The sequence below is a fragment of the Vibrio sp. 10N.286.49.B3 genome (assembly GCF_002873395.1).
Lineage (GTDB): Bacteria > Pseudomonadota > Gammaproteobacteria > Enterobacterales > Vibrionaceae > Vibrio.
Genome location: NZ_MCUV01000068.1, coordinates 57672 through 115342, shown reverse-complemented (window position 1 = coordinate 115342; position 57671 = coordinate 57672). Strand labels below are relative to the sequence as shown.

General features: G+C 42.1%; 53 protein-coding genes, 1 other RNA gene and 1 pseudogene (2 of these 55 cut by a window edge). 43 read left to right on the top strand and 12 right to left on the bottom strand.

The window, feature by feature from the left end:
• Positions 1-921, top strand: partial view of an isocitrate lyase gene (gene aceA, locus BCU68_RS16395; protein WP_102565810.1) — the 3' portion only. It extends 393 nt beyond the left edge of the window; 921 of the gene's 1314 nt are visible here — the last part of the coding sequence; its start codon lies off the left edge, out of view; the stop codon is at positions 919-921.
• Between the two features lie 121 nt (positions 922-1042).
• Here the strand turns inward: aceA and BCU68_RS16390 are convergent, their stop codons facing one another.
• The gene (locus tag BCU68_RS16390; protein ID WP_102565809.1) at positions 1043-1492 is read right to left on the bottom strand and encodes a CBS domain-containing protein; all 450 of its coding nucleotides are present in this window, start codon (positions 1490-1492) and stop codon (positions 1043-1045) included.
• Between the two features lie 277 nt (positions 1493-1769).
• Here BCU68_RS16390 and queA point away from each other — a divergent pair, with 277 nt between their 5' ends.
• From queA to secF, 5 genes are all read left to right on the top strand, one after another.
• The gene (gene queA / locus BCU68_RS16385) at positions 1770-2825 is read left to right on the top strand and encodes a tRNA preQ1(34) S-adenosylmethionine ribosyltransferase-isomerase QueA (protein ID WP_102565808.1); all 1056 of its coding nucleotides are present in this window, start codon (positions 1770-1772) and stop codon (positions 2823-2825) included.
• A 197-nt stretch (positions 2826-3022) separates the two neighbouring features.
• Positions 3023-4150 (top strand): tRNA guanosine(34) transglycosylase Tgt, encoded by a 1128-nt coding sequence (tgt, locus tag BCU68_RS16380; RefSeq protein WP_102565807.1) that lies wholly within the window; start codon positions 3023-3025, stop codon positions 4148-4150.
• 226 nt (positions 4151-4376) lie between these two features.
• On the top strand, positions 4377-4709 hold the full coding sequence (yajC, locus tag BCU68_RS16375) for a preprotein translocase subunit YajC (RefSeq protein ID WP_102565806.1): 333 nt from the start codon (positions 4377-4379) through the stop codon (positions 4707-4709).
• Between the two features lie 20 nt (positions 4710-4729).
• Positions 4730-6586, top strand: coding sequence for a protein translocase subunit SecD (gene secD, locus BCU68_RS16370; RefSeq protein WP_102565805.1), 1857 nt, complete (start codon positions 4730-4732; stop codon positions 6584-6586).
• 24 nt (positions 6587-6610) lie between these two features.
• The gene (gene secF / locus BCU68_RS16365; RefSeq protein ID WP_102565804.1) at positions 6611-7558 is read left to right on the top strand and encodes a protein translocase subunit SecF; all 948 of its coding nucleotides are present in this window, start codon (positions 6611-6613) and stop codon (positions 7556-7558) included.
• Positions 7559-7773: 215 nt separating this feature from the next.
• Here the strand turns inward: secF and suhB are convergent, their stop codons facing one another.
• Positions 7774-8583 carry an inositol-1-monophosphatase gene (gene suhB / locus BCU68_RS16360; RefSeq protein WP_102565803.1) on the bottom strand — a complete coding sequence of 270 codons (810 nt, stop codon included), beginning with the start codon at positions 8581-8583 and terminating at the stop codon, positions 7774-7776.
• A 262-nt stretch (positions 8584-8845) separates the two neighbouring features.
• Here suhB and trmJ point away from each other — a divergent pair, with 262 nt between their 5' ends.
• The 19 genes from trmJ (at position 8846) to BCU68_RS16265 (ending at position 26685) form a co-directional block, all read left to right on the top strand.
• A complete protein-coding gene (trmJ, locus tag BCU68_RS16355; RefSeq protein WP_102565802.1) occupies positions 8846-9577 on the top strand; it encodes a tRNA (cytosine(32)/uridine(32)-2'-O)-methyltransferase TrmJ in 732 nt (243 codons plus the stop codon).
• A 113-nt stretch (positions 9578-9690) separates the two neighbouring features.
• A complete protein-coding gene (gene iscR / locus BCU68_RS16350; RefSeq protein ID WP_102565801.1) occupies positions 9691-10197 on the top strand; it encodes a Fe-S cluster assembly transcriptional regulator IscR in 507 nt (168 codons plus the stop codon).
• Between the two features lie 27 nt (positions 10198-10224).
• Positions 10225-11439, top strand: coding sequence for an IscS subfamily cysteine desulfurase (locus BCU68_RS16345; protein ID WP_102565800.1), 1215 nt, complete (start codon positions 10225-10227; stop codon positions 11437-11439).
• Positions 11440-11472: 33 nt separating this feature from the next.
• On the top strand, positions 11473-11856 hold the full coding sequence (gene iscU, locus BCU68_RS16340) for a Fe-S cluster assembly scaffold IscU (RefSeq protein WP_102565799.1): 384 nt from the start codon (positions 11473-11475) through the stop codon (positions 11854-11856).
• Between the two features lie 73 nt (positions 11857-11929).
• A complete protein-coding gene (iscA, locus tag BCU68_RS16335; protein ID WP_102565798.1) occupies positions 11930-12253 on the top strand; it encodes an iron-sulfur cluster assembly protein IscA in 324 nt (107 codons plus the stop codon).
• 74 nt (positions 12254-12327) lie between these two features.
• Entirely contained in the window at positions 12328-12843 is a 516-nt protein-coding gene (gene hscB, locus BCU68_RS16330; RefSeq protein ID WP_102565797.1) for a co-chaperone HscB, read from the top strand.
• Between the two features lie 21 nt (positions 12844-12864).
• Positions 12865-14733, top strand: a complete 1869-nt coding sequence (gene hscA, locus BCU68_RS16325) for a Fe-S protein assembly chaperone HscA (RefSeq protein ID WP_102565796.1) — start codon at positions 12865-12867, stop codon at positions 14731-14733.
• A 22-nt stretch (positions 14734-14755) separates the two neighbouring features.
• Positions 14756-15094, top strand: coding sequence for an ISC system 2Fe-2S type ferredoxin (gene fdx, locus BCU68_RS16320; protein WP_102565795.1), 339 nt, complete (start codon positions 14756-14758; stop codon positions 15092-15094).
• 47 nt (positions 15095-15141) lie between these two features.
• The gene (gene iscX, locus BCU68_RS16315; RefSeq protein WP_102565794.1) at positions 15142-15342 is read left to right on the top strand and encodes a Fe-S cluster assembly protein IscX; all 201 of its coding nucleotides are present in this window, start codon (positions 15142-15144) and stop codon (positions 15340-15342) included.
• 170 nt (positions 15343-15512) lie between these two features.
• Positions 15513-16808, top strand: coding sequence for an aminopeptidase PepB (gene pepB, locus BCU68_RS16310; protein WP_102565793.1), 1296 nt, complete (start codon positions 15513-15515; stop codon positions 16806-16808).
• Positions 16809-16885: 77 nt separating this feature from the next.
• On the top strand, positions 16886-17311 hold the full coding sequence (gene ndk, locus BCU68_RS16305) for a nucleoside-diphosphate kinase (RefSeq protein ID WP_102565792.1): 426 nt from the start codon (positions 16886-16888) through the stop codon (positions 17309-17311).
• A gap of 153 nt (positions 17312-17464) precedes the next feature.
• Positions 17465-18583 carry a bifunctional tRNA (adenosine(37)-C2)-methyltransferase TrmG/ribosomal RNA large subunit methyltransferase RlmN gene (locus BCU68_RS16300; protein ID WP_102565791.1) on the top strand — a complete coding sequence of 373 codons (1119 nt, stop codon included), beginning with the start codon at positions 17465-17467 and terminating at the stop codon, positions 18581-18583.
• A gap of 486 nt (positions 18584-19069) precedes the next feature.
• Positions 19070-19993, top strand: a complete 924-nt coding sequence (locus tag BCU68_RS16295; protein WP_102565790.1) for a RodZ domain-containing protein — start codon at positions 19070-19072, stop codon at positions 19991-19993.
• An 8-nt stretch (positions 19994-20001) separates the two neighbouring features.
• Positions 20002-21126, top strand: a complete 1125-nt coding sequence (gene ispG, locus BCU68_RS16290; RefSeq protein WP_102565789.1) for a flavodoxin-dependent (E)-4-hydroxy-3-methylbut-2-enyl-diphosphate synthase — start codon at positions 20002-20004, stop codon at positions 21124-21126.
• A 27-nt stretch (positions 21127-21153) separates the two neighbouring features.
• A complete protein-coding gene (gene hisS / locus BCU68_RS16285; protein ID WP_102565788.1) occupies positions 21154-22422 on the top strand; it encodes a histidine--tRNA ligase in 1269 nt (422 codons plus the stop codon).
• A 73-nt stretch (positions 22423-22495) separates the two neighbouring features.
• On the top strand, positions 22496-23110 hold the full coding sequence (locus BCU68_RS16280) for a YfgM family protein (protein WP_102565787.1): 615 nt from the start codon (positions 22496-22498) through the stop codon (positions 23108-23110).
• A 12-nt stretch (positions 23111-23122) separates the two neighbouring features.
• The gene (gene bamB / locus BCU68_RS16275) at positions 23123-24280 is read left to right on the top strand and encodes an outer membrane protein assembly factor BamB (protein ID WP_102565786.1); all 1158 of its coding nucleotides are present in this window, start codon (positions 23123-23125) and stop codon (positions 24278-24280) included.
• A gap of 180 nt (positions 24281-24460) precedes the next feature.
• Positions 24461-25954: a ribosome biogenesis GTPase Der gene (gene der, locus BCU68_RS16270; RefSeq protein WP_102565785.1), complete on the top strand. Its 1494-nt coding sequence runs from the start codon at positions 24461-24463 to the stop codon at positions 25952-25954.
• A gap of 506 nt (positions 25955-26460) precedes the next feature.
• Positions 26461-26685: a zinc ribbon domain-containing protein gene (locus BCU68_RS16265; protein WP_102565784.1), complete on the top strand. Its 225-nt coding sequence runs from the start codon at positions 26461-26463 to the stop codon at positions 26683-26685.
• Positions 26686-26705: 20 nt separating this feature from the next.
• Here BCU68_RS16265 and xseA read toward each other — a convergent pair whose 3' ends face one another.
• Positions 26706-28037 carry an exodeoxyribonuclease VII large subunit gene (gene xseA / locus BCU68_RS16260; protein ID WP_102565783.1) on the bottom strand — a complete coding sequence of 444 codons (1332 nt, stop codon included), beginning with the start codon at positions 28035-28037 and terminating at the stop codon, positions 26706-26708.
• Between the two features lie 211 nt (positions 28038-28248).
• On the opposite strand from xseA, the gene guaB reads away from it, so the two are divergent.
• The 3 genes from guaB (at position 28249) to BCU68_RS16245 (ending at position 32220) form a co-directional block, all read left to right on the top strand.
• Complete coding sequence (gene guaB / locus BCU68_RS16255) at positions 28249-29712, top strand: IMP dehydrogenase (protein ID WP_102565782.1); 1464 nt, start codon at positions 28249-28251, stop codon at positions 29710-29712.
• Between the two features lie 125 nt (positions 29713-29837).
• Positions 29838-31391, top strand: a complete 1554-nt coding sequence (gene guaA, locus BCU68_RS16250; RefSeq protein ID WP_102565781.1) for a glutamine-hydrolyzing GMP synthase — start codon at positions 29838-29840, stop codon at positions 31389-31391.
• 235 nt (positions 31392-31626) lie between these two features.
• Positions 31627-32220: a GPR1/FUN34/YaaH family transporter gene (locus BCU68_RS16245; RefSeq protein ID WP_102565780.1), complete on the top strand. Its 594-nt coding sequence runs from the start codon at positions 31627-31629 to the stop codon at positions 32218-32220.
• 61 nt (positions 32221-32281) lie between these two features.
• Here BCU68_RS16245 and BCU68_RS16240 read toward each other — a convergent pair whose 3' ends face one another.
• Positions 32282-33274: an AraC family transcriptional regulator gene (locus BCU68_RS16240; RefSeq protein WP_102565779.1), complete on the bottom strand. Its 993-nt coding sequence runs from the start codon at positions 33272-33274 to the stop codon at positions 32282-32284.
• Positions 33275-33521: 247 nt separating this feature from the next.
• Here BCU68_RS16240 and BCU68_RS16235 point away from each other — a divergent pair, with 247 nt between their 5' ends.
• The 5 genes from BCU68_RS16235 to BCU68_RS16215 all read left to right on the top strand — a co-directional run bounded on the left by BCU68_RS16235 (position 33522) and on the right by BCU68_RS16215 (position 41665).
• On the top strand, positions 33522-34874 hold the full coding sequence (locus BCU68_RS16235) for a TolC family protein (protein ID WP_102565778.1): 1353 nt from the start codon (positions 33522-33524) through the stop codon (positions 34872-34874).
• Between the two features lie 20 nt (positions 34875-34894).
• Entirely contained in the window at positions 34895-35944 is a 1050-nt protein-coding gene (locus tag BCU68_RS16230; protein ID WP_102565777.1) for an efflux RND transporter periplasmic adaptor subunit, read from the top strand.
• Between the two features lie 3 nt (positions 35945-35947).
• On the top strand, positions 35948-39076 hold the full coding sequence (locus BCU68_RS16225) for an efflux RND transporter permease subunit (RefSeq protein WP_102565776.1): 3129 nt from the start codon (positions 35948-35950) through the stop codon (positions 39074-39076).
• 140 nt (positions 39077-39216) lie between these two features.
• On the top strand, positions 39217-39996 hold the full coding sequence (locus tag BCU68_RS16220) for a hypothetical protein (protein ID WP_102565775.1): 780 nt from the start codon (positions 39217-39219) through the stop codon (positions 39994-39996).
• Between the two features lie 316 nt (positions 39997-40312).
• Positions 40313-41665 (top strand): serine hydrolase domain-containing protein, encoded by a 1353-nt coding sequence (locus tag BCU68_RS16215; RefSeq protein ID WP_102565774.1) that lies wholly within the window; start codon positions 40313-40315, stop codon positions 41663-41665.
• A 600-nt stretch (positions 41666-42265) separates the two neighbouring features.
• Here BCU68_RS16215 and ssrA read toward each other — a convergent pair.
• Positions 42266-42632, bottom strand: a transfer-messenger RNA (tmRNA) gene (ssrA, locus tag BCU68_RS16210).
• 66 nt (positions 42633-42698) lie between these two features.
• Complete coding sequence (gene smpB / locus BCU68_RS16205; RefSeq protein WP_102565773.1) at positions 42699-43184, bottom strand: SsrA-binding protein SmpB; 486 nt, start codon at positions 43182-43184, stop codon at positions 42699-42701.
• Positions 43185-43301: 117 nt separating this feature from the next.
• Here smpB and BCU68_RS16200 point away from each other — a divergent pair, with 117 nt between their 5' ends.
• Positions 43302-43730, top strand: a complete 429-nt coding sequence (locus BCU68_RS16200) for an SRPBCC family protein (protein WP_102565772.1) — start codon at positions 43302-43304, stop codon at positions 43728-43730.
• A gap of 4 nt (positions 43731-43734) precedes the next feature.
• The gene (locus BCU68_RS16195; protein WP_102565771.1) at positions 43735-44037 is read left to right on the top strand and encodes an RnfH family protein; all 303 of its coding nucleotides are present in this window, start codon (positions 43735-43737) and stop codon (positions 44035-44037) included.
• 83 nt (positions 44038-44120) lie between these two features.
• Here BCU68_RS16195 and bamE read toward each other — a convergent pair whose 3' ends face one another.
• The 3 genes from bamE to nadK all read right to left on the bottom strand — a co-directional run bounded on the left by bamE (position 44121) and on the right by nadK (position 47331).
• Positions 44121-44480 carry an outer membrane protein assembly factor BamE gene (gene bamE / locus BCU68_RS16190; RefSeq protein WP_102565770.1) on the bottom strand — a complete coding sequence of 120 codons (360 nt, stop codon included), beginning with the start codon at positions 44478-44480 and terminating at the stop codon, positions 44121-44123.
• Positions 44481-44632: 152 nt separating this feature from the next.
• The gene (recN, locus tag BCU68_RS16185) at positions 44633-46294 is read right to left on the bottom strand and encodes a DNA repair protein RecN (RefSeq protein ID WP_102565769.1); all 1662 of its coding nucleotides are present in this window, start codon (positions 46292-46294) and stop codon (positions 44633-44635) included.
• A 152-nt stretch (positions 46295-46446) separates the two neighbouring features.
• On the bottom strand, positions 46447-47331 hold the full coding sequence (gene nadK, locus BCU68_RS16180; RefSeq protein ID WP_102565768.1) for an NAD(+) kinase: 885 nt from the start codon (positions 47329-47331) through the stop codon (positions 46447-46449).
• Between the two features lie 145 nt (positions 47332-47476).
• Between nadK and grpE the strand changes: the two genes are divergently transcribed.
• The 3 genes from grpE to dnaJ all read left to right on the top strand — a co-directional run bounded on the left by grpE (position 47477) and on the right by dnaJ (position 51580).
• Complete coding sequence (gene grpE, locus BCU68_RS16175) at positions 47477-48076, top strand: nucleotide exchange factor GrpE (RefSeq protein ID WP_102565767.1); 600 nt, start codon at positions 47477-47479, stop codon at positions 48074-48076.
• A 256-nt stretch (positions 48077-48332) separates the two neighbouring features.
• Positions 48333-50243, top strand: a complete 1911-nt coding sequence (dnaK, locus tag BCU68_RS16170; protein WP_102565766.1) for a molecular chaperone DnaK — start codon at positions 48333-48335, stop codon at positions 50241-50243.
• 197 nt (positions 50244-50440) lie between these two features.
• Positions 50441-51580, top strand: coding sequence for a molecular chaperone DnaJ (gene dnaJ / locus BCU68_RS16165; RefSeq protein WP_102565765.1), 1140 nt, complete (start codon positions 50441-50443; stop codon positions 51578-51580).
• A gap of 303 nt (positions 51581-51883) precedes the next feature.
• Here dnaJ and BCU68_RS16160 read toward each other — a convergent pair whose 3' ends face one another.
• Positions 51884-52315 (bottom strand): type IV pilin protein, encoded by a 432-nt coding sequence (locus BCU68_RS16160; RefSeq protein ID WP_102565764.1) that lies wholly within the window; start codon positions 52313-52315, stop codon positions 51884-51886.
• A gap of 81 nt (positions 52316-52396) precedes the next feature.
• On the opposite strand from BCU68_RS16160, the gene BCU68_RS16155 reads away from it, so the two are divergent.
• The 5 genes and pseudogenes from BCU68_RS16155 (at position 52397) to BCU68_RS16135 (ending at position 56202) form a co-directional block, all read left to right on the top strand.
• On the top strand, positions 52397-52894 hold the full coding sequence (locus tag BCU68_RS16155; protein WP_241901395.1) for a GspH/FimT family pseudopilin: 498 nt from the start codon (positions 52397-52399) through the stop codon (positions 52892-52894).
• Positions 52872-53546 carry a pilus assembly protein PilW gene (locus tag BCU68_RS16150; RefSeq protein WP_102565762.1) on the top strand — a complete coding sequence of 225 codons (675 nt, stop codon included), beginning with the start codon at positions 52872-52874 and terminating at the stop codon, positions 53544-53546. Before BCU68_RS16155 ends, BCU68_RS16150 begins: the two co-directional genes overlap by 23 nt.
• Positions 53546-53734: pseudogene (locus BCU68_RS17230) on the top strand (hypothetical protein); the annotation flags it as partial. The gene BCU68_RS16150 and the pseudogene BCU68_RS17230, both read left to right, overlap by 1 nt.
• A gap of 205 nt (positions 53735-53939) precedes the next feature.
• Positions 53940-54359 (top strand): prepilin-type N-terminal cleavage/methylation domain-containing protein, encoded by a 420-nt coding sequence (locus BCU68_RS16140; RefSeq protein ID WP_102565760.1) that lies wholly within the window; start codon positions 53940-53942, stop codon positions 54357-54359.
• A gap of 283 nt (positions 54360-54642) precedes the next feature.
• Entirely contained in the window at positions 54643-56202 is a 1560-nt protein-coding gene (locus BCU68_RS16135; protein WP_102565759.1) for an AbgT family transporter, read from the top strand.
• Between the two features lie 95 nt (positions 56203-56297).
• Here BCU68_RS16135 and fghA read toward each other — a convergent pair whose 3' ends face one another.
• Together fghA and BCU68_RS16125 are read right to left on the bottom strand one after the other, a co-directional pair.
• On the bottom strand, positions 56298-57143 hold the full coding sequence (fghA, locus tag BCU68_RS16130; RefSeq protein WP_102565758.1) for an S-formylglutathione hydrolase: 846 nt from the start codon (positions 57141-57143) through the stop codon (positions 56298-56300).
• Positions 57144-57201: 58 nt separating this feature from the next.
• Positions 57202-57671, bottom strand: partial view of an S-(hydroxymethyl)glutathione dehydrogenase/class III alcohol dehydrogenase gene (locus tag BCU68_RS16125; protein ID WP_102565757.1) — the 3' portion only. 661 nt of this gene lie beyond the right edge of the window; the window shows 470 of its 1131 coding nt (coding positions 662-1131); its start codon lies off the right edge, out of view; it ends in the stop codon at positions 57202-57204.

The window sequence follows — 57671 nt, the reverse complement described above, 5'->3', positions numbered from 1 at the left end:
CGTGCCGACCAAATTCAGTGGTCTGCTGGTAAGAGCCCAGAGGACGAAGAAGGGATTGACTACTTCTTACCGATTGTTGCGGATGCTGAAGCGGGCTTTGGTGGCGTATTGAATGCTTATGAGTTGATGAAAAGTATGATTGAAGCGGGTGCCGCTGGCGTTCACTTTGAAGACCAACTTGCCTCGGTTAAAAAATGCGGTCACATGGGTGGGAAAGTGTTAGTACCCACTCAGGAAGCGGTACAAAAATTAGCAGCAGCGCGTCTAGCCGCAGATGTAGCAGGAACGACAACGTTAGTCATTGCTCGCACCGATGCGAATGCCGCTGACTTGTTAACCTCAGATTGCGACCCATATGATCGTGACTTTATTCAAGGGGAGCGTACTGCGGAAGGCTTCTATCGTGTGAAAGCTGGCATTGAACAAGCCATTTCTCGTGGTCTGGCTTACGCGCCTTATGCTGACTTAATTTGGTGTGAAACGGCAAAACCTGACCTTGAAGAAGCGCGCCAATTTGCTGAAGCGATTCATGCTCAATACCCAGATCAACTGCTTGCGTATAACTGTTCGCCATCATTTAACTGGGAGAAAAACCTAGATGCTGAAACCATCGCGAAGTTCCAGCAAGAATTGGCAAATATGGGCTATAAATACCAATTTATCACTTTAGCGGGTATTCATAATATGTGGTACAACATGTTTGAACTTGCCCACGCTTATGCGCAAGGTGAAGGTATGCGCCACTACGTAGAGAAAGTGCAGCGTCCAGAGTTTGCTGCAGCCGAGAAAGGTTATACATTCGTTGCTCACCAACAAGAAGTGGGCACGGGGTATTTCGATAAGATGACCAATACCATTCAAGGTGGTAACTCTTCAGTGACCGCGTTAACGGGGTCGACAGAGGAAGATCAGTTCTCGTAAGCCAAAGTTAAATGTACAAAAAGAGTGGCTCTTGCTGCTCTTTTTTATGTCAATAGACTCGCTATGTTGCGTAAGCTTTATCGGCATAGATAACGAGTCTAATGGCATTAATAGCGCAATTTTAATCAATCATATCGAGCTCATTTGGCTCAGATTCTTCTTCAAGTTCTAATAAATTAATGGCAATCGTGACAAAATCACTGTCAGTAATAATGCCCGTTAATTGCTGTTTATCGACAACAGGTAAACATCCAACCTTATGTTTTTGCATATAAATAGCGCTCTCTTTTAAGCCTGCGATTGGTGCAACCGTCATGATGTTTTTATGCATAACATCATTGAGTGGTGCAGATAGGTTAAAAGAGCTGCTGGTGGCTGCATTTTGCAAGCAAGAGTCTTGAGCCGCTAAAATATCTCGCTGGGTGACAATACCTAATAGCTTATTATCAGTATCGACGATTGGGATGTGACGTATATCGAACTCATTCATCATGTTCTTAGCATCCATGACAGTATGAGAGCGCAATAAAGTATGAGGATGACGAGTCATCATGTCTTCTACTTTGATCATATTGACCTCCAAGTCCAAATGAACCTTCTATAAACTATAGGATCTTTATTGATTAATGTCTGAGATCTTGTTCATTTTGTCAGCCAAAATAGCATTAAATCCTTAATATTATTTGTGGCGACCAAATTGATGGGAGGCTATGGTTTGATAGCCTGTATATTCGTTGGCTTTGGGTATATACTGCCGCACTGCGAAAAATACCGCTTACGAGTGTCGCGTATCGGGGGAGATTTCTCTTCGCATTTTATTTTACTTTAACTAAACAAAGACCAATCTTATGCAAGTTTCTGATTTTCATTTTGAACTCCCTGATGAGCTGATTGCTCGTTACCCTCAAGCTGAACGTACTGCGAGTCGTTTACTTCAATTAAATGGTAATAGTGGTGAGCTAACCGATAGTTCGTTTAAGAATGTATTGGATTTAGTTCAACCTGGCGATCTGGTTGTTTTTAATAATACTCGTGTTATTCCTGCGCGTATTTTTGGTCGTAAAGCATCCGGTGGCAAGCTTGAGGTTTTGGTTGAGCGTATGCTAGATGAGCATACTATTTTAGCGCATGTTCGCTGCTCTAAATCTCCAAAGCCAGGCACGCAACTTTTCCTTGGTGAACATGATAACTATGAAGCAGAGATGGTTGCACGCCACGATGCTTTATTTGAAATTCGTTTCACTTCAGATAAAGCGGTATTAGATATTCTTAATGAAGTCGGGCACATGCCTTTGCCGCCTTATATTGACCGTCCAGATGAAGACGCCGATAAAGAACGCTACCAAACGGTTTATAACCAAAAACCAGGTGCGGTTGCTGCGCCAACAGCAGGGTTACATTTTGATGAAGCCTTGATGGAACAAATGGCAGCGAAAGGTGTTGATTTTGCTTATGTGACTTTGCATGTCGGCGCGGGTACTTTCCAGCCAGTTAAAGTGGATAGCATTCATGACCATCACATGCATGCTGAATATGTTGAAGTTAGCCAAGACGTTGTCGATGCAATTAATGCCACTAAGCAGCGTGGCGGTCGAGTGATTGCGGTTGGAACGACATCAGTACGCTCACTGGAAAGTGCAGCGCAGGACGCTCTAAAGAAAGGGACAGAACTCGCTCCTTTCTTTGGTGATACTGAAATCTTTATCTTCCCTGGCTATGAATACCAACTGATTGATGTGCTAGTGACAAACTTCCATTTACCAGAGTCGACATTGATTATGTTAGTGAGTGCTTTTGCTGGCTATGAGAATGTCATGAAAGCTTATGATCATGCTGTGAAGGATAAATATCGCTTCTTTAGCTATGGCGATGCAATGTTTGTTACTAAAAAAACAAAAGGTTAACTTTACCTTATTGGATACAAAGGACAAAATACAGCGCAATAAAACGATGTGTTTTGTCATTATGCTGCTCAAGGAGTCAGTGGCATTACTGGTTTGGATACCAAAATACTGGGCAAAAGACCACTCTAGATGCTAGAGCTATATTTAGCATAAATACATCGATAGTCAGATTGTTTCTCTGGCACATTGGAGGTTTCGTGAAATACGAACTTAAAAAAACAAATGGTAACGCACGTCGCGGTGAACTTCAGTTTGACCGTGGTACAGTACAAACTCCAGCATTTATGCCTGTTGGAACTTACGGTACTGTAAAAGGAATGACACCGGAAGAAGTAAAAGGTACTGGTGCAGAGATCCTACTAGGTAACACTTTCCACCTATGGCTACGTCCTGGTCAAGAAATCATGAAACTGCACGGTGACTTGCACGACTTCATGAACTGGAAAGGTCCAATTCTTACTGATTCAGGTGGTTTTCAAGTATTTAGCTTAGGTAAAACACGTAAAATTACTGAAGAAGGCGTTCACTTCCGTAGCCCTGTTAATGGCGACAAAGTGTTCATGGACGCAGAAAAATCAATGCAAATTCAATACGATCTGGGTTCAGATGTTGTAATGATTTTTGATGAATGTACGCCTTACCCTGCAACTCACGATGAAGCGCGCATTTCAATGGAGCGTTCTATTCGTTGGGCTGACCGTAGCCGTGCTGAATTCGATCGCCAAGAAAACCCAAATGCTTTATTTGGTATTGTTCAAGGTGGTGTTTACGAAGACTTACGTGATGTTTCTGTTGAAGCACTAACTAAAATTGGCTTTGATGGCTATGCCGTTGGTGGTCTTGCAGTGGGTGAGCCCAAAGAAGATATGCACCGTGTACTAGAGCACACATGTCCTCAACTACCAGAAGATAAGCCACGCTACCTAATGGGTGTTGGTAAACCTGAAGATTTAGTTGAAGGTGTGCGTCGCGGTATTGATATGTTTGACTGCGTGATGCCAACACGTAATGCTCGTAATGGACACCTGTTTGTTACTGGCGGTGTGATCAAGATCCGTAATGCGAAACATAAAATCGATACAACACCACTAGATCCTGAGTGTGACTGTTACACTTGTCAAAATTACTCTAAGTCGTACTTACACCACTTAGATCGTTGTAATGAGATTTTAGGTTCACGATTAAATACGATTCACAACCTACGTTACTACCAACGTTTAATGGAGAGCATCCGTACTGCAATCGATGAAGATCGTTTCGATGCTTTCGTTAATGAGTTCTATGCTCGTCGTGATCGTGAAGTTCCACCTTTAGCGAAAAAGTAACCAAAGCGAGCGATACTAGTCGTTAGCTTTATCTTAACCGATAGCGTATGACGTCAAGGTTAGGGTTTTACAATTTGCAATGATTAAAAACCTAGAATTTGAACTTGCTCTAAAGTTTGACTCTAGGTTTTTGTGAAATAGCACTCTTATTTAATAAGAGCTTGAAAAACCCGTACTAAGACCCAATAAGCTGTATTATCAATAAAAAAATAGAGGATGTTTCTCAATGAGTTTAATTTCTGTAGCACATGCAGCAGGTGAAGGCGCACCACAAGGTGGCGGTTTTGAAATGTTAATCATGCTAGGCATGTTTGCGGTTATTTTCTACTTTATGATTTATCGCCCACAAGCGAAACGTCAAAAAGAGCATAAAAACCTAATGGCTTCAATGGGTAAAGGTGATGAAATTCTTACTGCTGGTGGTTTAGTTGGTAAAATCGCTAAAGTATCAGAAGAAAATGATTACATTACTATCGCTCTTAACGACAACAACAACGTTGTAATTAAGAAAGATTTCGTTACGGCTGTGCTGCCAAAAGGTACGCTTAAGTCTCTATAAACAGCTAGAGGATCCTCGCTGTGCTAAACCGTTATCCGTTATGGAAGTATATAATGGTGGTGCTTGCCATTGCCATTGCTGCGCTTTATGCCCTTCCAAATATTTACGGTGAAGATCCGGCGATTCAAGTTACAGGGGCACGTGGTGCCTCTGTAGATATGTCGACGTTGGATGCTGTCACCAAAGCTCTTGATGAAAAGAGCATTTCCCCTAAATCCGTTGCATTAGAAAACGGTTCTATTCTTGTTCGTTTCAATGACACTGATACACAAATCAGTGCTCGAGATCTTGTGAGCGAAGCGTTAGGTAGTGACGTTATTGTTGCACTTAACCTTGCAGCAGCAACACCGAGCTGGCTTGAGTCTATCGGTGCTGAACCGATGAAACTTGGTCTTGATCTACGTGGTGGCGTTCACTTCTTAATGGAAGTGGATATGGGCGCTGCAATGGATAAGCTTGTTGCACAACAAGAAGAAGCGTTCCGTTCAGAATTGCGTGAAGAAAAAATACGCTATCGCTCAATTCGTCCATCAGGTAAGGAAACCGTTGAGGTTTTATTGCGTGATGAGGCGCAACTAGCCGATGCTAAGCGTGTTCTTTCGGAAAAACACCCAGATATGACGTTCCGTGATTCTGATGCGAATGGTCGTTTTGCTCTTGTTGCTTCTTTTACAGAAGCTCGCTTACAAGAAATTCGTAATTACGCTGTAGAACAAAACATCACGATTTTACGTAACCGTGTTAACGAGCTAGGTGTTGCTGAGCCGCTAGTACAGCGTCAAGGTGCAAGTCGTATTGTTGTTGAGCTTCCTGGTGTTCAAGATACCGCCCGTGCTAAAGAGATCCTTGGTGCAACGGCAACGCTTGAATTTAGAGAAGTTGATAGCCAAGCCGATTTAGCTGCAGCTGCGAGTGGTCGTGCTCCTGCTGGTAGTGAAATTAAGTTCGATCGTGACGGTCGTCCAGCGGTCTTGAAAAAGCGTGTCATTCTTGGCGGTTCAAGCATTACCGATGCAAGTTCAAGCGTGGATGAATATGGTCGCCCACAAGTTAACATCTCACTGGATAGTGAAGGTGGTAGCAAAATGTCAGCGTTCTCTCGTCAAAATATCGGCAAGCTAATGGCGACGGTATTTACCGAGTACAAAGACAGTGGTCGTAAAAATGCCGATGGTAATGTCATTCTTGCTAAGCATGAAGAAGTGATTAACCAAGCGACGATTCAATCTGCTTTAGGTCGTAACTTCCGCATAACTGGTATTGATTCAGCAGCTGAAGCGCATAACTTAGCACTTCTACTACGTGCCGGTGCTTTGATTGCCCCGATTACGATTGTTGAAGAGCGTACCATTGGTCCATCAATGGGTCAGCAAAACATCGACATGGGTATCATGGCGTGTGTTTGGGGTATGGCTGCGGTAATGCTGTTTGCGTTATTCTACTACCGTAAATTTGGCTTAATTGCGAACCTAGCATTATTTGCTAACTTGATTCTGATTATTGGTGTGATGTCGATGATCCCAGGGGCAACAATGACGCTTCCAGGTATCGCAGGTATCGTATTAACGGTTGGTATGGCGGTAGATGCAAACGTGCTTATCTTTGAGCGTATTCGTGAGGAACTACGAGATGGTCGTAATCCTCAACAAGCAATACACCAAGGTTATGCGAATGCATTTAGTACTATTGCTGATGCGAATATCACCACGCTAATGACGGCAATTATTTTATTTGCTGTCGGTACCGGTGCTATCAAAGGCTTTGCGGTAACACTTTCTATCGGTATTTTAACGTCAATGTTTACGGCGATTATCGGTACACGTTGTGTGGTTAATTTACTTTACGGCGGTAAACGCGTGAAGAAATTGTCGATCTAACTCTGTTGAACTAAGGGAAATGTGATGTTTCAAATTATGAAAGCAGACAAAACGATCGACTTTATGCGTTGGTCGAAGTTTGCCTTTGCTTTTTCTATCGTGATGATTGCGACTGCATTCTTTACTCTATCAACTAAGTGGTTGAATTGGGGTTTAGACTTTACTGGTGGCACATTAATCGAAGTGGGTTTTGAGCAACCAGCCAATCTTGAGGATATCCGTGGTGCACTTGAAGCAAAAGGCTTTGGTGATGCAACGGTACAGAACTTCGGTTCTGCTCGTGATGTGATGGTGCGTTTACGTCCACGTGATAATATGCAAGGTGAAGCACTAGGTAACCAGATCCTTTCTGCAATTGAGGAAGGGACAGGTGATAGTGTTGAAATGCGTCGAATTGAGTTTGTTGGTCCTAATGTCGGGGACGAGTTAACCGAGGCTGGTGGCTTAGCCATTTTAGTATCGTTAATTTGTATTCTGATTTATGTATCAATTCGCTTTGAGTGGCGTCTAGCTGCTGGTGCGGTACTAGCACTGGCACACGATGTTATTATTACTTTAGGTATCTTTTCATTATTACAAATCGAAGTTGATTTAACGATTGTTGCCGCCTTATTGACGGTGGTGGGTTACTCACTCAACGATACCATCGTTGTATTTGATCGCATTCGTGAAAACTTCCGTAAGATACGTAATGGTGAGCCAACAGATATCTTAAATGGTGCTATTACTCAAACACTGAGTCGTACGTTGATCACCTCAGCAACAACACTGTTTGTAGTTATCGCTTTGTTTACTCAAGGCGGAGCAATGATTCACGGTTTTGCCTTAGCACTATTGCTAGGTATTACAGTGGGTACATACTCATCAATCTATGTTGCTTCTGCTCTTGCTCTGAAATTAGGGATCACTCGTGAACACCTAATGCCAGTACAAATTGAGAAAGAAGGCGCTGAATTTGATGAAATGCCATAAGCATTAATCACTGTATTTTAAAAGCCGTTGGACTCTTGTTCAGCGGTTTTTTTATTTCTGTTTTTAGATACTTACTTTGATTGGTATGGTGTTGTTGGCTAGGTATCGGCTAAATCGAGATGAACATAGAAGGCATATATGACAGGTATAAAAAATGCCGACTAATGAAATTAGTCGGCATTTTTGTAATGGTTAAAGCGTTATAACAAACCTAATTATAGGTTGTTGAACATTGCTTGGTTACCATTTTCACGAATATGTTTTAGCATTGATTTTGCGCCACGAGCCGTTGAAGCAACGATGTTGCCAGACTTCATGTATTCAGTACCGCCAGCGAAGTCAGTAAGAATTGCACCAGCTTCACGAGCGATTAGATCGCCAGCTGCTAGATCCCAAGGCTTAAGACCTAGTTCGAAGTAACCGTCAACACGGCCAGCTGCTAGGTAGCATAAGCTTAGTGCTGGAACGCCAGAACTACGGAAATCAGCACACTCTGTAAATAGAGCAGAAGTGATTTTCATGAAAGATTCAGCGTGTTGCTTTTGCTGATGTGGGAAACCAACTGCTAGTGTTGTACCTTGAAGATCTTTCATAGGTTTAACACGTAGGCGAGCGTTGTTTAGTTGAGCACCAGCGCCACGTTGAGCTGTGAATAGCTCATTTAGCATTGGGTCATAAACACACGCAACTTCAGTACGACCATTCATACGAACAGCAATAGAAATAGCGAATTGAGGAAGGCCTTTAACGAAGTTATTCGTGCCATCTAGTGGGTCAATGATCCATTGAACATCAGAGTCTTTGCCATCAGTTAGGCCGCTTTCTTCAGCTACGATGCTGTGCTCAGGGTAAGAGCTTTTGATCGTGTCAATAATGATGTATTCCGCTTCTTGAGCGATGTTAGTAACAAGATCGTTGTTACCTTTTTGGCTTACTTCAATTTTATCAACAGTTTCTAGCGATTTAGCAATGTGATTGCCTGCTTTACGCGCAGCGCGAATAGCAATGTTTAGCATTGGATGCATATGGAATTTCCCAGCAGATGTTAAAGAACAGATTAAAGCGGCGGGGAGTATACCAAAGTTGAGTTAAAAGGGAAGTGGTTATTTTTTATTCTTTCTCATTTTCAAAGTGAGAGAAACATCACATTAGTATCGATAGCAGGAAAAATAAGCAGTTATCAGAAAATCGTGGCTTCTTTGCTTTGTCTGTCGCCTCTATATAGGGGGAGACCGTTTTTTATGTTACAATTTTTTAGTATTTGAATAAATGTGGTGCCTTTAAGTAATGTTAGATAATGTAAAAATCGTGTTAGTGGAAACGTCTCATCCAGGGAATATTGGTTCAGCCGCTCGTGCTATGAAAGTAATGGGCTTTTCTCAAATGGTATTGGTCAACCCGCAATGTGAAATTGATGCACAAACTCGTGCATTATCGGCAGGTGCGTTTGATATCGTAGAGAATGCTCAAATCGTACCAACACTTGAAGATGCCGTTTCTGATTGTGTGTTAGTGGTTGGGTCGAGTGCTCGTTCACGTACACTTGAGTGGCCAATGCTTGAGCCAAGGGAGTGTGGTGAAAAGTTTGTGATTGAAGGACAAGAGAAGCCAACAGCTTTAGTCTTTGGTCGTGAGCGTACTGGATTAACCAATGATGAGTTGCAGAAATGTCACTACCATGTGTGTATTCCAGCGAACCCAGAATACTCATCACTGAACTTAGCAATGGCCGTTCAGACGCTGAGCTATGAAATTCGTATTGCACACCTTAACCAAGAGAAAAGCCAGTTCCCAGTTCAAGAAGCAGAGACTTACCCTCGCCATAATGAGCTAGAAATGTTCTATACACACCTTGAAAAAGTGCTGCTTGATACTCAATTTATCTCTGAAGAGCAACCTGGTCAGGTGATGAATAAGCTACGTCGTTTATTTAGTCGAGCACGCCCAGATCTACAAGAAATTAATACGTTACGTGGTGTATTGACAGCAGTAGAGCGCTCAAGTGACAAGAAAAAATAACCACAATTAATTAATGGTTAAATACCTGACTGTTTTAGTCAAATAAATACTTGACCAAAACAGTCGGGTATGAAAAGATTCTAACCACATAATTAATGTGGGTACGGTGTATTATGAAGCTAACATCTAAAGGAAGATACGCGGTCACTGCGATGTTAGATGTCGCACTGCATTCGCAAAATGGTCCTGTACCATTGGCCTATATTTCAGAACGCCAAGGTATCTCGCTCTCTTATTTAGAACAGCTTTTCTCCAAACTACGTAAAGCAGGATTAGTGACCAGCATCCGTGGTCCTGGTGGTGGTTATCGCCTAGCGATTTCGGCAAATGAAATCGCGATAGGCGTTGTTATTTCAGCGGTTAATGAATCAGTAGATGCAACTAAGTGTCATGGTAAAGGAGGGTGTCAAGGTGGCAGTCGCTGCTTAACACATACTTTATGGCGCGATTTAAGCTCTCGCATTAGTGACTTCTTAAATAACATTACTCTTGGTGAGTTAATGGAAGATAATGACGTTCTTAAAATTTCAGGCCGACAAGATATCGATCTTGCGGTAAATCATGGGTTTGCACAAAAAAAGACTGACACCGCTCCCATCGGTGTTAATGTTCGCTCATAGGCGTGCATGCTTACATTGGAGTAGAAAATGAAACTGCCTATTTACTTTGACTATTCAGCAACTTGTCCAGTTGATCCTCGCGTAGCTGAAAAAATGGTTCAATGCATGACAATGGATGGCAACTTTGGTAACCCTGCATCTCGTTCGCACCGTTATGGTTGGCAGGCAGAAGAAGCGGTAGATAATGCTCGTGGCCAAATTGCTGATCTTCTTAACGCAGACCCACGTGAAATCGTCTTTACTTCTGGCGCGACTGAATCAGATAACCTTGCTATTAAAGGTGCCGCTCGATTTTATGGTAAAAAAGGTAAGCATATTATTACCTGTAAGACAGAGCATAAAGCGGTACTCGATCCATGTCGTCAACTTGAGCGTGAAGGGTTTGAGGTGACTTACCTTGCACCTGAATCAAACGGCATTATTGATTTAAATAAACTGCAAGATGCGATGCGAGAAGATACGGTTCTTGTTTCTATCATGCATGTAAATAATGAAATTGGTGTTATCCAAGATATTGCTTCTATTGGCGAGTTATGCCGAGAGCGCAAAATTATTTTCCACGTAGATGCGGCGCAGTCAGCGGGTAAGATCCCACTGGATGTACAAGAAATGAAAGTTGATCTTATTTCTTTGTCAGCACATAAAATCTATGGTCCAAAAGGTATCGGTGCTCTTTATGTTCGCCGTAAACCACGTATTCGTCTTGAAGCACAGATGCACGGCGGTGGTCATGAGCGTGGATTCCGTTCAGGCACACTAGCAACTCACCAAATTGTTGGTATGGGTGAAGCCTTTGCCGTTGCTAAACAAGATATGCAAAAAGATTTTGAGCATGCAAAAACATTGCGTGAACGTTTATTAAACGGTGTAAAAGATCTAGAAGCAGTCACAGTAAACGGTGACTTAGAGCAGCGTGTTCCACACAACTTAAATGTGAGCTTTGCATTTGTTGAAGGTGAATCACTGCTTATGTCTCTAAAAGATCTAGCGGTTTCATCGGGTTCTGCATGTACATCAGCAAGTCTTGAGCCATCGTACGTATTACGCGCTCTTGGCTTAAATGATGAGTTAGCGCATAGCTCAGTACGTTTTTCTTTTGGACGCTTTACAACAGAAGAAGAGATCGACTACGCAATTGAACAAATTCGTGTAGCGGTTAATAAATTACGCGACATGTCTCCTCTCTGGGATATGTATAAAGAAGGGATTGATCTGGACACGGTTGAGTGGTCACATCACTAATCTCAGGGAATTAGAGGACTCGAGGTAACTATTATGGCTTATAGCGAAAAAGTAATTGATCATTATGAAAACCCACGTAATGTTGGTGGCTTCGATAAAGAAGATCCAACTATTGGTAGTGGTATGGTTGGTGCACCAGCTTGTGGCGATGTAATGAAGCTACAAATTAAGGTGACGCCAGAAGGCATTATCGAAGATGCGAAATTCAAAACGTATGGTTGTGGTTCAGCCATTGCTTCTAGCTCACTGGTTACAGAGTGGGTTAAGGGTAAAAGTATTGATGAAGCAGCAGCGATTAAAAACTCTGAAATTGCTGATGAACTTGAATTACCACCAGTAAAAGTTCACTGCTCAATCTTAGCCGAAGATGCAATTAAAGCGGCTGTTGCTGATTACAAGAAAAAGCACGATCAATAAATAACGATATGGAGCGTTGTGAATAGCGCGCTCCCATTTTAAATTTAATCAATGAAAAGCGTAAGGTTGTAGTATGGCCATCACCATGACTGATGCGGCGGCAAGCCGAGTTAAAACATTCCTAGATAACCGAGGTAAAGGCGTTGGTTTACGTTTAGGTGTGAAAACGACAGGCTGTTCGGGCATGGCTTACGTGCTTGAATTCGTTGATGAGTTGAATGAAGAAGATCAAGTTTTTGAACATTCGGGTGTTAAAGTCATTATTGACCCTAAGAGTTTAGTTTACCTTGATGGAACCGAACTAGACTATGTTAAAGAAGGGCTTAATGAAGGCTTTGAATTTAATAACCCTAATTCAAAAAGTGAATGTGGTTGCGGTGAAAGCTTTACCGTTTAACGAGCAGTAGATAACTCTTCTAGGCTTATGATAAGTACTCCTTAGTTAAGCCTAGGTTTTAGGACTTGATTAACATGAACCATTTCGAATTATTTGGGCTACCACTTCAGTTTCAACTGGATGGTAGCCTTCTTTCCTCACAGTTTAGAGATCTGCAACGTCGCTTTCATCCTGATAACTTTGCGACTGCCTCTGATCATGAACGCTTACTTTCAGTACAGCAAGCGGCTCAAATCAATGATGCTTATCAAGTATTAAAAAAGCCTATTTCACGCGCCGAATACCTATTATCACTGCAAGGCATTGATCTCCGCTCTGAGCAGCAGACACTACAAGATCCAATGTTTCTTATGGAGCAAATGGAACTGCGTGAAACGCTGGAAGATATTGCCCACAGTAGTGATCCAGAAGATGCTTTATTTGAGTTTGAAGCCAATGTCAGCAACATGTTTAATCAGCATATTGCGGTAGTCGAGCAAGCCCTAGAAGATAACCTTTGGGAACATGCCGCTGATTATGTACGAAAGCTTAAATTTATTGCCAAACTAAAGAATGAAATAGAGTTAACCGAAGAACGTTTGCTCGGTTAGACCGAAGAATAAGGACCCATAATGGCACTACTTCAAATTGCAGAACCAGGTCAAAGCTCTGCGCCTCATGAGCATAAGTTGGCAGTTGGTATCGACTTAGGAACAACGAACTCACTCGTGGCCTCTGTTCGCAGTGGTAATGCATCGACTTTACAAGATGATCAAGAGCGTAGCATTTTGCCTTCAGTGGTGAATTACTCAACTGACGCTATGATCGTTGGTTATGAAGCTCGAGCAAAAGCAAAAACTGAACCGGCTAACACTATTATTTCAGTTAAGCGTTTAATTGGTCGCTCACTAGAAGATATTCAGCAGCGCTACCCAGTTTTACCTTACCAATTTGAAGCCAGTGATAATGGATTACCAATTCTTCAGACTCCTCAGGGGAATAAAAATCCAATTCAAGTTTCTGCTGATATTTTACGAGCATTAGGTCAGCGAGCAGAGTTAACACTTGGTGGAGAATTGTCAGGCGCAGTGATTACCGTTCCTGCATACTTTGATGACGCGCAGCGAGTTGCAACAAAAGACGCAGCAACCTTAGCTGGGCTTCATGTTTTACGTTTACTTAATGAACCCACTGCTGCTGCGATTGCTTACGGGCTTGATAGCGGTCAAGAGGGCGTAATTGCCGTTTATGACTTAGGTGGTGGTACTTTTGATATCTCTATCTTGCGTTTGTCAAAAGGCGTATTTGAGGTACTCGCAACCGGTGGTGACTCTTCTCTCGGCGGTGATGACTTTGATGAATTAATCGCTCAATCACTACTAGAACGCATTCGTTCAGAGCAGCCAGCATTAGAGCAACCATTAAGTGCAGAAAACTACCGCTCATTACTCGATGCAGCAACACAAGCAAAAATAGACCTATCAAATAACGACAGCGTTGAAGTCTCGACTTTAGGTTGGACGGGAATGCTGACGCGTGATGAATTTGAAGCATTAATCACACCACTTATCAAGAAAACACTATTTTCATGTCGTCGAGTGTTAAAAGATGCAGAAGTGAGTATTGATGAAGTGATTGAAGTTGTCATGGTGGGTGGTTCAACTCGCACGCCATTGGTACGTAATAAAGTTGGTGAGTTCTTCCAGCGTCCGCCACTGACGACAATCAATCCCGATGAAGTTGTTGCCATTGGTGCTGCAATTCAAGCGGATATTCTAGCTGGCAACAAACCCGATTCAGAAATGCTACTGCTTGATGTCATCCCACTATCTCTTGGTATCGAGACCATGGGTGGATTAGTTGAAAAGATTATCCCACGCAACACCACTATTCCCGTTGCACGTGCGCAAGAGTTTACCACTTTTAAAGATGGTCAAACGGCAATGTCAGTGCATGTCGCGCAAGGGGAACGAGAATTAATCGATGATTGTCGTTCATTGGCGCGTTTCTCTTTAAAGGGTATCCCTCCAATGGCTGCTGGTGCTGCGCATATCCGTGTCACCTACCAAGTGGATGCAGATGGTCTATTATCTGTGACAGCGATGGAGAAGAGCACCGGCGTTCAATCTGAGATACAAGTGAAGCCTTCTTACGGGCTTAGCGATAATGAAGTGGCTGATATGCTTAAAGACTCGATGACGTATGCGCAAGAAGACATGGATGCTCGTACTTTAGCAGAACAGAGAGTGGAAGCGGACCGAGTGATCGAAGGCTTAATTTCTGCCATGCAAGCGGATGGTGATGAGTTGTTATCTGAGCAAGAAAAACCAGCACTGCTTAACGCGATAGAGAATTTAATCCAGCTGCGTAATGCTGATAATGCCAATGCGATAGAGCAGGGCATTAAAGACTTAGATAAAGCGAGCCAAGATTTTGCTTCACGTCGAATGGATAAATCAATTCGCTTGGCGCTATCAGGACAATCAGTAAATGATATTTAACCAATAAAGTACGAGATAGAAAATGCCTAAAATTATTGTGTTACCACATGAAGACTTATGCCCTGAAGGTGCGGTTCTTGAAGCGCAAGCAGGTGAAACGGTACTCGATGTTGCATTGAAAAATGGAATTGGAATTGAGCACGCATGTGAAAAATCATGTGCATGTACAACCTGTCATATTGTAGTTCGTGAAGGGTTTGATTCATTAGAAGAGAGCGATGAACTAGAAGATGACATGCTAGACAAAGCGTGGGGCTTAGAGCCGGAGTCTCGTCTAGGTTGTCAAGCGTGTGTGAGCAATGAAGACTTAGTGGTAGAGATCCCAAAATATACTCTAAACCACGCTTCAGAAGATCACTAATACAGCGATACTATCAGCAATAATAAATAGCCAACAAGGAGTCAGTGATGAGTTTGAAATGGATAGATTCACGCGATATAGCCATTGAGTTATGCGATTTATACCCTGATACCGATCCTAAAACGGTGCGATTTACCGACCTTAATCAGTGGATCATGGATCTTGAGGATTTTGATGATGACCCAAGTCACTGCAATGAAAAAGTGCTTGAAGCCGTGATCCTCTGTTGGATGGATGAAGCGGATTAATCACACAAACAGCAAATATTGCTGATAGAGTGCAAAAAAATGACAAAAAACGGACCTTAAGGTCCGTTTTTTTATCCAATTGACATTTACTCACTACATAATGGTAACATTAAATCATAAAGTAATAGCATCAAGGGAATGAACGATTTCCTTAGCTCATAGGAGAAACAATGTCGATACAAATGTCAGTATTTATCAGTCAAGAAGCTGCCCAGCCTCAGTGGGGAGCAAACGCAATTTTATCTTTTGCTGAAAATGGTGTAACCATTCACGCTACACAAAATGTAGATTTGAATATTATCCAACGAGCGGCGCGTAAGTTAGATGGGCAAGGAATTAAATCGGTTCAGTTAGAAGGTGAGCGTTGGGACTTAGAAGCGATTTGGGCTTTTTACCAAGGTTATCGTGAAGCGAAAAAAACGACCAAACTAGAGTGGTCTCCTTTAGAAGAGCCAGCTCAGAAAGAGTTGGAAGCGCGTATTACCGTTTCAAATTGGACACGCGACATTATCAATAAAAGTGGTGAAGAAGTCGCACCTCGCCAACTTGCGAGCATGGCCGCAGAATTTATCAAATCTATTGCGCCAAAAGGAACTGTGAAGGCTAAAATTGTAAAAGATAAAGATTTATTAACAGAAGGCTGGCAGGGTATCTATGCGGTTGGTCGTGGTTCTGAACGTACATCAGCGATGCTTCAACTGGACTACAACCCAACGGGTGATGAAAACGCACCGGTTTTTGCTTGTCTAGTGGGCAAAGGGATCACTTTTGATTCTGGCGGCTATAGCTTAAAACCTTCTAACTTCATGACAGCGATGAAGTCAGACATGGGTGGGGCAGCAACCGTTACGGGTGGTTTTGCTCTGGCTATTCAGCGTGGTCTTAATAAGCGCGTTAAACTGATTTTATGTTGTGCTGAGAATATGATCTCAGGTCGAGCACTGAAACTTGGCGATGTGATCAAGTACAAAAATGGCAAAACCGTTGAAATCATGAATACTGATGCTGAAGGTCGTTTAGTTTTAGCTGATGGCTTGATGTATGCAAGCGAACAAAATCCTGAGCTGATCATTGACTGTGCAACCCTAACTGGCGCAGCAAAGAATGCGTTAGGTAATGATTACCACGCACTAATGAGCTTTGATACTGAGCTTTCTAATCAAGCGCTGCAGTGTGCACAATTAGAGCAAGAAGGATTATGGCCATTACCACTTGCAGAGTTCCACCGTGGTATGCTGCCTTCAAGCTTTGCTGATCTATCGAACATAGGGAGCGGTGACTACTCTCCAGGTGCTAGTACTGCAGCTGCGTTTTTGTCGTACTTTGTGACTGATTATAAAAAAGGGTGGCTGCACTTTGATTGTGCTGGTACTTACCGTAAAGCAGCAACCGATAAATGGTCAGCTGGTGGCACAGGTATGGGCGTAAGAACGTTAGCCCGTATTCTAACTGAGCAAGCAAAATAGTAATAAGATTTAAGCAGTCTTCACCAGGCTGCTCAATGTCCATATAACTAACTATAAGAAAGAAGGATGCCTTAACTATGGCTTTAGAAAGAACATTTTCTATCGTAAAACCCGATGCAGTGGAGCGTAACTTGATTGGTGAAATTTACCATCGAATTGAGAAGGCTGGTCTACGTGTGATCGCAGCAAAAATGGTCCATTTAAACGAAGACCAAGCAAGCGGCTTTTATGCTGAGCATGAAGGGAAAGCATTTTTTCCACATTTAAAAGCATTTATGACTTCAGGCCCAATTATGGTTCAAGTGCTTGAAGGTGAAGATGCGATTTGTCGTTACCGTGAGCTAATGGGTAAAACGAACCCAGAAGACGCGGCATGCGGCACTATACGCTCTGATTATGCATTAAGCATGCGTCACAACTCGGTACATGGTTCAGATAGCCCAGAGTCAGCAGCGCGTGAAATTGAATTCTTTTTCCCTGCTTCTGAAATCTGCCCAAGATAAAAAATATCTTTCTTAGAAAAGGAGGCTTTGGCTTCCTTTTCCATGCCATCAAGTAATCCCTTAATTGAAGTGTGGCTTTACAAAGCTTGTTGTCCCTGCCTAAAGGCTGTACAATTCGCGCCCTTAAATATCGTTACATCAATGAGAGGCACCATGACCACGACTAAAGTCAATCTACTCGATCTAGACCGTAAAAGTCTTCGTAAATATTTTGCAGAAGAGCTAGGTGAAAAAGCATTCCGAGCAGATCAAATTATGAAGTGGATGTATCACTTTGGTGTTGATGATTTCGATGCAATGAATAACATCAACAAAAAATTACGCGAAAAGCTAAAGCAAGTTGCTGAAATTAAAGCACCCGTTGTTTCAGAAGCTCAGCATTCAGAAGATGGCACCATTAAATGGGCTATGCGTGTTGGCGATCAAGATGTTGAAACGGTATATATTCCTGACGGTGATCGTGCAACGTTATGTGTATCATCTCAGGTCGGTTGTGCACTGGCATGTACATTCTGTTCAACAGCGCAGCAAGGCTTTAACCGTAACTTAAAAGTATCGGAAATTGTCGGTCAAATCTGGCGTGCAGCTCGCGAAATTGGTTTAGAGAAAGAAACCGGTCGCCGCCCAATTACTAACGTCGTTATGATGGGTATGGGTGAGCCACTGCTTAACATGAAGAACTTAATTCCATCATTGGAAATTATGCTTGATGATCTTGGCTTTGCACTTTCTAAGCGTCGAGTAACCGTATCTACATCAGGTGTTGTTTCTGGTCTTGATCAAATGACAGACAATATTGATGTAGCATTAGCCATTTCACTTCATGCACCAACCGATGAATTGCGTAGCGAAATTATGCCAATTAACGATCGTTGGAATATTGAAGACTTCTTAGCATCAGTTCGCCGCTATATCGCCTCTTCAAATGCAAACCGTGGCCGCGTGACTGTTGAGTATGTTTTACTGGATCATGTTAATGATGACATGCAACACGCACATCAACTTGCTGAGCTATTAAAAGACACACCAGCGAAAATTAACTTAATCCCATTTAATCCATACCCAGGTTCGCCTTATAAAAAGCCGAGCAACTCACGTATTGACCGTTTCCAAAAAACATTAATGCAGTACGATTACACGGTGACAGTACGTAAGACTCGCGGTGATGATATCGATGCAGCTTGTGGTCAACTTGTTGGCGATGTGATTGATAGAACTAAGCGTACAAAGCAAAAATTGGCGGAAAATAGCATCCCAGTAAAAACGCTATAATTTGATTAAATAGTCAATAACTAATAGACCAGAAGCTCATCCTTCTGGTTTATTTGTATTTACTGTAAGCAAATGTTTTGGAAGATAAAAATAGAGTGAGGGTCAGTTTTCTCTCTTTTTCTGGTGATTTTATTGCAAAACCTTGAACTAAGAGCAATTTTTGTCGAAAGAGTTTTTATCTACTGCCTAGATTAGCTTATGATTATGATTTTTTTTGTTTATTGCAAATTAAGCAATATATAACGGTAAGATAGTATAAACTGATAACGTACGGAATTAATGGTAATCGATAGCCGCACGATGACGTAATGAAAATGTCATCAATCATCAGCAGTATCAATTAGCGTAAAATCGACCACTTTTAAATCTTCACGATGATAGAAGTAAAGTCCATCCATGTACCTATCATATAATGAGTTTAGGCTGCCTTATAAAAAGAATAAATGACCTAATCCAACATGATAATTAACAAGAAGCAAAAATCTTATGAGTACAGAACAAGAGAAAATGACGGAATATAACCACACTGATGCTGGTACTTTATTAAGAGAAAAGCGTGAATCGTTAGGGTTAACTCAACAACAAGTTGCTCAGAGATTAAAATTAAAAGTTACTCTTATTCAAAAACTAGAATCCAATGATTGTGGTGAAGAACAGGTCGCTACCTTTATACGTGGTTACTATCGCTCTTATGCTAAGGTCGTTTCTTTAGATGAAAACCTAGTATTAGCAGCGCTTGATCATGCAGGGGATGCTCAGCATGAAGAGCAAGAGATGCAGAGTTTTTCACGTAAACGAAATGTCGCAAAACACAATAGTCGTGTAATGAAAGTGACTTGGGGTATTTTTGCCGTTATCTTTGGCATCTCAAGTGTCTGGTGGTGGCAAAATCAGCAACAAGATACGCTCTCTATTGCTTTGTCGGAAGCGGCGAAAAATAATGAGCAAGTGGAAGTGGTCGCTGAAGTTAGCGAACCTACTGCTATTGCTCCCGTTGAAGTTGAAGAGGTTGTTACGCTAAATGCTGATAGCGTCGTATCGGCTTCTGACTCAGCATTAGTCGCTGGCACTGAAGCAGAAGAGGCCAACACTGATGAGTCTCTACTTGCAGCAGAAGAAGTTATTGCGGAGCCAGTAGAACCTGACGTTGTGATCCCTGCCTTACCTGCAGGTCATAAAGCGATGGAGCTAGGCTTTAGTGCTGATTGTTGGATTCAAGTTAAAGATGCTAACGGCAAAATTTTATCAAGTGGCTTACAAAAACCAGGTCAGCAAGTAAGTTTGACGGGTAAAGCACCATTTAAAATCATTCTAGGTGCGCCAGAGGGCGTTACCATGACATTTGCAAGTGAACCGGTCGACCTTTCTGGGTATACTTCCGGTAAAGTAGCAAAATTCACATTACCTTAGAAGCGAATATGCAACACGAATCTCCTATTATACGTCGCCCATCGACACGAATTTACGTGGGCGATGTGCCAATCGGTGATGGTGCACCCATTGCTGTACAATCGATGACCAATACTCGCACAACAGATGTTGCTGCAACGGTTGCTCAAATTAAAGCCTTGGAAAAAGTAGGGGCTGATATCGTACGTGTATCAGTGCCAACGATGGAAGCGGCTGAAGCTTTTAAGCTTATTAAGCAGCAAGTCTCCGTTCCTTTGGTTGCCGATATTCATTTTGATTATCGTATCGCACTTAAAGTCGCTGAATATGGCGTCGATTGTTTACGTATCAACCCAGGCAACATTGGCAATGAAGCGCGTATTCGCTCAGTTGTTGATTGCGCTCGTGATAAAAACATTCCTATCCGTATTGGTGTGAATGGTGGATCGCTTGAAAAAGAAATCCAGATGAAATATCGCGAACCGACACCAGCAGCTCTTGCTGAATCTGCGATGCGCCATGTTGATATCCTTGACCGCTTGAACTTTGATCAATTTAAAGTCAGTGTGAAAGCATCCGATGTCTTTCTGGCAGTTGATTCATATCGTTTACTTGCCAAACAAATTGATCAACCTTTACACCTTGGTATTACTGAAGCGGGCGGTGCTCGTGCAGGTTCAGTAAAATCAGCGGTGGGTCTAGGTATGCTATTGGCCGAAGGTATTGGTGATACATTAAGAATTTCTTTAGCAGCCGATCCTGTTGAAGAGATCAAAGTTGGCTTTGATATTTTAAAATCACTGCGCATTCGCTCTCGTGGTATTAATTTTATCGCTTGCCCAAGTTGTTCTCGCCAGGAGTTTGATGTTATCAATACCGTCAACTCATTAGAGCAACGCCTAGAAGATATCATCACACCAATGGATGTTTCGATTATTGGTTGTGTGGTTAATGGTCCAGGTGAAGCAGAAGTTTCACATATGGGTATTGCCGGCGGTAATAAGAAGAGTGCTTTCTATGAAGATGGTAAGCGCCAAAAAGAACGTTTTGATAACGATGATCTGGTTGATAAACTAGAAGCGAAAATTCGAGCGAAAGCTTCAATGTTAGATGCTCAAAACCGCATCGACATCACCAGTGTTGAAGATAAGTAATCTCACCAGATATAACGGTAATTTATTGTGGCAAAAAATATTCAAGCAATTCGAGGCATGAACGATTGTCTCCCTACACAGTCTCCACTTTGGCAAAAAGTAGAAGGCGCAGTAAAAAATGTTATTAGTGCGTATGGCTACAATGAAGTGCGTATGCCTATCGTCGAAATGACGAATCTATTTAGCCGTGCTATTGGTGAAGTCACCGATGTGGTTGAAAAAGAGATGTACACGTTCGAAGACCGCAATGGTGATAGCTTATCATTACGCCCAGAGGGTACTGCTGGTTGTGTTCGTTCTGGTATCGAGAATGGTTTGTTATATAACCAAGAACAGCGCTTATGGTACATGGGTCCAATGTTCCGCCATGAACGCCCGCAAAAAGGTCGTTACCGCCAATTCCACCAATGTGGTGTTGAAGTATTTGGCTTAAATGGTCCTGATGTTGATGCTGAACTTATCATGATGACAGCACGTTTATGGCGTGAGTTAGGCATTGATAAGCATGTTCGTTTAGAGTTGAACTCAATTGGTTCACTAGACGATCGCGCTAACTACCGCACTGCATTGATTGCTTTCCTAGAGCAGCATATCGATATCTTAGATGACGATTGCAAGCGTCGCATGCACACAAATCCGCTGCGTGTTCTTGATACTAAGAACCCAGAAATTCAAGCCGTACTCGTCGATGCTCCTATGCTATCTGACTACTTAGGTGAAGAATCAAAAGCGCATTTTGCCGGTTTATGTGAACTTCTTGATGCTGCAGGTATCGAATACCAAGTCAATCAACGTTTAGTGCGTGGATTAGATTACTACAACCGCACAGTATTTGAGTGGATTACAGAAAGCCTAGGTGCTCAAGGTACCGTATGTGGCGGTGGTCGCTATGACGGTTTAGTAGAACAGTTAGGTGGTAAAGCAACACCGGCTGTCGGCTTTGCTATGGGTCTAGAGCGTCTAGTTCTGATGATGGAAACCTTAGAGCTAACAGAAGTTCGTCGCAATGTTGATGCTTACCTAGTTACGGCTGGTGAAGGCACAATGATGGCTGGTATGAAGCTAGCAGAGCAACTTCGTGAATCCGTTCCAGGTCTACGAGTTATGACACACTTCGGTGGTGGTAACTTTAAAAAGCAATTTAAGCGTGCAGATAAAGTCGGTGCGGTTGTTGCCCTTGTTCTGGGTGAAAATGAAGTTGCTGAAAATACGGTTGTATTTAAAGATTTAGTGGCTGGTGAGCAAGAAGTGATTTCTCAAGCAGACGTTGCGGCAAAATTAGCAAAATTAATTTAATCCAATAATAACGAAAAAATAAGCGATGGTATTATGCCGTCGCTTTTAATATTTAGAATTAAGAGGACAGGAAGTGGAACTCTACGACAGCGAAGAACAACAAGTTGAAGCCATTAAAGATTGGTGGAGAGAAAACGGTAAAGCGGTAATTTTGGGTGCAGTGATTGGTTTGGGTGGCTTATTTGGTTGGCGTTATTACCAAGACTCAGTTATCGAAGGGCAAGAAGTCGCATCATCAAATTACACTGTAGCTATGACTTCTTTAATGACTCAAGGCTCAGATGCAAACAATGATGTTCAAGCATTTATCGATGCCAATGGTGACACAGAGTATTCAGTTCTTGCAGCACTTCAGTTAGCAAAAGTACAAATTGAAGCTGGTGACGTAGAGCAAGCTTTAGCTCAATTAGAGTGGGCGAAGTCAGCAACAAAAGATGAAGCGCTGCTACCGCTTGTTACTTACCGAGTAGCACGTGTTAAAGCTGAGCTAGCTAACTTTGATGGTGCATTAACGGATCTTGATTCGATTGTTGATGAAGCTTGGACTGGTCGTGTTGCTGAACTACGTGGTGATATTGCTCTACGTAAAGGTGATGATGACGCTGCTTACCGTGCATATACGGAAGCTCAACAAGCGGCAGATGCAAGCCAAACACTTCAAGTTAAATTGGATGATCTTGCTAAGTAAGGACAGTTGTTAATGAAAAGAATGTTCCGTAAAGCGCTTTTATGCGCAGTTGTGCTTGGTACGGTTGTTGGGTGTGCGAGCGAAGAAGATACCATCATTATGGCACCAGTGCCTTTGGTAACCAGTGAGTTTACACCTGAGAGCAGTTGGTCGACATCCATAGGGAAAGGCGTTGGTCACTATTTTTCAAAATTAAGCCCTGCATTTGCTTACGGAAAATTATTCATTGCAAGTCGAGATGGCGAAGTAAAGGCTTTAGATCCTGATACGGGTAAAACCATTTGGAAGCAAAACCTAAAAGGTGACACTCATGCGCGTCTTTCTGGTGGAGTAACCGCTGCTTACAGCCTGCTATTTATTGGTAGTGAAAACGGTGAACTGATTGCTTTAGATGAAGAGACGGGTGAAGAGCAATGGCGCTCTCAAGTTAACGGTGAAATTTTATCTTCACCAGTTGCTGATAGTAATTTAATTATCATTCATTCTAGTCGCGGCATGGTTATCGCGTTTGACTACCAAACTGGCGAAGAAAAATGGGCATTAAGTACTGAGGTTCCTAACCTAACTTTGCGTGGTGACAGTACACCGGTTGCGATGGGTGGCGGTATCTTCTGGGGTACAGCAAATGGCCGTTTAGCAGCAGCGATCGCAGAACGTGGTCAATTAATCTGGCAACAACCGATTGGTACGCCAAAAGGGGCAACGGAAATTGATCGCTTAGTTGATGTGGACTCTTCGCCTATCGTATTAGGTGGAACTCTGTATGTCGTTGGTTTTAATGGTCAGCTTGTCGCTATCGATTTACGTTCTGGTAATCCAATTTGGAAGCGTAACTACTCTTCATCAACCAATATGGGTACTGATGCGAGTCGTTTATTTGTTGTTACTGAGCTTGACCATTTAGCGGCAGTTGATGTTCGCAGTGGTACTGAGCTATGGACGAACAAAGAGCTTGAGCATCGTCAACTAACAGCACCAGTTATGATTAACGGTTATGTTGTCGTTGGTGATAGCGAAGGTTATTTACACTGGCTTGATCGTTCAACGGGTGAGTTTGTTGCTCAACAGATGGTGAATGATAGTGGTTTTGCTGTCGGTCCGATGGCTTTATCTGATGGCTATGTTGTTGTTAGCCGCGACGGTAGTGTAAAGAAACTGCAAATCAAGTAGTAGAACGTGATACAATTCACATTCGGCTCCTGGCTGTTATAGTCAGGAGCCGTTTTATTGCTGAAATAGGGATATTCGCAATCAAAAATAAATAAGCATGTGGTTATAGGTAAAAAAACTAGGTAGAAGCCAAGGATTTACCTATAACTACATAAGAATAGATAAATTGTAGAGGTTATTATGATTCCTGTTGTTGCTCTAGTAGGGCGTCCTAACGTAGGTAAGTCTACGTTATTCAACCGATTGACTCGTACACGTGACGCATTGGTTGCGGATTTCCCTGGCTTAACGCGTGACCGTAAATATGGTCAAGCTAAACTGGGTGAACATGAATTTATTGTTATCGACACCGGTGGTATTGATGGTACCGAAGAAGGCGTTGAAACAAAAATGGCAGAACAGTCATTAGCAGCGATTGATGAAGCTGATGTTGTGCTATTTATGGTGGATGGCCGTGCTGGTCTAACACCATCCGATGAAGCTATTGCTAAGCACTTACGTAAAATCGAAAAACCAGCAATGCTTGTGGTAAACAAGGTTGATGGTATTGATGCTGATGCTGCTTGTTCTGACTTCTGGAAGTTAGGCGTTGATGAGATGTATCAAATTGCTGCATCACACGGTCGTGGTGTAACAGCGTTGATCGATCTTGCGCTAAACCCATTTGCAGAAAAACTCATCGAAGAAAACGAAGGTGAACTAAACGACCTAACCGGTTTTGAAGATGAAGAGCAAGAGCAGCTAGATTACACTGAAGAAGAAGCAGAAGCTGAATTTAAGCGTTTGCAAGATCAGCCAATCAAGCTTGCGATCATCGGGCGTCCAAACGTAGGTAAATCAACACTGACTAACCGTATTTTAGGTGAAGAACGTGTTGTTGTTTACGATATGCCAGGTACGACTCGTGACTCAATCTACATTCCAATGGAACGTGATGAGCGTGAATACGTCCTAATTGATACTGCAGGTGTTCGTCGTCGTAAGAACATTAACCAAACGGTTGAGAAATTCTCAGTAGTTAAGACGCTGAAAGCAGTAGAAGATGCTAACGTTGTTCTACTGGTTATTGATGCACGTGAGAATATCTCAGATCAAGATCTAAGCTTATTGGGCTTTGCACTGAATGCGGGTCGTTCAATTGTATTGGCTGTTAACAAGTGGGATGGTCTTGATAAAGATGTTAAAGAGAGCGTGAAGAAAGAACTAGACCGTCGTTTAGGTTTCGTTGACTTCGCACGTGTTCACTTTATCTCTGCACTGCACGGTACTGGCGTTGGTAACTTATTTGATTCAGTACAAGAAGCATACAACTCAGCGACAACGCGTGTTGGTACTTCTGTATTAACTCGTATCATGAAGATGGCAACGGATGATCACCAACCACCAATGGTACGTGGTCGTCGTGTTAAGCTGAAATATGCGCACGCTGGTGGTTATAACCCACCAATCGTTGTTATTCACGGTAACCAAGTTAATGATCTTCCAGATTCTTACAAACGTTACCTGATGAACTATTACCGTCGTTCACTGGAAATCATGGGTACGCCAATTCGTATTCAATTCCAAAACAGTGATAACCCGTTTGAAGGTAAGACAAACAAAATGACGATGTCACAAGAGCGCAAACATAAACGCGTTCTGAGCATGATGAAAGGTCGTGGTCAAAGAAAATAATCAGTCATTGACCTGATTACATTGTCATAAAAGAGAAGCGCTCAGTTAGCAATAACGAGCGCTTTTTTTGTATCTATCGATATTGGCTTCATCGGAATAACACATGTTGAAGTCTAGTGAGTTTTAATGAAGAGAATAAAGGATCATTGATCCTAGAAAAGTGCTTATAACGAATATAGTAAATATCGTTAGTTCTTCTTTATACACTGTATGGCAGGATTATAGTCTTCTGAAAATGCATATACAGGATATGTAACTTATGCTTTCGGTATGTGGTGATATAAATATTCTTTTAAGGGTAGATCGCTGAACATGATAGATTAAGCAAAAGATCAGGCTTTGATCTTTTTAATCTAGTCTGTACATAAAGATTAGCATTTAATTATCAATAACAAAGAAAGCTTAGTGTGACTTATGTCAATACGTAGTGAGTGATTGATCTGGCAATCTAGCAACAATAAACGATATAGTCGTATTGGCATTCATTATTTGTGATGAGGAGTTTTTTGATGAGTAACTATTGTCCGCAGTGTCAAAGTGATCTGGTTTGGGATGGCGCTTATCGCTGTCAGACATGCCAACAACAGTTTAAGAAAGTGGGTGAGTGCCCTGATTGTGATTCTGAGTTAGAAAAATTACAGGCGTGTGGCTCGGCGAGTTATTTTTGTAATCAATGTAATGAACTGAAGTCAAAATCAAGAGTGAGCTTTCAGTTCATTAAAATTGATTAGGTATAAGTTACTATTTGCTGTTAGTCAACGGTTGAGCGTACTTCACCATTAGCAAGTTGAGTAATTAATTGATCACCGCTGCTTAATGAGTCCGCCTGAGTAATAACCTGACCATCAACACGAGTCGTGATTGAGTAACCCCGTTGCAAGGTTGCCAGTGGACTGACGGTATCTAATTTCTCTGCACCAATCGCAAGTTGATGGCGAGCGGTGAGCAATTTCTTATCCATCGCATCAAGCATTTTCTGCTTTAAAGACAGTAGTTGGTGCTTTTGCGTCATTAAGCGCTTGGTTGGCGAGTGCAATTGGATTTGGTGGTACTTATGCTCAATATGTTGGGTACGCTTTAGCAAGTAATGATTCATCGCATTATTTAGCCTTTGCTCTAACTCATCGAGTTGCTGGCTCTGTACGCGTAGCTGATGGCTTGGATGCTGTTTATCCAGTCGATGTGCTAAGCGTTGGCTACGTTGCTGCTGTCGAGCGAAGTAATGACGCATTGCGCTGGCTAATCGTTGCTGATAGTTATGCATCGATTGATACTTATGGCTTTGATCTTGGCTAATGATCTCTGCTGCCGCGGATGGAGTAGGGGCACGAACATCGGCAACAAAGTCAGCAATAGTAACATCCACTTCATGTCCAACTGCACTGATAATCGGTATCTGACTTGCCGCTATCGTGCGGGCAACGATTTCATTGTTAAAGCACCATAAATCTTCTAGTGAACCACCACCACGACCAACGATAAGGACATCACACTCATTACGCTCATTTGCCCTACCAATGGCTTGAGCGATTTGAATGGCAGCTTCATCGCCTTGTACCATCGTTGGGTAAATGACCACTGATAGCGTTGGATCACGGCGCTTTAGCACATCTAAGATATCAAAAAGAGCAGCACCAGTTTTCGAGGTAATAACCCCTACGCATTGAGGGTGTTCAGGGAGTCGATTTTTATTGGTTTGAGCAAATAGTCCTTCTGCAGCGAGGCGCATTTTTAGTTGCTCATATTCTTGCTGTAGTCGACCGTCACCTTCTGGCTGCATTGATTCAATGATCAACTGATAATCACCACGAGGCTCATAAAGCGACAAACGGGCTTTAACCAGAACTTGGTTACCATTTTGTGGTCTAAAATTGACACGACGATTATTGCCCTTGAACATGGCACATTTTACTTGGGCTCGAGCGTCTTTAAGTGTGAGGTACCAATGACCAGAAACGGGTGAGGAGAAGTTAGAGATCTCACCGACCAACCAGATAATCCCCATCTCATTTTCAAGTAATAGACGGACTTCTGAGTTTAAACGCGAGACAGTAAAAATATTTTTATTGGTCAGAAAAGACACAGGCTAATTCCGAAGGCGTGAAAGTAGAAATTAGCGGTAATATAATACATAGCAAGGGATGGAATGCAAATAAAAAATAAATAAATGAGTGGTCAATCGATTGCGCTGTGCGTATAATCCGTTTGCAATATAAAACCAAATACACTTTATTATGCGAAACGATAAAGTTTGGTTTATTTCTTTTAATACCTATTACTGTGAGATATTGCAAATGTTACGAATAGCAAAAGAAGCTTTAACTTTTGATGATGTTCTACTTGTCCCAGCACATTCTACCGTTCTTCCGAACACCGCTGATCTTCGCACTCAGCTTACCAAAAATATTGCGTTAAATATCCCTATGATCTCTGCATCAATGGATACGGTGACGGAAGCTCGTCTTGCTATTGCACTTGCGCAAGAAGGCGGAATCGGTTTTATCCATAAAAATATGTCAATTGAACAGCAAGCCGAGCAGGTTCGCTTAGTAAAAATATTTGAAGCTGGTGTTGTTACTGCTCCTGTAACTATTTGCCCTGAAGCGACGATTTTAGATGTTAAGAAACTAACAGAGCAACATGGTTTTGCTGGTTTCCCTGTCGTAACTGAAGCAAACGACTTAGTTGGTATCATTACTGGTCGTGATATTCGTTTCGTTACGGACTTATCGAAAAGTGTCCAAGAAGTCATGACACCTAAAGCACGTCTTGCAACAGTAAAAGAGGGTGCATCACCTGAAGAAGTTCAGGAAAAAATGCATCAAGCTCGTGTTGAAAAAGTATTGGTTGTTAATGATGATTTCCAACTAACCGGCATGATCACAGCGAAAGATTTCCATAAAGCAGAATTAAAACCAAACGCATGTAAAGATGAGCGTGGTCGTCTACGTGTTGGCGCGGCGGTTGGTGCTGGTGCTGGTAATGAAGAGCGAGTAAGCGCACTGGTTGAAGCTGGTGTTGATGTACTATTAATTGACTCTTCACACGGTCACTCAGAGGGTGTTTTAAACCGTATTCGTGAAACGCGAGCGGCGCACCCAGAACTTGATATCATTGGTGGTAACGTGGCAACTGGCTCAGGTGCGAAAGCATTGATTGACGCTGGTGTTAGCGCGGTAAAAGTGGGTATCGGCCCTGGTTCTATCTGTACAACTCGCATCGTAACCGGTGTTGGTGTTCCACAAATTACGGCTATTTCAGACGCAGCAGCCGTTGCCGCTGAATATGGTATCCCAGTGATTGCTGATGGTGGTATCCGCTTCTCAGGCGATATCTGTAAAGCGATAGCTGCTGGCGCATCTTGCGTTATGGTTGGCTCAATGTTTGCTGGTACAGAAGAAGCACCTGGTGAAGTTATTCTTTACCAAGGTCGTTCATTCAAGTCTTACCGTGGCATGGGTTCACTTGGTGCAATGTCACAAGGTTCTTCAGATCGTTACTTCCAAACAGATAATGCGGCTGACAAATTGGTACCAGAAGGTATTGAAGGCCGTATTGCTTATAAAGGTTTATTAAAGGAAATCGTTCATCAGCAGATGGGTGGTTTACGTTCAAGCATGGGCTTAACTGGTTCAGCGACAATTGATGATATGCGTACTAAAGCTGAATTTGTTCGTATTTCTGGCGCTGGCATGAAAGAGTCTCATGTTCATGATGTACAAATTACAAAAGAAGCACCTAACTACCGCATGGGGTGATTCTCGTTTTTTTTAAGATAGAGCATCGTTCTGGTGCTCTATTTTGAATCTAGTGCTGTTGAGTTAACGTAAATATGGACGGTGTTATTCTTAACACCAAATAAATGAATTTTTGAGAAAGCATAATGACAACAAATATCCACGATCAACGTATTCTTATTTTAGATTTTGGCTCTCAGTACACGCAGCTAGTTGCGCGTCGTATCCGTGAAATCGGTGTTTACTGTGAGCTTTGGAGCTGGGATGTTGAAGAGGCGGATATTCGCGAATTTAACCCGGATGGCATCATTCTATCTGGTGGACCAGAAAGTGTAACGGAAGAGAACTCTCCACGTGCACCACAATATGTGTTTGATTCTGGCGTTCCAGTCTTTGGTGTTTGTTACGGCATGCAAACGATGGCAGAGCAGCTTGGTGGTAAAGTTGCAACATCAACTGAGCGTGAATTTGGCTATGCAGCTGTACAGGTAACTGGTGAGTCTGCATTATTTAAAGATCTTGAAGCAACTCAAGATGTTTGGATGAGCCACGGTGACAAAGTAGTCGAAATTCCAGCAGACTTCGTCAAAATTGCTGAAACGGATACTTGTCCTTTTGCTGCTATGGCAAACGAAGACAAAAAATACTACGGCGTACAATTTCACCCAGAAGTAACGCATACTAAAAACGGTCTAAAAATGCTTGAGAACTTTGTTCTTAATGTATGTGGCTGTGAAGGTTTGTGGACATCGGCTTCTATTATTGAAGATGCAGTTGCTCGTATTAAAGAACAAGTAGGGGATGATGAAGTTATCCTTGGTCTGTCTGGTGGTGTTGATTCATCTGTTGTTGCAATGCTTGCTCACCGCGCGATTGGTGACCAACTAACGTGTGTATTTGTTGATAACGGTTTATTACGTTTAAATGAAGCTGAGCAGGTTATGGATATGTTTGGCAACAAGTTTGGCCTAAACATTATTCACGTTAATGCTGAGAACCGTTTCTTAGATGAAATGAAAGGCGTTGATGAGCCAGAAGCTAAGCGTAAGATCATTGGTCGCGTATTCGTTGAGATCTTTGATGAAGAATCAAAGAAACTGAAAAATGCTCGTTGGTTAGCACAAGGTACAATTTACCCTGATGTTATTGAATCAGCAGCTTCAAAAACAGGTAAAGCACACGTTATCAAATCACACCATAACGTAGGTGGTTTACCTGACGATATGGAAATGGGGCTTGTTGAGCCATTGCGTGAATTGTTTAAAGATGAAGTACGTAAGATTGGCCTTGAGTTAGGTTTACCTTACAACATGCTTTACCGCCACCCATTCCCTGGGCCAGGTCTAGGCGTTCGTGTTCTTGGCGAAGTGAAAAAAGAGTACTGTGACTTACTACGTCGTGCCGATGCTATCTTCATCGAAGAGCTACATGCTGCCGACCTATACAATAAAGTATCTCAAGCTTTCACTGTATTCTTACCAGTACGCTCGGTAGGCGTAATGGGTGATGGTCGTAAATACGATTGGGTTGTCTCGCTACGTGCAGTAGAAACGATTGACTTCATGACAGCGCATTGGGCGCATTTACCATATGACTTCTTAGGTAAGGTTTCTAACCGTATTATCAATGAAGTTAACGGTATCTCTCGTGTTGTTTACGATATTTCTGGTAAGCCACCTGCAACCATTGAGTGGGAATAATCGTTAAATTATTCTAACTTATCATTTAGAAGCCAGCTTTGATGCTGGCTTTTTTTATGCGCTGTTTATATGTTTGTTATATTCACATGCATTATATCTATATGCAACAGTCACATATGCTTACAGTATCACTGATGGAATCTTAGTTTTCAAAAATGTATTTTCATCAAATTTAGTTTATACATTAAACTCCGCGTACATTTTCTATCTCATTATTTGAAAGGTATCCCCCAAAATGTCAACTAAACTTGCAAATCCGGCACCATTAGGCCTAATGGGCTTCGGTATGACAACTATTTTATTAAATATTCATAATGCGGGATTTTTCCCAATTGATTCAATGATTTTATCTATGGGTATTTTCTATGGCGGTCTTAGTCAAGTATTGGTTGGCATGATGTGCTTCAAGCGTGGTGATACATTTGGTACTACAGCCTTCACATCATACGGTCTATTTTGGTTGTCTCTTGTTAGTATTATGATCATGCCATACATGGGTCTGCCGGCAAGCCCGCATACATTTATGGGTTGGTACTTATTGCTTTGGGGTATCTTCACAGGCTTTATGTTTATCGGTTCTCGCTGCTACCCACTTGCTAAGCAAATCGTGTTTGGTTCACTAACAATTCTGTTCTTCCTATTAGCAGCACGTGATTTCACAGGTAGCGAACTGATTGGTACCATTGCTGGCTTGGAAGGTATTTTCTGTGGCGCATCTGCAATTTATTTTGCAATGGCACAAGTACTAAACAATGAATACGGTCGCACTGTTCTTCCTGTTGGTGAAAGAGCAGTAACACCAGTTGTTGCTCAAGAAGCAACGGCATAATATTTAATACTTATCTCTTCTGAGAACAAGTAAAAAGGGTTGGCATCTGCCAACCCTTTTTTTATGACTCATCATTACTCCTACGATGAGTTTTTCGATAAGTCGGTGGCCCCATTGATGTCCAGCCTTTAAAGGCTCGATTAAAGTTGCTTAGGTCGCTATAGCCAACGATTTCAGCAATATCATGAATAGGAAGATCGGAGTTAATGACTAAGTAAATAGCCTTTTCTTTTTTTGCATTTTCTTTCAATGACTTAAATATAATATTTTCTTGCTTCAACTTTCTTTGCAGAGTTCTCTTCGTCATACCTAGCATCTTGGCAAACCAATCTATGCTCATCCATGGTAATGATGCATAGGTTCTTATCAGTGTAGTTACCGCTTGGTGCCAATTGTTTTCAGCTTCTTGCTGTGAGATAGGTTGAAAATCTTCTTTTACATCGATGGCAATCGCCCCATATTTTAGTCCGTACTCTATCGATGTCTGCTTAAAGCTTTCAGGTAGTTGATGATGGTTGTCAGATGATGAAGATAGTTTTGCACTGTGAGGGCGCCAGTTTTCTCCTAAGAAGTGGCGACAGAAGCTAATAAGAGTCAAGCTTCTAAACCACTCAGATTGTTCAAATCCAATAGATGATGGTTGATAGCAACTTCTATGACACAGCCACCATTGATCTTCGACTTTTTCAGTCCAAATCATAATGTGATTATTTAAGTTGGTCAGTTCAGCTATTAAGCACTGTATTCCACTTTCTAAACTATCACAGGCTCGAATTTTTTTTGCCAGTGTAGGAGATAGTTGCTCCATGGATACAAGGCGACCGACTTCTATTCCGACAGTGTAGCCATATCTTTTTTCTAAGCAGTGTAAAAACTGCATTAAATCTTTAAGGGGTAACCAGTGCACTAAGCCTGCTTTATTAGTGGGAAGGTTGCACTCTTGTGCTATTTCGTGCCAATTGATCGAATTCTGTTCGCAATATTCAATAAATGGATAAATATTTGCAGACGAAGTAATCAATACATTATTCGTTGATTGCTTTTTTATTGTCATTTTAATTTTTAGTGTTTGTTTTTTAGTTTCCTGAAAACATTAGCACAAAGACGCAATTTTGTCTTACTACTATAGAGTTAGCTCACATCAACGTGCGGATGTCACCAAATGACCTACAGCGTAGGCGAGAGAGTGAATACCCTGCACATCGCTTTATGCAAGGAAGCTTAGCGAAATTCATCCCGTGAATAGATACCGTTTATCTATCTGTTGGATGGTTACTTCTAACTTCTATTTGGCATAACAGATGAACAGAACACTTTGCACAATACTTCTCTCTGTCCTTACAACTGGCGCCTTTACTTCTTCAGCTGCTGCTGGAAGTACAACGGATCTTGAAAACCTTTACAACCTAGCTCTACAAAATGACTCACTACTGCGTACTGCCGAGTTGACGCAAGATAAGTCTAACTTTGCTATCGATGGTGCAAAAGGTCGTTTACTACCACAAATCAATGCGTACTTTAACCTAAGTGCATTTGCTGACTCTGAATCAGTAGAAGCGACACATGGTGGTAACGGTACGATTGGTAATGTGGGTGTGAGCCTTAGCCAATCTATCTATACTCCAGCAGTAAAAGCTGGCGTTGCGATTGCAGACAGCAATAGCGAAAGCGCAGATCTACTGGTAAATAAAGCACGTGAAGCTCTGATTTACCGTACTACCAAAGCATACTTTGATGTGCTACGTACTAAATCTCTGCTAGAGACGTCGGAAGCAAATGCTAAGTCACTAACCGAGTACTTAGACATTACTAAGCACCGCAATAACGCTGGTACTTCTTCTGAAATCGACTTACTACAAGCACAAGCTCGTAAAGATCAATCAGAAGTGGCTGTTTTAGAGGCTGGCGTTCAGCATCAGCTTGCACTTGATGCACTACAAACGTTATCTGGTCAAGAATTTACCGCTGTACAACCATTAAAGATTGACTCTTACACGCCTCATTTCCCTGATTCAGAGACTGGCTTAACTTGGTTAGAAACATCAATGATGAACAACCGAGATATTCAACTAGCTGGCGTAACGGTTGAAAGAACCAAGCTTGAGCTACAGAGAGCGAAAGATGGCCACAAACCACAAGTCTCTTTGCATGCTAAGTTAAATCAGCGTTTCCTTGGTGATATTGAAACATCAGCAGGTGAAGCGATCCCGAATGATGAAACATTAACATCGTTCGATCTTGCGCTTGTCATGAATGTGCCAATTTATACCGGTTCAACACTAACAGCGATGGTTGATATTGCTAATACAGATGTTGATATCGCTTATCAAATTGAAGAAGAATCTCGTCGTCAAACTTACCAAAATGTTCGCTATGCACTACGCATGGTTGAATCATCAATCAAGAAAATTGACGCATTCCAAAAGACCGTTACTTCACAGCAAAAAGCACTAGCATCTGTTCAAAGAGGCTATGAGCTAGGTGCTCGTAACATGAGTGAAGTTCTGGATGCGACTCGCGACTACTACTTATCTGAATCTGAGCTTTCAAATGCTTACTTCGCCTTCATTGAAGGTGCGCTACTGGTTAAATTCTTAGCGGGTGAAATTTCAGATCAAGACATTCGTTCATTGAATGCAAGTATCAAAAAATAATAATTATTGAGGAATAAATAATGAAAAAAATTCATGTACTGTGCGCTCTAGCAGTAGCCGTCTCTGGTGTAGTAAATGCCGCGGGTGCTCCTGTTCATGCGATCAATGCAGAACTTACATCAATGAACCCAAGCAAAACGATTATTGCTAAATTTGAATCTCAAGCACAAACCTTCATTACTCCTCGAGTAACGGGTTATCTTGTTGAGCAAAATGCAGAAGATGGTGCAATGGTTCAAAAAGGCGATGTTCTTTTCAAACTCGATGCAACAGTTTACCTGCACAACCTACAACTTGCTCAAGCGCACGTTAAACAAGCTCAAGCAGCACACAAAAGTGCAGAGCTACACTACGACCGTGTCACTATGCTACAAGGTCCTGGTGGCTCAACTCAGTCTGATCTAGAGCTAGCACAAGCACAACTTGATTCTGCTGATGCTGCTTTATACGCGTCTGGTATTACTCTAGAAAAAGCAACTTACGACCTAGAGTCAACCACAGTTCGTGCGCCTTACGCAGGTCAACTAGGTAAGTCTCGCGTTTCTGTTGGTGATCAAGTATCTCCAGCTTCTGGTGCACTAATTGATATCGTTCAACTATCGCCAATGAATGTTGCTTTCAACATGGATTACGATGCATACCAATCATTTGAAATTGATAATGCAGAGCAATCATCAGTAACACTAACCGCGACAGGCATTGAAACTGAAGTGAACTATGTTGCTAACCAAGTAAGTCCAACTGCCGGCACTATCCAAGTTTCTGCCTCTTTTGATAACAGTGCGCACGGATTTAAACCAAATAAAGTGACTTACGTTACTGTTGAAAGCAACCAAGCGATTGAAGGCTTCTGGGTGCCTCAATCAGCACTAATGCAAGATCTAACGATTCAATACGTTTACGTGATCGATGAAAACAACACAGCACAACGCCGTGATGTTGCAATTATGAAGCAAGAGAAAGGACAAGCATTCATTACCGAAGGGATTGAAGCAGGAAGCCAAATCATCACAGATGGCTTGATCCGAATTCGACCTAATTCGCCAGTTAGCGTGCAAAACGAGGAGTAATTGATGTTAAGCCGCTTTTTTATTTTCCGACCAAAATTTGCTTTGGTTATTTCGATTGTATTGACCCTTATCGGGGCGATTGCAATCAAACTGATGCCAGTATCGGAATATCCAGATATCACTCCACCAGTTATTAACGTTGTTGCGTTATACCCTGGTGCAAGTGCTGAAACGATTGAACAAATAATAGCAACACCGATAGAGAAAGAAGTGAACGGCGTAGATAATATGCTGTACATGGACTCTCGTTCTGCCAACGATGGTACTTACATCCTAAAAGTAACCTTCGATATTGGTACTGATCCAGATATGGCTCAGGTGAACGTACAAAACCGTGTTGCTGCTGCGCTATCTGCACTACCACCGATCGTTAATAACTTAGGTGTACGTGTAAAGAAAGCGTCTTCAGATACGCTAATGGCAATTGCTATTCACTCTCCTGAAGGCACTTACGATCGTCAATACCTAGACAACTGGATGGCGCTTAGCCTAGCCGATAGTCTATCTCGTGTTGAAGGTGTTGGTGACCTATCTCTACTAGGTACTGAGTACGCAATGCGTGTTTGGTTAGATGTAGATAAGATGACGGCTTTAGGTCTGTCTACACGTGAAATTAACAATGCAATCACCGATCAAAACAGCCAGTTCCCAGTGGGTAAACTAGGTGCAGGTCCTTTTGATGATGATCGCATGCTGCAAATTCCACTACTAAGCCAAGGTCGCTTAGAGACGGCAGAAGAGTTTGAAAACATCATCGTTCGTACTGAAGCTGATGGTTCAAACATCTACCTACGTGATATTGCTGACATTGAGCTTGGTGACAACCGTTACGAAACGAACACCGTTCTAAACGGTAAACCAGCGGCATTGATGACCGTTGCACTAGCGCCAGGTGCTAACGCACTTGATACCGGTAAAGGTGTAAAAGAGCTACTAAGCACTCTACAGTTCCCAGATGACGTTGCATACGCGTTCCCATTTGATGTCACTGAGTTCGTAGCAGACTCGATCAATAACGTTACTGAAACGCTAGTTATTGCGATTATTCTAGTTATCTTCGTTACTTACCTATTCCTAGGTAGTATCCGTGCGACACTAGTACCAGCAATTGCGATTCCAGTATCTTTGATCGGTACATTCTTCTTCATGCACAGCTTTGGCTTCACCATTAACACCATCACTATGTTCGGTATGATCCTAGCGATTGGTATTGTGGTAGATAACGCAATCTTGGTTATCGAGAACGTAGAAAGTGTAATGAAGAAAAACCCAGATTACACACCTGCAAAAGCGACGTTTGTTGCAATGCAAGAAGTAACGGGTCCAATCATTGCTTCAACACTAGTAATGCTAGCGGTTTTCGTTCCAATCAGCTTACTGCCAGGTATCACTGGTGTAATGTTTGCTCAGTTCAGTGTTACGCTTTGTATCTCTCTCGTTATTTCAGCGATTAACGCACTAACGCTATCTCCAGCGTTATGTTCTTTGATCATGAAGCGTGAAGAGCCATCAAACTGGTTCATTAAGTTTAACCGTGGCTTTGATAAAGTAACGGCTATCTACGGTAAAGCGGTAGCCGTTGTTGTTCGTAAGACAGCGGTTCTAGCGATTATCTTTGGTGGCACAATTGGTGCAACTTACCTACTAAACCAATCCGTTCCAACAGCATTCGTTGAACCTGAAGATAAAGGTGCGATGCTAGCACTAGTACAACTGCCTGACGGTGCTTCACTGAACCGTACGAACGATGTACTAAAGCAAGCAACGGATATCATTGGTAGCGATCCAGCGGTTGAACTTGTTGGTGGTGCAGGTGGCTTTAGTGCTCTATCTGTATCAATGCAATCAAACAGTGCAACACTATTTATCGCCCTTAAACCGTGGGACGAGCGTAAGAACTTAGAAGGTGGCAATACAGTATTTGATGTATCGGCACGTTTGAATGCTCAGCTAAGTCGTGTGGTTGGCGGTGTTGTTATGACTATCGCTCCTGCTGCTATCCCTGGTATCGGTTCAGGCTCTAACTTAGAGTACATGCTACAAAACAGCTCTGGTGCAAGCCAAGTTGAACTCGCTGCAACGGCTCAAAACCTAATTTCAGAGCTAAACCAAGCACCTGAAATTGGTCGTGCGTACACGCTATTCCGTGCCAACGTACCGCATTACTACATTGACGTTGATCGTGAAAAAGCACGTCAACACGGTGTATCAGTAACGGCAGTTAACGATACGTTGATGACTTACTTAGCCTCTTCTCGTGGTGGTGATTTCTCTCTATGGGGCAACACTTTCTACATCACGTTACAAGCAAAAGCTGAGCAACGTATTGGTATCGACAATCTTAAAGATATTCATATCAAGACAGCATCTGGTGAAATGTTACCTATTTCAGCAATTGCTAAAGTAGAGCCACGTCTTGAAGCGGATATCGCATCAACGTACAACATGCTTTCTGCAACGAAGATCTATATCGCTCCAGCACCTGGTTACTCATCAGGTCAAGTTATGGAAGTGGTAGAAGCTATCTCTGAAAAGCAACTGACAACAGGCTATGGCTACGAGTGGACGACAATGGCACTGCAAGAGAAGATGGCGGGTAACGCAATCATCTTTGCATTCATTTTCGCTGTTGTATTCATGTACCTATTCCTAGTTGCACAGTACGAATCATGGGCACTACCTGCTGCGATCATTATTGCTGCACCAACGGCTGCTCTAGGTGCTTACATTGCACTGTCGCTAACGGGCATGGCAATGACGCTATACGGACAAATTGGTTTGATTCTTCTTATTGCACTTGCTGCTAAGAACGCAATCTTGATTGTTGAATTTGCGAAAATTCAGCGTGAAGAGAACGGTCTAAGTATCGAAGAAGCTGCAGAGAAGGGTGGCACCATGCGTTTCCGTGCGGTGAACATGACGTCTTGGTCATTCATCCTAGGTATCCTGCCTCTTGCATTTGCATCTGGTCCTGGCTCAATCGCACAAAATGGTACGGGTTTAACACTACTTGGCGGGATCCTTTGTGTTCTTGTTCTTGGTGTCGTGCTAACACCTGGCTTCTACGCGGTATTCCAACGTCTAAGAGAACGCATCAACGGTACTGAGAAAAAAGTCATCGACCTTGACTAATTAATCTCTATCAACAATTTAAGGTCACTCAAATCTGAGTGACCTTTGGTACAACCTCAATCTTAAATCCTCTGAATTAGGCAGTGATACTTAATCAGTAGGGCATGAGTTTGATTTAATATAATAAAGACGAGATAAAGATGAAAAAGTTTGCTTTAGTAGCGCCATTAGCGCTAACACTTGCAGCACCTGCTTTAGCTGAAGACAGCAAAGCGATTGATCCAGCTGACGTAACAAAAGTTTACACTCAAGCTGCTGTATTATTTAATGGCAGCTCTGACATTCAACTACAAGGTCAAGTATCTGGTGGTATGGAGAATGGTCAACAGTTTGCTCTACTTGGTGAAGCAACGTTTGCTGATGATAATAAAGTAGGTAACCATAACTCTAACGATTTTGGTACTGAGTACTCAAACTCTCGCATTCAGTACTTCCATGTCTTTGAACCAGGTTCAACGGTTGTGCCTAAGCTAGGTGTATCACTAGACTACATCAACACACGTACAGAAGTGAAAAATGACCTACTATCGATTGGTGGTGTTGCTGCAATCAACCCTGCTTACACTGGTGGTTTATTAGTATTCCCTCGCCTTGGCGTTATGGGTGGTTCAATGGAAGTTAACGGTGTTAAAGATAGCGATCTGCTAGGGTATTCTCTAGGTCTTATCACTGCTAAGCATATCGGTACTAGCGGCGCTTACGTTTCTGCTGTTCCTGAGTGGCAAGATGTGTCAGGTGATTCAATTGAAATGCAAAGCCTAGCGGTAAAATTTGCTTTGAATGTACCACTTAACAACTCACGCACTTGGTGGTTAAACACTCGCTACGACTTCACTAAAACAAGCATGGATGTGAACGGTATCGATGCGCCAAGTGAATGGCAAACTGAAGCATGGATTGGTGTTCGTCACTACTTCTAAATTCGTTTGAGTTAGTCAAAAAATTAATTTATGCGATGCCGCTTTCTGAAAGGGAAGCGGCATTTTTTATGCTTATAAACATGCAATAAACGCTTTGATAGCTCAGCAGGTAGGCGATAAATAAGTGGTAGGCATTATTTAAAGCGTAGTATTTTTAAATAAGATCAGTTTGTATTCGCGAGTTGTTTCTTATATTACAAAACTGTCATTTTTCCTTACATTTTGATGTTCCGAGTGTCACCGACTGACCTGTGGTTAATTACTGCAATTATTATAATTTCACCATTGAAACATAAACCTATATCAGGATATTTTTATGAAATTTAAAATGATCGCAGCATTAGTTGCTTCAACTCTAGCAGTGCCTGCTTTAGCTGAAAACCCAGTCGTTGCCGCTCTTAAAAAAGAAGGCGCACAAGTAACTAACCCAGTATCTATCGCAAAAGAGTCTTTCTCTGTTGAGTTCGTTGAGAGCGCTCGTGAAAACTTTGATAACTTCCACTGGCAAATGGGTGGCGATCACGCTGTTTACTACAGCATGAAAGCTGAAGAATTCCTACCATCTACTCTTGTTTCTCCAAACGAAGAGTACAAGCCACTAGTTAAAGAGATCAACAAAGATCTTGGCAACATCAAAGTTCAAACCCAAGCGAAGGGTGAACTAACGATGGACGAGTACATGGCTGAACCACACTTCCGTACGCAAGGTTTCATGCTTATTCATGAAGGCAAAATTGTATACGAAGCATACCCAGGTATGAACCCAACTGACCGTCACGTTTGGATGTCTTCTGCTAAAACGACTGTTGGTCTTGTTGTAGCTCAAATGGTTAAAGAAGGTCAAATCGACCCACAACAACCAATCACTAAATACGTACCACAACTAAAAGATACAGTTTGGGATGACGTACGCGTACTTGACGTACTAAACCACAACACAGGTCTTGATAACGAAGAAACACTTGCTTCTATCATGAACCCTGTATCTCCAGTTGTTCGTTTCTTCTCTTCTGCATTCGGTGTTGCTAACGCTGAAACTGGTGAAGTTGAATCTTGGATCGACGTTGCACGTGATACTGAAAAACTTGAAGGCGAAAAAGCGGGTGAAGTTAACCGTTACGCTTCAATCAACACTATCGTACTAACTAAGATGGTTGAAAACCTTGAAGGTACAACTTGGTCTCAAGTATTTGAAGATCGTGTTTGGGGCAAAATGCACGCTCGTCAAGCAGCTCAATTCAGCATCGCACCAGACGGCATGGCTCTAGGTCTTGGTCTACTACACACTACTCTTGAAGATAAAGCACGTTTCGCAACGCTATTTACTCCAAGCTGGTCTGCAGTAGCAACTGAGCAAGTTGTTCACCAAGATGTTATCGACATCATCCGTAGCAGCGGCGACAAAGCAACTTTTGAAGGTAACACTAAAGAAGCTAGCTCTCTAAGCGCATTCAACGAAAAAGCTGATTACCAATCTTACCAGTTCGATTACATCTTCGACGATGGCGCAATGGGTAAAAGTGGTAACCTAGGTCAATTCATCTACGTTGATCCAGCTCGTGACTTCGTTGGTGTTGTATTCTCAACTAACCCATACCACTCAGGTTACGGCGAGAACAAATCTCCAGCACTTATGCGTTCAGCTGCTAAACTTCTAGCAGACAAGTAAGACGTATAGTTGTAATTTTTGCTTCAGGGACGAAGCAAATTTTTCCCAGCGGGATGCTGAGTAAAATAGTAATACCCCTCTAAAGCCCCATAAAATTCTGCTACAACTCCTTTCTAGGCATCATGCCGTATTGTTTAATTTCATGCAGTTATAACTAAGCAGCTTCATCTCTATTCATTCTACAATTGTATTTATATCTTCAGCTATTTTAGTCATATCCCTACGTAATACTTCCAATTGATATACGTTATATCCATCAGAATCAAAGCTTTCTTCACTTGATGTCGAGCCAACCTACGAGCTTGAGAGGCTTCGCTAGGGGAGGGGGATAGTATGGAGGTAGGAGTTTGTTAAATACTTAGCAGAATGCTTTATATTGGTGTTTACGATAGCTTTCTAGGTATAGGACTAAGGCTGTCTGTTGCCTTTATTCAAAATAACATCAAGATTTTTAGCACCAAATAATCATGGTGTTATTCTTGGTATTATTAATGCGAGATCTTATGATATTCAGTGGAATGCTACAGACGCAAAAAAGCCCTTAAGGCTATAAACCATAAGGGCTTTTTGTGCTTCATGATACATCATGAACCAAACGTTTGGTGGAGCTGGCGGGAGTTGAACCCGCGTCCAAAAATCATTCATCATTGGTACTACATGCTTAGTCGATCTTTAATTTCACCAAGTACCTGCGAACCGACACGCTAGTAAATGGCTATCCTGAATTATATTTCGAACTTCATCTCTCAGGCGGGAGAATCCGATCTAGCTAGTTTGGGTTTGACTCTTTGTAATTCCCCGTCTTACAAGCGGAAGCTAGGGCAAAGAGGCTCTCAGCAGGTTATTAAGCTGCTAGTGCGTAGTTTTCGTCGTTTGCGACTATTTTTTTGCGGCTTTTTACGTGGCCAACCGCCCCACGGCATGCACCTCAGACTTCAAAATTCCTGTCGAATCCTAAATCAGCCCCAAGTGTTATAAGCATAGTACCAGAAAAGACGTGCCTGTCTAGCCTTGTGCGTTTAAGTGGTCAAGATTAACGCAAATTGCTCTTCATAATACGAGCTTTGTCTCTTGCCCAATCTTTTTCTTTCATATCAGTACGTTTGTCGTGAAGTTTTTTACCTTTCGCAACACCGATTTTTAGTTTTGCCCAAGAGCGAGACCAATAAAGTGCCGTTGCGATGAGTGTCATACCTTCGCGGTTGATACGCCCGATCAAATTATCGAGTTCTTTACGTGATAAAAGAAGTTTACGAATTCGAGTTGGGTTTGCCACAGTATGAGTACACGCTTGAGTAAGCGGTGTAATCGTCATACCACTGATAAAAGCTTCACCGTCACGGATGTAAACGTAGCTTTCAGCAATGTTGGTTTTGCCTTCACGAAGAGATTTAACTTCCCAGCCTTGTAGCTCAAGCCCCGCTTCTATCTCATCATCGATGAAATATTCGTGGCGAGCTTTCTTGTTAAGCGCAATAGTATTGCTACCCGCTTTTGATTTTGATTTGTTCTTTGCCATAATAGCCTCATTATACGGATTGCACCTTCAATGGGGAATCCTTTTGTTTGCGCTCTAGCTCAAGAGAATTTAAATTGCTTACAGCGTAATGTATCGCTGTACTATACAGGAGTCTATATGCCACAGGTCAGTCGTTCAGCATTAGTATCATTTAGTGCTGGTCAAATGTACGATTTGGTGAATGATGTCGCGCGTTATCCGGAATTCTTACCAGGTTGTTCAGGCTCTCGTATCCTTGAATCTTCTCCTACTGTTATGGTGGCGTCGGTTGACGTTTCCAAGGCAGGGATAAGTAAAACATTTACGACATCGAATCAATTAGATACTGAGAATGCAATTTTGATGCAATTAGTCGATGGTCCGTTTAAAACCTTGCAAGGTGGATGGTTTTTTACCCCACTCGATGATTATGCATGTAAGGTGGAATTAAAACTAGACTTTGAGTTCTCAAGTAAAATGATTGAGATGGCATTTGGCAAGATTTTTAATGAATTAACAAGCAATATGGTTAATGCGTTCACCCAACGAGCAAAACAGGTTTATTAATACGATGAGCATTGAAAGCGATATGATTCATGTGGATGTGGTTTATCCTTTGCCAACCGAACAGCGAGTACTTAACTTAGTCGTTAATAAAGCGATGACGATAGAAGAGATCATTGTTAAATCTGGCGTACTTGAGCTTTATCCTGAAATTGATTTGAAGGTAAATAAAGTCGGGGTGTTTAGTCGTAACGTGAAGTTGGATGCGACAGTACGTGATAAAGACCGTATTGAAATCTATCGTCCACTTCTAGCCGATCCTAAAGAGATCCGCCGTAAACGAGCTGAACAGGCTAAAGCAAAATCTTAAGCTAGGTTAGATAAATAGAGATAAAAAGAAAAACTCGCCGAAAAGGGCGAGTTTTTTATAGGGCTTGATTATCCATTCAGTGATTAATTGAGTTTCTCAAAGAAGGTATCACTTTGTGGAAAATCACCTTGGATATCTAATAAGGTTCCCGAGTCGTTAAAGTTAACCACAAGGTCTTGTTGAATAGAATCGCCATGGCCTGGAGTGTGATGGTAGATGTAGTACCAAGTATCAGGGTAGCCATTTTCAATTAACATTGGTGAGCCTAAAACATAACGTACTTGTTCTTTGGTCATTCCAAATTTAAGTTGATCAACCGCTTGTTGCTCAACATAGTTACCTTGGTTGATATCGATTCGGTATACAAGTTTCTCTACCAGAGAACATCCTGTTAGCATGGTAAGCGCTAATGGGATGGCTATTAACCATTTCTTAAATCGCATAGTCTGAATTCTTAATTATGAGCTGTAATACTGGCTTGATAATAAACAAGGTTGCGCAAGAAGTAAAAAACTCCCTGCGCTTTGTGGATAATCAGACGCTATATTTTGAGTTAAGTTGCATTAATTAACAAAAAATACGCTGTGAACATGATTTACGCGGCAACTAATAGTTCTTTTGCATTGGCTAAGGTTGAGTTGGTAATTTTACTTCCCCCCAGCAAACGAGCTAATTCAGAGATGCGTTGCTCGGTATCAAGCTCACGCATTTGGGTTTCCGTTTTACCCGCTTTTGTTTGTTTTGCGACGAAGAGTTGCTGATGACCACATCCTGCCACTTGCGGAAGGTGAGTAACACACATGACTTGAGTTGATTGACCAAGCGTGCGCAGCATTTTGCCAACCACTGCAGCCGTTGGTCCACTGATACCCACATCAACTTCATCAAAAATCAAACTTGGTGTATCGACTTTCTGTGCTGTGATCACTTGAATCGCCAATGATATACGTGATAGTTCACCACCTGATGCCACTTTTGCTATCGGCTGGAGCGGTTGACCAGGGTTGGTTGATACCATAAATGTCACGACATCAAGACCTAAAGGAGAAGGGTTGCTTTGTTGGTTAACCTCAATGCTAAATTGCGCTTTTTCCATGCTTAATTCGTGCATGCTTTGCGTAATGAGTTGGTTTAACTCTTTTGCGTAACGAGCGCGAGACTTATGCAGTTTTTCAGCGCAAGCAAGGAAAGCTTGATACTGCTTCTGAACCTCGGCTTCTAGCTCATCGAGACGTTCATCAGAGCAATCAAGATCTTCTATTTGCTGTAGAAGGGCTTGGTGATGTTGATATAGCGCATCAGGCTGAACATGGTGTTTACGAGAAATCGAAATTATCTTAGAAAAGCGAGCTTCTACAAATGCCATACGCGCAGGATCAACGTCAATGTTATCGAGGTAACTGCGTAGTTCACTGTTCGCTTCTTCTAACTGAATCATCGCCTCGGATAGCATGTCGGGTAATGTTGCTAACTTCTCATCCAGTTCGGCAAGATTTATCAGAGTTTGGCTTGCTGATTGTAAAATACCAAGTGCATTAACGTCTTCACCTTCATAAATCAGGTCGATGGCTTGTTGGCAGTTTGAAGCAATCTCGCCACTGTTGGAAAGGCGCTTATGTTCTTGGTCTAATTGCAGGAATTCTTCTTCACCAATGGCGAGTTCATTCAACTCTTTAATTTGATACTCAAGAAGTTGTTTTTGTGCTTGGTTTTGCTGGCTATTATTACGCAGCGTTTTTAAGGTGTTATCAGCTTGTCGCCATGCTTGATAGCTATGACGTACTTTGGTTAACAGGGGTAAATGACCGGCATACTGATCAAGCATATTCTGCTGGTGGTCGCTTTTCATCAATTGATGGTGAGCGTGCTGACCGTGAATATTGATTAGGCGTTGACCGAGCGTTTTTAATTGAGCCAAAGGGACAGGGCTACCATTAATAAAAGCACGTGAACGACCTTCTTTTGTAATAGTGCGACGTAATATACATTCACCACCATCATAAAGATCGTTATCTTCTAACCAACGAGTCGCGTGAACATTATTTTCTAGCGAGAAAGCGGCACTAACTTCAGTTTTATCTTCACCTTGTCGAACCATACCAGCATCGGCTCTGCCACCTAAGCAAAGTCCAAGTGCATCAATTGCAATGGATTTACCTGCGCCAGTTTCGCCAGTGATGGTTGTCATTCCTTTAGAAAGTTCTAGCTGTAAAGATTTAACAATAGCAAAATTATTAACACTTAGATGAGCCAGCATTTTGATTACCTGTATAACTGAAAGTACTGTATATAACTTCAGTATATACTGTTTCTTTATACAGTAAAGTTGTACAGGTAAATTTTCTTGTGATTTAGAGTGATTTATTGACCTTTATCAAACACCTAAGCCACTACCTGTTACTTTTTTAATCAAAATAGCTTGCTTGACCAACCGAGTTTCGTTCGTAAGACGTGGTAATAGCTGTAATCTTTTGGGTGGATCATCTTTAAAGTGTTAGGACTTTTATAGATGTGGATCTCATCACCTGGTGACACAGGCAGTGAAATTTGTCCATCACAACTGACTTCTTGGGTGCCTCTATTGTCAGGAGAAACCAGTAATTTAATACGCTTATGACCATCAACAACCAGTGGGCGACTCGATAGGGTATGCGGAAACATAGGTACTAATGAAATAGCGCTTAAGCTGGTGGATAAGATAGGACCGCCGCCAGAGAGTGAGTAGGCTGTTGACCCGGTTGGTGTGGCAATGATTAAGCCATCCGATCGCAAAGTGAAGGCAAATATATCATCGATATACACCTCAAACTCAATCATGTGTGCAACTTGACCAGGGTGAAGTACGGCTTCATTAAAGGCAGCGTTGTGGCTTTTTATTTGTCCGTGACGACATATTTCGGTTTCAAGTAAGAAACGTTCTTCTTCAATAAAATCGCCATTGATGACATCTTTTAATGTCGACTGAAAATCATCAGGATTGATATCGGTTAAAAAGCCTAGGTTGCCACGATTTACTCCGATAACAGAAATATCAAAGCGAGATAAAATACGGGCGGCTCCCAACATATTGCCATCACCACCGACGACAATAGCAAGATCAGCCTGTTGACCTAATTTAACTAGGCTAGCAAAGCGATCTTGAGGTATATCATCAAGAATGTGTACTAGGCGATCATCAATAAAGACTTCATAGCCTTCTGATGTTAACCAGTGAAACAGTTCTTTATGGGTTTGTATTGCTTGTTGGTCGCGAGGTTTGCCGATAATGGCAATCACATCAAATGGCTTTTTCATAACGTTTCCAAACTATTTATGCTTGAATCACAAATCATCGTCCCCATAATAAAGGCAAGTAGAACATCTATGCGAGTGTTTTATCTTAATTTTAAGTTTAAATCAGTTAAGATTGGCGTATAGAGAAATGAATTTCGGAGATATCATGAGCAACGAAGATAAAAAAGTTCAAGAAGAGCAACTGCAACAAGAACAAGTTGAACAGGACGTTGAAGCTGTCGGTACTGAAGCTGACATCGATTGGAACCCTGAAGAGACCGTTGCTGCAGATGAATCACAAGTCGCACAACTAGAAGCGGCATTAGCCTCTAGCGAAGCGAAAATTAAAGAGCAAACAGAATCTGTACTTCGTGCAAAAGCAGAAGTAGAGAACATGCGTCGTCGTACTGAGCAAGAAATTGATAAAGCACGTAAATACGCTTTAAATAAATTTGCTGAAGGTCTATTGCCAGTTATTGATAACCTAGAACGTGCTATGCAAGCGGCTGATGCTGAAAATGAAGCGGTTAAGCCGTTACTTGAAGGTGTTGAACTAACGCATAAGACATTTGTTGATACTACAGCGAAGTTTGGTCTTAAAGAGATCAACCCTGAAGGTGAAGTATTCAACCCTGAGTTCCACCAAGCGATGTCGATTCAAGAAAGTCCAGATCACGAATCAAACACGGTAATGTTCGTAATGCAAAAAGGTTACGAATTAAATGGTCGTGTTGTACGTCCTGCGATGGTTATGGTTGCTAAATAAGCACTTACATCAACGCGTAATGAAAGAAGAGAGGCTTAGGCTTCTCTTTTTTTATGCCAAAAATAAAAAAAATACAAAAATAGTGTTTTTTTTTATGCCTGCCCCTTGAAAACCGTTGGCTAGCCCTTATTTATTGAGCATACAGAAAGCAAATATAATCTGCTTTTAATTACTGAGTTAGGGTTGAATCCCTAATCTCTACCCCCACATATGTGGGTATTGAAAACGAAATTAGAATTTATTCGGAGATAGCCTGATGGGTAGAATCATTGGTATTGATTTAGGTACTACTAACTCTTGTGTTGCTGTATTAGATGGCGATGCTCCACGTGTAATTGAAAACGCTGAAGGCGAACGCACAACAGCATCAGTTGTTGCATACACAGATGGTGAAACACTAGTAGGTCAACCGGCTAAGCGTCAAGCGGTAACGAACCCACAAAACACACTATTCGCTATCAAGCGTCTTATCGGTCGTCGTTTTGAAGACGAAGAAGTTCAGCGTGATATCGAAATCATGCCTTTCAACATTGTTAAAGCTGACAATGGTGATGCTTGGGTTGAAGCGCAAGGCCAAAAGATGGCTGCTCCTCAAGTTTCTGCTGAAATTCTGAAAAAAATGAAGAAAACAGCGGAAGATTTTCTTGGTGAAGAAGTAACGGCTGCTGTTATCACTGTACCTGCTTACTTTAACGATGCACAACGTCAAGCGACGAAAGATGCTGGCCGTATCGCTGGTCTTGAAGTTAAACGTATTATCAACGAACCAACAGCAGCAGCACTTGCTTACGGTCTTGATAAGAAAGATGGCGACCGCACTATCGCTGTTTATGACCTTGGTGGTGGTACATTTGATATCTCTATCATCGAAATCGACAAAGTTGATGGCGACCAAACTTTCGAAGTACTAGCAACTAACGGTGACACTCACCTTGGTGGTGAAGATTTCGATAACCGCATGATCAACTACCTAGTTGAAGAATTCCAAAAAGAGCAAGGCATCGATCTTAAGAACGATCCTCTTGCTATGCAACGTGTTAAGGAAGCGGCAGAGAAAGCGAAAATTGAACTTTCTTCAGCACAGCAAACTGACGTAAACCTTCCTTACGTAACGGCTGATGCAACAGGTCCTAAGCACATGAACGTTAAAGTAACACGTTCAAAGTTAGAGTCTCTAGTTGAAGACCTAGTACAACGTTCTCTTGAGCCACTAAAAGTTGCTCTTGCAGATGCTGACCTATCAGTTAACGACATTACTGACGTTATCCTGGTTGGTGGTCAAACACGTATGCCAATGGTTCAAGCTAAAGTTGCTGAATTCTTTGGTAAAGAAGCTCGCCGTGATGTAAACCCGGATGAAGCTGTTGCAATGGGTGCTGCTGTTCAAGGTGGTGTACTTGCTGGTGACGTTAAAGACGTTCTACTACTAGACGTTACTCCTCTATCTTTCGGTATCGAAACGATGGGTGGCGTAATGACTAAACTTGTTGAGAAGAACACAACTATCCCAACAAAAGCAAACCAAACATTCTCGACTGCTGAAGACAACCAAAGTGCGGTAACTATCCACGTACTTCAAGGTGAGCGTAAGCAAGCGACTTACAACAAGTCTCTAGGTCAATTTAACCTAGAAGGTATCCAGCCTGCACCACGTGGCATGCCACAAATCGAAGTAACGTTTGACCTAGATGCTGATGGTATCCTAAACGTATCTGCGAAAGATAAAGCGACGGGTAAAGAGCAAAAGATCACAATCCAAGCTTCAGGTGGCCTATCTGAGGAAGAGATTGAAGCAATGGTACAAGAAGCTGAAGCTAACAAAGAAGCGGACAAAAAGTTCGAAGAGTTAGTAACGACTCGTAACCAAGCTGACCAAATGATCCACGGCACTAAGAAGCAAATGGATGAAGCGGGTGAAGCACTTCCAGCTGAAGAGAAAGCGAAAATCGAAGCGGCTATTACAGCACTAGAAGAAGTTAAATCTGGTGATGACAAAGAAGCTATCGATGCTAAAGTTCAAGAACTTATGCAAGCTGCTCAAAAGCTAATGGAAATGGCTCAACAGCAAGCTCAAGCACAACCAGGTGCTGAAGCAGGTGAACAGCCTAAGCAAGACGACGATGTTGTTGACGCTGAATTTGAAGAAGTAAAAGACGAGAAGAAGTAATTCTTACTAGCTAATTTGTTTCTTTTACCCTAATCTTGCGGGCGTTTGAGTTATCTCTTACGCCCGCAATCTTGTAATATATGCATCAATCTAGATAATGCTTTTCCTTTACGGGATCGAATCATTATCTAGATTGATATACAGCCCCAGTGCAACTTTGTACTGACGAGGTCGCAATAATTTTGGTGAGTTAGAACATGTCAAAACGTGATTTATACGAAGTATTAGGTGTCAGCCGCGATGCCTCTGAACGCGATATTAAGAAAGCTTATAAGCGTTTAGCTATGAAGTTTCACCCTGATCGTAACCAAGGTGATGAAGATACGGCTGAACAGTTCAAAGAAGTTAAAGAAGCGTATGAAATATTGACAGACGCTCAAAAGAAAGCGGCTTATGATCAATATGGCCATGCAGCCTTTGAACAAGGTGGTATGGGCGGCGGTGGCTTTGGCGGTGGTCAAGGCGATTTCGGTGACATCTTCGGTGATGTATTTGGTGATATCTTCGGTGGCGGTCGTCGTGGCGGTGGTCAACGTGTACAACGTGGTGCAGACTTACGTTACAACATGGAACTATCGTTAGAAGAAGCGGTACGTGGCTGTTCTAAAGAAATTGAAGTACCAACATTAGTTGAATGTGAAATTTGTGATGGTAGCGGCGCTAAAAAAGGCTCATCAGCACAAACTTGTGGCACTTGTCATGGCCACGGTCAGGTTCAAATGCGTCAAGGTTTCTTTGCGGTTCAACAGACTTGTCCTACCTGTAATGGTAAAGGTCAAATCATCAAAGATCCGTGTAACTCTTGTCACGGTCAAGGCCGTAAGCAAAAGACAAAGACACTTAACGTTAAAATCCCTGCTGGTGTTGATACTGGCGATCGTATTCGCTTATCGGGTGAAGGCGAAGCGGGAGAAGCGGGCGCACCTGCTGGCGACCTATACGTACAAGTACACGTAAAAGAGCACCATATCTTTGAGCGTGACGGTAATAACCTATACTGTGAAGTACCAGTTAGCTTTACTCAAGCCGCGCTTGGTGGTGAAGTTGAAGTACCAACTCTAGGTGGTCGTGTTAACCTGAAAGTGCCAGAAGAGACACAGACAGGTCGCATGTTCCGTATGCGTGGTAAAGGCGTGAAAGGTGTTCGTGGCGGCGGTGTTGGTGACTTGGTTGTTAAACTGTTAGTTGAAACACCTGTTAAGCTAAGCTCACGTCAAAAAGAATTACTACGTGAATTTGAAGAGACATGTTCAGGCGAGGCAAGCAATAAGCATAAGCCTAAGTCTGAAGGGTTCTTCAATGGCGTTAAAAAGTTTATTGATGACCTTAAAGGTTAATCACCAAGCTTAAATAGATAATGAACGAAAGCCTGCATACACGTGCAGGCTTTTTTGTATCAACTCGATCACATTGATATCAATACCCGTAGTAGCCAATAACAGATACTCTCGCTTTTTTTAGTCTTTTTCTACGCTATATTCAGGCGTTGACTATGGTTGCTAGTACCTGGTGAACAAAATGGATTCGACTCCACGAACCGCTCAAGACATCCCTGTTCGCTTAGAAATAGGCATCCATGCCTATTTATGTTCGTTACATCGAACACATTTTATTTGAATCACTAATGAGTGAACCGGTGGCTATTTCCAACACGCTTCTGGTGTGACTTCACCACGTGCATTTAAGGTGATGGTTGCAGAGTTATCCAAGCACTGATCGTCATCTTGCCCCTTGTGCGGTAGAGCAGTAGCAATGATTGTATAAGCAACCGTAGCCGAGCTAACCACTTGAAACTGGTAGCGATCGGTTGATGACAGGCAATCAATACAAACCCCTGCAGGTAAAATAGATTGCCATTGATAGCTGCCTTGGTAATCCTTCTCAAGTTGTGTTTGAATTTGGTATAAATCAATTAATGCCGTAGAGCGATGAGAGCGAAGTAAGTAATCTTGATAGCTTGGGTAAGCAAAGCCTGTTATGACCCCGAGCACAGCAACGACAATGATTAATTCAATGAGTGTCATTCCTTGCTGTCGTAATAATTTAGTTCTATTTGCACCTTTTTTGCACATATTAAATCATCCTTTTTTAAACCTAATTTATCGATTGATAATGCTAATCTAATATTTCAGTGAGCAGACTGAGGTAGGTGGATGATGATTCGAGGGTTTACATTTTTAGAGCTTCTTTTGGTTTTATTATTTAGTTTTTTAGCGCTAACAGCAGGGGTTCCTTCTTTTCAAAGCATAGTACAAACAGGGAAAATGACACGATTAGCAACTGATATCCAAGGCTTTATGTTTCAGGCAAGAGCGGAGGCTATTACACGCAATCAAGATTTGTGGGCGCATATAATTATTGCCGAGGGCGGTGAAAATACAGGGCAGTGGAGCATTCAATTAACGGACGCAGTCGAAGGCGGAGAGTTAATCGCCTTGCTATCAGGTAGCCCATATAAAAACATCAATATAGCGGCAAATTATACTTCCAACCAGATCAGTTTTGATGGCATTAATGGTAAGGCGAAAAGTGGCAATCTTACGTTCTCAAGTGGTGAAGGCACTTTAAAATTTATCAGTTTCCGCCTCTCCGGTCGAATGCGAATATGTGGCGATGGAGGAGACTATTATGGTTATAAAAGCTGTAGTTAAACGTAAAGAACAATTGGGAGCAGGGCTAGTGGAGTTCATGCTTGCTTCCTTTTTAAGCCTATTGATTATTTCAGTTATTGTTGCTGTTTTCCTTTCATCACAGCGTTTAGCGCTCGCCAAAGCTAAAGAGTTTCACCTTAGCCAGCAATTAAACAGTGCACTGCAATACATGCAGCGAGATATAAAGCGGGCGGGGTATAACGGCAATCAAGGTTCACCACTCTATTTATCTGCAATTGATGATGTATTGTTCGTCGCCCAAGATGGAGAATCGATAAGTTATGCTTATCGTGATAGTGCCAATAGTGGGCAAATTCGTCATGTTGGCTTTATTTTGGCAAACAATATGTTGAAAGTATGCGAGTCATTATCGGAAAGTGTATTAAGTCTGGCGATGGTTCTCACTGGCTGCTCAGCACTTTTTGACCCTAAACAAATCAAGGTAACAGGATTTCAAGTCACGCAACACTTCTTAACTCACTCTCTTGCTAGTCCCTCAACAACAATATCTTCAGCAATGACTTCTTTAGCCGATGACTCGCTCATAAACACAGGCTCGTCACTCTTATATATCCATTTAAGCGCTCAATTAAAGTCTGATCCTACCGTGGTCTATTCAAGCACAATGACGGTTAAGCAGAGAAACTGGTGATGAAGGTCGTGCAAACAGGTATGGCAACACTGGTGATGACAACAATCCTATTATCAGCGGCTTTAATGATGTCATTAGGGACTTATCGAGCGATGTTTTTACAAATTAAGCTCGCTCAAAATGAAGTTAAAGTCATGCAAGATAAGTGGCTTGCTAGTGGAGGGCTTGAATGTGCTTATGCTCAATTTAAACGGCTTGGTCAGCAACCAGAGGTACTTGTTGAGTGTCTTTCTGATCCACTATTACAGGTAACCGTTACAATAGCAGGTAATGCTTACCAGATATCGAGTACCCATGATCAATACAGCATGAAGCAAACGCTCGTTATTGATAGCAATACTTCCGTGTTATTGGCAGTACCAGAGCGTATCTATTGGCAGCGAGGTACTTGGCATGATCACTAAGCAGCGAGGTTTCAATCTTATTGAGGTCATCATCGCTTTAGTCATGATGGTAGGAGGATCACTAGCGTTACTGCAGTTACAAATTGATATTGAGAAAAGGGTTGATCATGCGCAGCGTAGTATCGAAGCTGCGAACCGAGCAAATGATCATTTAGAGTGGTTGATGACCAGAGGAACGTCAGTTGCTAATGCTAACTTTGTCCCCGCCAATTATGAGCATGACTTAGCTGCGGGGGAGTTTCAAATACTCGATGATGATTATCACCTCCATTGGTCTATTGTCGATGTTCAAAGTGATGTTAAGCAGGTAATAGTAAAGAGTGCTTGGTTAGATAGAGAACAGCGTTGGCAGGAGGTAAAATTGGTGACAATTATTTCACAATATAGCGAATTTGTTGCTCAAAGATAGCCAATAGATTTGAGGTAATAGCATTTGCTCTTGAGCTTATATTGGTCGTTATCTTGCGATTCTTTGTTTTTTTGTTATCTTATTGTTGTGGCACGTCGTGATGTTCTGTTGGTGCATTGTTGCGTAACAATTGTTTTTTGTAAACTTAGTCTCTATTTATGAAAAAAATCACAGAATATTGTGTCTTTTTTATTGTGTTTTTATAGAATAATGTCAGCCATAGGTCTTGGCATATTTTAATAAACATAGACTGAAATACACAACATCATTAAATGGAGTTACCATGAGTAACCAAGCTACTAAAAATGCACCTCCGGCTAAGCCGAGTGTAATGGATCGTTTCTTAAATGGAATAGAACGAGCTGGTAATAAAATCCCAGATCCAGCTATCCTTTTCTTTTGGGCACTAGTTATCGTTTGGGTAGCGTCTGCGCTATTGTCGAATGTCTCTTTTGACCTTGTTAACCCGCGCACCGGTGACGCTTTAGCTGTAAACAACCTTTTAACTGGTGAAGCGCTAGCAAGTTTCCTTGCGAATATGGTAACGACATTCACAAGCTTTGCCCCGTTAGGTATTGTACTTGTAGCTATGTTAGGTGTTGGTGTTGCTGATTCATCTGGCTTCATCCAAACGGGTCTGAAGAAGATGCTTAACTTCACTCCAGCTAAGCTTCTTACTCCAATGCTTATTCTAGTAGCGATTGTTTCACATACTGCTGCTGATGCTGGTTATGTATTGGTTATTCCACTAGGTGGTATTATCTTCCACGCTGCGGGTCGTCACCCTCTAGCTGGTATTGCAGCTGCGTTCGCTGGTGTATCAGGTGGTTTCTCTGCAAACTTTATCCCATCGGGTATTGATCCACTACTTGCTGGCTTTACACAAACAGCAGCGCAAGTTTTAGACCAAGATTACATTATTAACCCGCTATCAAATATCTTCTTTACCGGTCTATCTTCAATCCTAGTCGTTGGTGTTGGTTGGTACGTAACTGAGAAGATTATTGAACCTCGTCTTGCGAACATGCCTGTTGATGAAGATGCAGAAGAAGCACCAGACCTAGGTTCTTTCACTGATATCGAATCAAAAGCATTCCGTGCCGCTGGTCTAGCGATGCTTGCTGGTATTGCTGTGCTTGTTTTTGCTCTGATCCCAGAAGATTCAGCACTGCGTTCGCCAGAAGGTGAGCTGACGGCATTCTCTGCCCCGATCATGCAATCTATCGTACCGCTAATCTTCATCCTGTTCCTTATTCCAGGTGTTGTTTACGGTCGCGTTGCTGGTACATTTAAGAACAGTAACGACATCATTAAAGCAATGTCTCACACCATGACTACCATGGGTGCGTACATTGTAATGTCATTCTTCTGTGCTCAATTCCTATCGGCATTTGCACAATCAAACATCGGTACAATGCTAGCGCTTTACGGTGCTGAAGGCTTGAAAGCGATGAACCTATCAGGTCAATCGACTATTGTTGGTATGATTTTGCTAACAGCAGCGGTTAACCTACTTGTAGGCTCTGCATCAGCTAAGTGGGCACTTATCGGTCCAATCCTAGTTCCAATGCTAATGGCTGTTGGTATCTCTCCTGAGCTATCACAAGCGGCTTATCGTGTTGGTGATTCTGTATCTAACATCATTTCACCACTAATGGTATTCTTCCCGTTAGTCGTGGTTTACTGTCAGCGTTACATTAAGACAACTGGTATTGGTACGTTAGCTTCTCTAATGATGCCATTCTCTATTGCTATGCTGATTGGTTGGACAATCTTCTTGCTTGCTTACTGGGCTCTTGGTATCCCACTAGGTATCCAAGCACCATACACTTACACAATGTAAGTTGATGGAATAGATAACAGCGTTTACTACGCTGGTTAAAATGAATAAAAACCGTAGAAGCGTAAGCCTCTGCGGTTTTTTTGTTTTAAATCGATTTAATCTTTTAAATATTGGGCATGAAAGCGTAAATGATCATCAATGAAAGTGGCAATGAAAAAGTAGCTGTGGTCATACCCTGGCTGCATTCTTAATTGCAGTGTGGAGTCGTGCTTGTCGGCTGCAAGACGAAGGCGTTCTGGCATTAATTGCTCAACTAGGAAGCCGTCTGCTTCGCCCTGATCAACAAATAGAGGTAATGTGCTCTTTTGTTGGCTTAGCAGTTCATAGGCATCATATTGTTTCCAATCGGTGATATTTTTGCCTAAATAATGACGAAATGCTTTTTGTCCCCATGGACCCTGCATAGGGTTGCAAATTGGGCTAAAAGCGGAAATTGATTGATAGTGCGTTGGGTTTTTCAGCCCGATAGTGAGTGCACCATGTCCACCCATGCTATGACCCGATAGTGATTTTTTTGTTGTTACTGGAAAGTTACGTTCGATAAGGTCGGGTAACTCAGAGCAAATGTAGTCATACATCTGATAGTGCTTATCCCAAGGCGGTTGAGTTGCATTGAGATAGAACCCAGCACCGAGACCAAAATCATAAGCCTCTTGCTCATCATCTGGAACATCTTCACCTCTTGGGCTTGTATCAGGGGCGACAATTGCGATACCTAATTCAGCTGCTTTTTTAAAAGCGCCAGCCTTTTGCATGAAATTTTCATCCGTACAAGTTAAGCCTGACAGCCAGTAAAGAACAGGGACAGGGGAGTTTGGGTTTGCCTGAGGGGGGAGATAGATAGCAAAACGCATCGTACATCCCAGTGCATTGGATTCATGGGTATATTGTTTATGCCATCCTCCCATCACTTTCGTTTGGCTGATATTATTTAGTGTCATAATACTCCTTCGCTGCAGGTGAGATTCACTCTAATGGTAAGTCTCATTTTTGTGCATTCTATTTGTTCATATGGATAACAGTACGGATGCTCTTTCCTGCATGCATAAGATCAAAAGCGTCATTAATTGTATCTAAAGGCATGGTGTGAGTGATGAAATCATCAAGTGCAAATTCTCCAGCCATATAACGGTTTACGATTTCTGGCAGTTCAGAGCGTCCTTTTACACCACCAAAAGCAGAACCTCGCCATACCCGACCTGTGACTAACTGAAATGGGCGAGTCGAAATTTCTTGCCCAGCACCCGCAACACCAATGATGACGGACTCTCCCCAACCTTTATGGCAACACTCTAAGGCGGAGCGCATCACATCAACATTACCAATGCATTCAAAAGAGTAATCAACGCCTCCATCGGTCATTTCTACGATGACATCCTGAATCGGTTTATCAAACATTTTAGGGTTGATGCAATCTGTTGCGCCGAGTTTGTGTGCGAGTTCATACTTGCTCTCATTGATATCAACAC

What these genes read in the sequence shown, in the direction of transcription:
- iscU (WP_102565799.1), top strand. Translation starts at nt 11,473, where the DNA reads ATGGCTTATAGCGAAAAAGTAATTGATCATTATGAAAACCCACGTAAT.
- BCU68_RS16295 (WP_102565790.1), top strand. Translation starts at nt 19,070, where the DNA reads ATGAGTACAGAACAAGAGAAAATGACGGAATATAACCACACTGATGCT.
- BCU68_RS16200 (WP_102565772.1), top strand. Translation starts at nt 43,302, where the DNA reads ATGCCACAGGTCAGTCGTTCAGCATTAGTATCATTTAGTGCTGGTCAA.
- smpB (WP_102565773.1), bottom strand. Translation starts at nt 43,184, where the DNA reads ATGGCAAAGAACAAATCAAAATCAAAAGCGGGTAGCAATACTATTGCG.
- ndk (WP_102565792.1), top strand. Translation starts at nt 16,886, where the DNA reads ATGGCTTTAGAAAGAACATTTTCTATCGTAAAACCCGATGCAGTGGAG.
- BCU68_RS16150 (WP_102565762.1), top strand. Translation starts at nt 52,872, where the DNA reads ATGGTTATAAAAGCTGTAGTTAAACGTAAAGAACAATTGGGAGCAGGG.
- iscX (WP_102565794.1), top strand. Translation starts at nt 15,142, where the DNA reads ATGAGTTTGAAATGGATAGATTCACGCGATATAGCCATTGAGTTATGC.
- ispG (WP_102565789.1), top strand. Translation starts at nt 20,002, where the DNA reads ATGCAACACGAATCTCCTATTATACGTCGCCCATCGACACGAATTTAC.
- iscA (WP_102565798.1), top strand. Translation starts at nt 11,930, where the DNA reads ATGGCCATCACCATGACTGATGCGGCGGCAAGCCGAGTTAAAACATTC.
- fghA (WP_102565758.1), bottom strand. Translation starts at nt 57,143, where the DNA reads ATGACACTAAATAATATCAGCCAAACGAAAGTGATGGGAGGATGGCAT.
- BCU68_RS16195 (WP_102565771.1), top strand. Translation starts at nt 43,735, where the DNA reads ATGAGCATTGAAAGCGATATGATTCATGTGGATGTGGTTTATCCTTTG.
- BCU68_RS16235 (WP_102565778.1), top strand. Translation starts at nt 33,522, where the DNA reads ATGAACAGAACACTTTGCACAATACTTCTCTCTGTCCTTACAACTGGC.
- BCU68_RS16240 (WP_102565779.1), bottom strand. Translation starts at nt 33,274, where the DNA reads ATGACAATAAAAAAGCAATCAACGAATAATGTATTGATTACTTCGTCT.
- grpE (WP_102565767.1), top strand. Translation starts at nt 47,477, where the DNA reads ATGAGCAACGAAGATAAAAAAGTTCAAGAAGAGCAACTGCAACAAGAA.
- BCU68_RS16300 (WP_102565791.1), top strand. Translation starts at nt 17,465, where the DNA reads ATGACCACGACTAAAGTCAATCTACTCGATCTAGACCGTAAAAGTCTT.
- BCU68_RS16390 (WP_102565809.1), bottom strand. Translation starts at nt 1,492, where the DNA reads ATGATCAAAGTAGAAGACATGATGACTCGTCATCCTCATACTTTATTG.
- BCU68_RS16135 (WP_102565759.1), top strand. Translation starts at nt 54,643, where the DNA reads ATGAGTAACCAAGCTACTAAAAATGCACCTCCGGCTAAGCCGAGTGTA.
- recN (WP_102565769.1), bottom strand. Translation starts at nt 46,294, where the DNA reads ATGCTGGCTCATCTAAGTGTTAATAATTTTGCTATTGTTAAATCTTTA.
- fdx (WP_102565795.1), top strand. Translation starts at nt 14,756, where the DNA reads ATGCCTAAAATTATTGTGTTACCACATGAAGACTTATGCCCTGAAGGT.
- pepB (WP_102565793.1), top strand. Translation starts at nt 15,513, where the DNA reads ATGTCGATACAAATGTCAGTATTTATCAGTCAAGAAGCTGCCCAGCCT.
- BCU68_RS16160 (WP_102565764.1), bottom strand. Translation starts at nt 52,315, where the DNA reads ATGTGCAAAAAAGGTGCAAATAGAACTAAATTATTACGACAGCAAGGA.
- dnaK (WP_102565766.1), top strand. Translation starts at nt 48,333, where the DNA reads ATGGGTAGAATCATTGGTATTGATTTAGGTACTACTAACTCTTGTGTT.
- guaA (WP_102565781.1), top strand. Translation starts at nt 29,838, where the DNA reads ATGACAACAAATATCCACGATCAACGTATTCTTATTTTAGATTTTGGC.
- suhB (WP_102565803.1), bottom strand. Translation starts at nt 8,583, where the DNA reads ATGCATCCAATGCTAAACATTGCTATTCGCGCTGCGCGTAAAGCAGGC.
- bamB (WP_102565786.1), top strand. Translation starts at nt 23,123, where the DNA reads ATGAAAAGAATGTTCCGTAAAGCGCTTTTATGCGCAGTTGTGCTTGGT.
- dnaJ (WP_102565765.1), top strand. Translation starts at nt 50,441, where the DNA reads ATGTCAAAACGTGATTTATACGAAGTATTAGGTGTCAGCCGCGATGCC.
- bamE (WP_102565770.1), bottom strand. Translation starts at nt 44,480, where the DNA reads ATGCGATTTAAGAAATGGTTAATAGCCATCCCATTAGCGCTTACCATG.
- der (WP_102565785.1), top strand. Translation starts at nt 24,461, where the DNA reads ATGATTCCTGTTGTTGCTCTAGTAGGGCGTCCTAACGTAGGTAAGTCT.
- BCU68_RS16155 (WP_241901395.1), top strand. Translation starts at nt 52,397, where the DNA reads ATGATGATTCGAGGGTTTACATTTTTAGAGCTTCTTTTGGTTTTATTA.
- BCU68_RS16345 (WP_102565800.1), top strand. Translation starts at nt 10,225, where the DNA reads ATGAAACTGCCTATTTACTTTGACTATTCAGCAACTTGTCCAGTTGAT.
- nadK (WP_102565768.1), bottom strand. Translation starts at nt 47,331, where the DNA reads ATGAAAAAGCCATTTGATGTGATTGCCATTATCGGCAAACCTCGCGAC.
- BCU68_RS16230 (WP_102565777.1), top strand. Translation starts at nt 34,895, where the DNA reads ATGAAAAAAATTCATGTACTGTGCGCTCTAGCAGTAGCCGTCTCTGGT.
- guaB (WP_102565782.1), top strand. Translation starts at nt 28,249, where the DNA reads ATGTTACGAATAGCAAAAGAAGCTTTAACTTTTGATGATGTTCTACTT.
- trmJ (WP_102565802.1), top strand. Translation starts at nt 8,846, where the DNA reads ATGTTAGATAATGTAAAAATCGTGTTAGTGGAAACGTCTCATCCAGGG.
- hscA (WP_102565796.1), top strand. Translation starts at nt 12,865, where the DNA reads ATGGCACTACTTCAAATTGCAGAACCAGGTCAAAGCTCTGCGCCTCAT.
- BCU68_RS16245 (WP_102565780.1), top strand. Translation starts at nt 31,627, where the DNA reads ATGTCAACTAAACTTGCAAATCCGGCACCATTAGGCCTAATGGGCTTC.
- secF (WP_102565804.1), top strand. Translation starts at nt 6,611, where the DNA reads ATGTTTCAAATTATGAAAGCAGACAAAACGATCGACTTTATGCGTTGG.
- BCU68_RS16225 (WP_102565776.1), top strand. Translation starts at nt 35,948, where the DNA reads ATGTTAAGCCGCTTTTTTATTTTCCGACCAAAATTTGCTTTGGTTATT.
- queA (WP_102565808.1), top strand. Translation starts at nt 1,770, where the DNA reads ATGCAAGTTTCTGATTTTCATTTTGAACTCCCTGATGAGCTGATTGCT.
- hscB (WP_102565797.1), top strand. Translation starts at nt 12,328, where the DNA reads ATGAACCATTTCGAATTATTTGGGCTACCACTTCAGTTTCAACTGGAT.
- yajC (WP_102565806.1), top strand. Translation starts at nt 4,377, where the DNA reads ATGAGTTTAATTTCTGTAGCACATGCAGCAGGTGAAGGCGCACCACAA.
- BCU68_RS16140 (WP_102565760.1), top strand. Translation starts at nt 53,940, where the DNA reads ATGATCACTAAGCAGCGAGGTTTCAATCTTATTGAGGTCATCATCGCT.
- iscR (WP_102565801.1), top strand. Translation starts at nt 9,691, where the DNA reads ATGAAGCTAACATCTAAAGGAAGATACGCGGTCACTGCGATGTTAGAT.
- BCU68_RS16220 (WP_102565775.1), top strand. Translation starts at nt 39,217, where the DNA reads ATGAAAAAGTTTGCTTTAGTAGCGCCATTAGCGCTAACACTTGCAGCA.
- BCU68_RS16215 (WP_102565774.1), top strand. Translation starts at nt 40,313, where the DNA reads ATGAAATTTAAAATGATCGCAGCATTAGTTGCTTCAACTCTAGCAGTG.